This is a genomic window from Blautia wexlerae, assembly GCF_013300825.1.
Lineage (GTDB): Bacteria > Bacillota > Clostridia > Lachnospirales > Lachnospiraceae > Blautia_A > Blautia_A wexlerae_B.
This window is the reverse complement of sequence record NZ_JAAIMY010000017.1, coordinates 1-57,671: the sequence shown is the minus strand read 5'-3', so window position 1 is coordinate 57,671 and position 57,671 is coordinate 1. Positions and strand designations below refer to the sequence as shown.

The following is a 57,671-nucleotide window of genomic DNA, read 5'->3' as shown; positions in this document are numbered from 1 at the left end:
GAAAACCATGCGCGGAAATAATTCTCCAGATTTTCTTTTGTTACCGTGTCTCCTCTATAAGTTGCCTTTACCGGATCTGAAAGCTCCGGATTATATCTCTGTGCCAGTTTGTCATAATTCAGTACTGCATTTATCGCCTTTTTCTCTTCCTTTGTCACATCATCCGGATAAGTTGCCAGATAGCGTGCTGTCTGTTGGAAGGGAATCGTAAAATATACTCTTGTGGAAATCGGCTTGATTCCCAGACTCGGTGCTATAACTTTTTCAGAAACTCTGTGTCCTCCGAATATGGTCAGTGAAAGTACAAGAATCAGAATCATCTGCTTCTTTGACATCAGGAATATCAGAAGGATCATTGCGGGAAAAACAAGGTAAACTCCATTATTTCTGCAAACACATACCAACATTCCTGCTATCATCAGGAAGATCAGCTGTTTTCTTATTTCCCTCTGAGTACGCTGTTTTCTCAATGCCGGTATCGCGCAGTCAACATAAAGAACCATAAACAACACAAATACTCCACAAAATGTGCTGTCTTTTATAAGTGTCTGTGCATAAGCTCCAAACGACGGAACCAGAGCAAAATATAAAAGACATGCAATACAAAACGATTTCGGTGCTTTCCATTTCCGCACTCTGGTACATGCATATGAAAAACACAGATCCTCAATAATCGATGTCACCAGAATAACCAGGAACACACCTGCGTTATCACTGACGGTTCTTCCAAGCTGCATTAACGCACCGACAAACATTGTCAATACCCATGCATGACGTGTTGTAAATGTTTCGCCCCCGACAAACATATCCAGCTGTCTGTATCCATCCGCAGGAACAGAACCAGGGAAAAAAATAATAATAAATGGCAACCAGCAAAGATAAATGACAAGAAAACAAAACAGAAAATAATGATTTTCTATAAATTTTGAAAAAGAAGCTTCTGTTCTCCCTGTACGGCAAATATTTCTTTTGTCCAGCCAACAATACAGTACACTTAATGCCACATCAAACAGAATAAAATATCCCGCAAAAGAAAAAGCAGCTATCACTATCTGATATTTGCTTCCCATAATAAATGCCCAGCTGCCCTGAACGGAATAGGAAATTCCGATCAGCATACATGCTGAGAAAATCACTGCGATCAGATGTGTAATCCAGCTTCTTGATTTCCTGAAGGTATCCCATGATTTCTCATAGAAAATAGCCAGCCCTATGAATATTATAAATTTATCAAACGATATCCCATACATCTCCCTGCCAAGTACATCAAGCATGGATACTCCATCTGCATATGCTCCTGACAAAGATATCACCATTGCCGTCAGCCATGCAAGCAGTATGGATACCCCATATTTCTTTTTCATAAAAAACTATTTCCCTTTCCTATCGCCAATTATTTCTCTTTATCACAAAGCTCTTTAAATCTGTCTGATACAGTATTTAATTCAAACTCAAAGCTCTGTTTATGCTGATGCACCAGTGTCGATAGGATAATTCCTGAAAACCAACAGATAATGGCCGTCAGAATAACAAAACATACAACAACCAGACTTGGAATTCTCGTAACTATGCCAGCTTCAATGTATTTCGTTAAAATCGGAATGAAGAATACACTTCCAAGGATAAACAGGAACGCCGCAATAGCTGAAAAGAACTGTAACGGCTTATAGTCTTTATACATTCTGAATATCGTTTTCAATACTTTCGCTCCGTCAGAATACGTATTCAGTTTGGACTCACTTCCCTCCTGACGGTCTCTGTACTCCACGATCACATTGTCAACCTGCATCTTTTTATCAATTGCATGTATTGTCATCTCTGTCTCTATCTCAAAATTTCTTGAGAGAACCGGAAATGTTTTTACAAATCGATAACTCATCGCACGATATCCGGTCATAATATCCTTAATATCGCTGTGGAAAAGATGATTAATAAAGCCTCTTACGATTGTGTTTCCAAAGTTATGGAATGGACGTTTATTCTCAGTGAAATAGGTTGACGAAAGCCTGTCTCCTACAACCATATCTGTCCTGTCATTCAGAACTTTATCACACATTTCTCTGGCGTATTCAGCCGGATATGTATCGTCTCCATCCACCATAATGTAACACCGTGCATCAATGTCCCGGAACATGCTCCGGATTACGTTTCCTTTTCCCTGCTGATGTTCATAACGGACTACTGCACCTTCTTCTCTGGCAATTTCATCTGTTCCATCTATAGAATTATTATCATATACATAAATCGTCGCCTCCGGCAGTTCCCTTTTCATATCCTGAATTACTTTGGCAATCGATTTACTTTCATTGTAGCAGGGAATCAGAACTGCTATTTTATCTAACATTGAAAGTTCCTCCAAAATATATGTCTTTTCTCCTTCTGTTACACAAAAACAGCCCATTTCAGGGCTTTCTGCTATTTACGATTATTGCACACTGCCAGCTAATCGTCAACTATAAAAACTTTCTGCTTATCATTTACTTTTTTCTTTAATGTTGCTATATTTAAGTAAGAATGGAGGCTTTTTCCGGCAGAACAGGTCTCCATAAACATACAACAGAAAGGAAACACATATCATGCCCCAAATATTAAAACATGATCTCAGTATTTTTATATACGCAATTCTCAGTACCCTTTTCTTTACTTTTGCGTTCACAGAAGATCATGTATTTTCCCTTTTTTCAGGTTCATCTGTCATTTCATCCTGCATACTGATTGTCTTATTTCTGGCATATAAAAAAATCATCCGGAATCAGCCTGACATATCCGGTATTTTTTTTCAGATACTGGCAGGAATTATTGTAATAGTTTTTACCATATGTTCCATTATGGGAGTATTCTATTCCGCAGATACCAGTCTGAAAATTGCTATCACTTCGCAAAAACTGGTTTTACCCGAGCTGCTGCTTGTGTTTCTGGGTGGAGCAATCTTTTTCCGGATAATGCTGAAAGCAATTGGCAGTCTGCCACATCTCCATAACCTCAAAGTTTCTGAGATATTTGAGACATTATTTTCTTTTTTATTTGAAAAAAAATGTTTTCTCAAATCTTTTATAGTTATGGGAATTCTGTGGCTTCCGCACCTGATTATCCGTTATCCCTTCACAGTCCCGGTAGACAGTGAAGTCAGCCTTTTACAGTATTATGGTGTCCGCTCATATACCTCGCAACATCCAATCATTTACACGCAGCTTCTGGGACGATTTTCCGATCTGGGTGCGGCACTTGGCAGTCCGGTCATCGGTCTGACTATTCTGGCATTTATCCAGGCTTTATGCCTTTTACTGGTACTTGCCTATACAATTTCTACCATGAACAGATTTAATGTTCCCCGTCACTGGCTATTTGGAACACTTATTATTTTTTCCGTTTCACCTGTCATTGCAGGATACGTTACTTCTCTGCTCATCGACATTTTTTACAATGCTGCTATTCTGCTGTTGATGAATGAACTGACATGGTATATTTTCAGAACAGATATTTACAAAAAGGACCTGAAACATCCAGTTCTTACAGTTATCGCCGTACTCGGTATGTTTTTCCGACAAAACGGTTTTTATGTTGTTGCAGTCCTGATTCTCTTTGCTGTATGCCGGGAGATATATCTCATCCTGCACAGAAAACAAACCATACGCTGGGCAATCCTGTTTCTTGCATTGCTGACTGTACCTTTATGTATAGGAAAGGTAAATACCTCTTTCTTATATGAAAAATATAATGTAGAAAAAATTTCCACACGTGCCATGTTCGCACTTCCACTGCAGCAAACTGCACGTTATATGCTTTATCACAGTGATGATTTGTCTGATGACGAATTGCAATCTATTTCTTCAGTAATCAAATATACACCTGAGGAATACGCCAGCCATTACAATCCTGCTAATTATGACGGAATCAAGCACGGCTTTAATAATAATGTTTCATCCAGAGAACTTCTCGATTTCCTTCATACATGGGTTAAATTGTTTTTTCGTCATCCAGGAACGTGCATCAATGCAACTTTAAATCAGAATTACTGCCTGTTCAGCCCTCTGAAAGATAATTCAAAATATTATTTGGGCGTCAGGAAAAAAATTGTCCAGATTAAAAATCCTGATTATTCTGATGTTTATCAGGCAGTATATTCTAATCAGGAAGCAAAAGCGGCTCTAAACTCTTATTATCTGGAATTCAGCAACATTCCAATATTAGGTCTCTGTGTAAATCAGGGCTTTACCGATTTTCTGCTCCTGACAGTATGTCTTTACGCTTTATGTAAAAAGAACGGCAGACTTCTGCTTCTCGGACTGCCTTTACTGCTTACTCTTGCTGTTACCTTCATCGGTCCGGCAGCATTGGGACATCCAAGATATACATTTCCGATCATCTATGCTCTGCCGCTGTTTCTCGGAATTTTTATAACTTCCGAATCCCTTTCATAATGTCGGATTATCCGACAGCTTTACTTTTTAAAACCGGAGGATTTTATGAATAAAAAAAGAATTGGTGTTATCACCTTCCACAATTATGACAACTATGGTGCAATCTTACAAAGCTATGCTCTGCAGAAAAAGCTCCGCGAGCTTGGTACTTACCCTGAGATCATCGATTACAGCTGTCAGTATATCAGTAATCCTTTCCGCCTGATCAACCTAAAGGAAAAAGGATTATTCAACTATATCTACGGTGCCATCGGACATATCTGCTATATCCCGCGCCGCCGCAAATGTAATCAGTTCCGTAAACACATGAAATACAGTGAACCTGTAACAAAAGGAAATATGCGGGCTGTTTCCGGCAAATATGATATTTACATTGCAGGAAGTGACCAAGTCTGGGATTATAAACTCACAAATTTTGACCAGACATATTTTCTGGACTTTCCTGAAAAGGGTAAAAAGAAATGCAGCTATGCGGCCAGTATCGGCGAACACATCCCGCCGGAACAGTTCCGCAATGATTACAGCCGTCTGTTGAATGATTTTGACGAAATCCTTGTCCGTGAGGATTACGGCGCAGACATTGTAAATGAACTCACCGGAAAGAAACCGGAAGTTGTCTGCGATCCTACTCTTCTTCTCACCGCAGATGAATGGAATAAATTACTGAAAGAACCCAAAATCAGAGGAAAATATATTCTGGTTTATCAGCTGGGAATCAATCCTGAGATTGTAAACTTTGCAAGACGTCTCAAAAAAGAAACCGGATACCGCATCGTATACATTCCATTCCCACTTGTAGGCCTGCTGAAATGCCGCTGCGAAATCACTGTAGGTCCGGCTGAATGGATGGGATTGTTTAAAAATGCCGAATATGTAATCTCTGATTCCTTCCATGGAGTGGTATTTTCTCTATTATTCAACCGTAAATTCTTTGCCAAAGCAGACGGCCATCATAAAAACCGCCGCGTAGAACAGCTTCTGAAACTGGTAAATCTTTCTGACCGCACAATGAATGATGTGTCTGATGAACAGCTTACAGAAGAAATTGACTTTACTTATGCAAATGAACAAATTGCAAATTTCCGCAATTTCTCATTACATAAGCTCAGCGAAATGGTAAAATAAATATCTGCCTGACAACAAAAAGATATTTTTCGTGATCCTGCTGTAAACAACAGATCCGAAATTGGAAAAGAGGTAAAAATGTTCTTAGAAAATCAGTCCCGCAAAGACTGCTGCGGATGTTCTGCATGCAGTAATATCTGCAGTGCATCTGCAATTACCATGAGACAGGATAAATACGGATTTTATTATCCTCGTTTAGATAAAACCAAATGTAAGAATTGCGGCTTATGCGAAAAAGTATGTCCTATGCTGGAAAACTATGTAAACCAGGAAGCGAATCCGGCTATCTATGCAGTCCGCAATCCTGACAAGTCTGTTCTTATGGAGAGTTCTTCCGGCGGCATGTTTACACTTCTTGCCAGATGGACCTTAAATCAGAACGGTGTTATCTATGGTGTTGCATTTGACGATAGTTTTTCTGTCCGCCATATGCGTGCCGAAGATGAGGAAACTGCATGGAAATTCAGAACATCGAAATATGTAGACAGCGATATTTCTGAAATATATGCCCACATCATTGATGATCTTAAAAACAGCAGAACAGTTCTTCTCACCGGTACCCCGTGTCAAATCTCAGGAGTCTGTAAATACCTGAAAGTTAAACGGATCAATACAGAAAAACTGTACACCTGTGACAATATCTGTCACGGTGTTCCAAGCCGTAAGATCTGGGAAGATTACATAAAAATTCTGAAAACAAAATATATTGCTTCCGACGATGAGATCACCCATATCAATATGAGAAGTAAGAAGGTTTCCTGGCGTGAACAGGTTCTTGATATACGTTTAAAAAAAGGTTCTGTTGACTCTGTTATCAGTACGTTTTCCTTTAACAAATTTTTCCTGAGTTTATATGGAAATCGTCCTTCCTGCTTCCACTGCAGATACACCAGCTATAAACGCCCCGGCGATTTTTCTCTGGGCGATTTCTGGACAAGCGAGAAAGCAAATCTGCCGTTTGACATCGAATCAGGTGTAAATGTTGTTCTGGTCAACACTGCAAAAGGTCAACAGCTTTTTGATTCACTGAAAGGTCAGTTTGACTCTAAATCTGTCACCAAACAGGAATGCTGGCAGCCTCATCTGGAGTACTCTGCCAGGCCTCCAAAAAACCGTCAGAAATTCTGGCAGGAATATCTGGCAGCTTCTGCTTCTGAAAAGGAAGCTGTTTTAAGAAAGTATATGAAAGGTTCCATGATTACCCGTATTATCCGTACACTTTCACCTTTTCTGCGAAAAACAGGTCTTTACAATCTGGCAGGTAAAATGTATAAATTACTTATTGTAAGAAAGAAAAATTAAAACCAGTTAAAGAAAGGTCATCATATGGCAAAAGAAAAAAACACAAAGAAGGCATTCCTCTGGAACATGATCGGAAGTACCAGTTATTCGCTGTCTTCTTTTCTGTACCTTATGGTCGTAACCAGAATCTGCGGTGTGGGACCTGCGGGATTTTTTTCCCTGAGTTATGCCACTGCCCAGTTACTTCTCACTGTGGGAAGATATGGAATGCGAACTTATCAGGCCACTGATCTGGACCGCAAGTATCTCTTCTCAGAGTATGAAGTATCACGTATCATTACCTGCGGGCTGATGCTCCTCTTTGGAATCATCTACAGTGCGTGGAGTTTTTCTGGTGAGTACATTATTATCAGTGTATTTATCATTATGATGAAAATGGTAGATGCCGTAGAGGATGTATTTCACGGGAATTTCCAGCAGACTTACCATGTTGAGATCATGGGAAAAATGCTTGCCGTAAGGAATATTTATTCCGCAGTATATTTCACAGCAGCCCTGCTTGTGACACAAAATCTGGCATTTACCTGTACTTCCACTGCAGTGACTTCACTGATCCTGTGCCTGGTCATCAATAATGTTTTTACTAAGAAATATCCGGGAGAAGCAGTTACTGTAAACAGATCATTTCAGTTTTCCAATGTATGGAAACTTCTGAAAATCTGCACTCCTCTGTTTGTAGGAACATTTCTGTCACTGCTTTTATACAACATACCGAAATATGCGATGTCCAGCGTTATGACAGATGAATATCAGACCTATTACAGTGTTCTGTTTATGCCATCCTTTGTCATTACTCTGATGTGTGAATTTGTATTTAAACCAACTATCACTACTATCGCAGAACTCTGGTGGAAAAATGATCTCAAAAAGTTTTCCATATATGTTCTCAGGATTATCGGCATTATCCTGATCTGCGGTGCAGCAGTTGTTGTTGCCGGACATCTGCTCGGAAGAACTTTGCTGGAGATCATCTACGGAGTTGACCTCTCCCCTTATAAGCTGCACTTTATTGTCCTGCTGGTCGGAGGAACGATTGGTGCCGGGGTTTATATGATGTACAATATCCTGATCGCGATCCGTAATGGCGGATGCATTATTATTGTATATGCGATCACTGCTGTACTTACGATCTTCCCTGCCACATTCATGGTTCAGAAATGGGGAATTATGGGAGCATGTATGAATTATCTGTATTCCTGCAGCATATTGTTCATCCAGTTTGCCGCAATTTTAATTTATGTTATTCTTCGACGTAAGAAACACAAAACATCTTAAAAAAGCCCTGGGAGAGTATCCCGTCAAGGCCTGAACTATCCAAGTCTTGACAGAAGTTCCTCCAGGGCTTCATAACTTTCTATGGTATTTGACTCTCTTCTGAGCCCTGCGCTGTGACGCATGCCTGCAGTATACCAGGCAACGTGTTTACGCATCTCACGTATTCCTACGAATTCACCTTTTAATTCAATCTGTTTTCTGGCATGACGCAGGATCATTTCACGTATTTCCTCTACAGATGGGCGTTCCAACAGTTCTCCTGTCCGGAAATAATGGTTCAGTTCGCGGAACAACCAGGGATTTCCCCTTACTGCACGTCCCACCATAACAGCATCACATCCGGTCTGTTTTACCAGTGCTTCTGCTTTCAGCGGAGAATCTACATCTCCGTTTCCAATTACAGGAATGGTAATCGCTTCTTTTACCCTGCGGATCGTATCCCAGTCTGCAGTGCCGGAATAGTACTGCTGTCTAGTGCGCCCATGCACTGCAAGTGCTGCTGCTCCCGCATCCTCAATACGTTTCGCGATCTCAACAATATCTACCGGTTCATTCTCAAATCCGATTCGCACCTTGACAGTCAGCGGTTTACTGATTGCAGATGATACTTTTCGAACGATCTCTTCAATCAGATTCGGGTTCTTCAACAACGCAGATCCCTCGCCGTTATTGACAACCTTCGGCACAGGGCAGCCCATATTGATGTCCAGGATATCGAAATCTCTGTCCTCAATGGATTTCGCAACCTCTGCCATAAGATCCGGTTCACTGCCAAAAAGCTGCATGGAAACCGGGTGCTCACATGGATCAATCTCCATCAGAGCAATGGTGTTCTTATTGTGAAAAGAAATCGCTTTAGCACTGATCATTTCCATACAGATCAGTCCGGCTCCCTGCTCTTTACAGAGCGTTCGAAATGGCAGGTCTGTGACACCTGCCATTGGTGCAAGGACAAACGGATTATTAATCTGTACGTTTCCTATTTTCCACTGCATCTTCATGAATGGTTCTCTTGCCTGTACCGGCTCATTCTTTGTCTGCATGGATTCAGTCCTCACTGCCCGATGTTTTCTTCAGTTCTTCTTCCGGGATGTCTCCGAGAAAGAATACTTTATAATACATTTCCAGAGATTCCAGAAGTTCTTTCTTGTCCTGTTGAAGCTGTTTAATCTTCAATCCGCTTCCGATCTCATCGTAACGGGCATCTGCTTCCAGAGCTTCTGTTTTAAACTGAAGTCTGCCGTTTTCGTCAAATTCCAGAGTCAGGATTCCTCCTACATCCTCTGTGTAAAGAACACACATGATCTGAAGTTCTTTCTTCACATGATCCGGAAGTGCATTGAAATCCTGATTAAAATAAAATTTCTTCTCATAGGCACTTGCGCCGCAGAGAGTAATGTTGTCCTGATACATAAATTACTGTTTCCCTCTTTCGAAATTATTCAGAATCTTTATACATAACTGTAAAGCCCACGCACTGAAACCTCTCCTGCACTGACCTTCACAACTTCTTTATCCTGCCTCTCCACAAGCAGTTCACCTTTTTCATCAATTCCCCTGCAGATTCCTTCGAAACTTCTGTCACCATCAATCACTCTGACCGGCTGGTTCAGGTTTGCAAGGATTCTGTGGTAATCATCCAGCAGATGAGTAAAATCACAGGTCCGGATAAATTTCTCATAGTTGATCTCGAAATATTTCATCACCAGTGCAATCACCTGATTTCTGTCATATTCACGACTGCCCTCCAGAATCAGTGAAGTCGCTTTGTCCTGCATTTCTTCCGGAAATTCTTTCAGGTTTACATTGATTCCTACTCCGATGAGAACATAATTGATCTTCACACCATTTGTTCCCATCTCGGTCAGGATACCACAGATTTTCTTCTTAGAGATCACAATATCATTGGGCCATTTAATACTTACGTTAAACCCCAGTTCCTCCGTTGCCTGTGCCACTGCCATTCCCATGACCAGTGTCAGCATGGACGCATACTGCGGTGAAAATTCCGGACGTAAGAGCAGTGTCATCATAATAGAACTGCCCTCCGGCGCTTCCCATCTTCTGTCAAAACGTCCTCTTCCCGCAGACTGGAATTCCGCAACTGCCAGAGTTCCATGCTCTGCACCATCTTTTGCCAGACGCTTGATCCATGAATTGGTAGAATCTGTTTCTTTTGCAAAATGGACGGTTTTGCCCGCCCATTTTGTGTTTATTGCCTGTGAAATTGTTTCTTCATTATACAGATATGCCATTATTTGTTCTCCGGCTCTCCTAATGTTGCTACCATGACAGCTTTGATGGTATGCATACGGTTCTCTGCCTCATCAAATACTTTGGACTGCTCAGATTCAAATACTTCATCTGTTACTTCCATATCTGTCAGATTGAATCTCTCGCCCATTTCCTTGCCGATCTTTGTCTTAAGGTCATGGAATGCTGGCAGACAGTGAAGGAAGATTGCTTTCTCTCCTGCGTTCTTCATAACGTCCTTTGTTACTTTATAAGGTGTCAGATCATGGATTCTCTCTGTCCATACCTCATCCGGCTCACCCATGGATACCCATACGTCTGTATAGATAACGTCTGCATCCTTTGTTCCTTCCTGAACATCCTCTGTCAGAGTGATGCTTCCGCCAGATGCTTTTGCATATTCCTCGCACTGAGCAACTAACTCTGCATTCGGGAAATATTTCTTAGTTGTGCAGGCTACGAAATGCATGCCAAGTTTTGTGCAGGCAATCATCAGGGAATTACCCATGTTGTAGCGGGCATCACCCATGTATACAAGCTTACGTCCTTTTAAATCTCCGAAATGCTCACGGATTGTCAACATATCAGCGATCATCTGTGTCGGATGATATTCGTTCGTAAGACCATTCCATACCGGAACACCTGCATGTTTTGCAAGCTCTTCTACGACTTCCTGACCAAATCCACGATATTCGATACCATCATACATTCTTCCCAGAACTCTTGCTGTATCTGCAATGCTTTCTTTCTTACCGATCTGAGAACCTGTCGGATCCAGGTATGTGCTTCCCATTCCAAGATCATGGGCAGCTACCTCAAAAGAGCAGCGGGTTCTTGTACTTGTTTTTTCGAAAATAAGTGCGATATTTTTGCCTCTGTAATATTCGTGAAGCTCGCCGGCTTTCTTCTTTGCTTTAAGTTCTGCGGATAAATCAATAAGATATGTGATCTCCTCCGGTGTAAAGTCTTTCAGTGTCAGAAAGTTTCTTCCTTTTAAGTTCATAATAATTCTCTCCCCGATGTCATTTATTCTCTTTTGTTATTTATCTGTCTCCGCTTTTGGATCAGTGACGATCTCTTTCAGAGAACTTGCCAGACCTGCGATTCCCTGAATATCCGACGGAATAATGATCTTGGTTGCCTTACCGTCTGCTGCCCTGGCAAATGCTTCCAGACTCTTCAGTGTCAGAACTGCTTCATCTGCCCCTGCCTCTCTGATCATGCGGATACCCTCTGCATTGGCATTCTGAACTTTCAGAACAGCCTCAGCCTGTCCTTCTGCCTCCTTGATCATACGCTCTTTCTGAGCCTCTGCGCGGAGGATTGCTGCCTGTTTCTCAGCTTCTGCATCCAGAATTGCAGACTGTTTCTTACCTTCTGCAACAAGGATCGTAGATTTCTTCTGACCTTCTGCGATCAGGATTGCTTCACGACGTTCACGCTCAGCTTTCATCTGTTTCTCCATTGCATCTTGGATAGCTGCCGGAGGAATGATGTTCTTCAGTTCCACACGATTGACCTTGATTCCCCATGGATCAGTAGCTTCATCAAGAGAAGCTCTCATCTTGGTATTGATCGTCTCACGTGATGTAAGTGTCTCATCCAGTTCCATGTCACCGATAATATTTCTTAAGGTTGTTGCGGACAGATTCTCGATTGCCATGATCGGATTCTCCACACCGTAAGTATAAAGCTTCGGATCTGTAATCTGAAAGAATACGACAGTATCAATCTGCATGGTTACGTTATCCTTTGTGATAACCGGCTGCGGTGGAAAATCCACTACCTGTTCTTTCAGATTTACCTTTCTGGCTACTCGTTCAATAAACGGAACCTTGAAGTGAATTCCTGTACTCCAGGTTGCCTGATAAGCTCCCAGACGTTCCAGGATTACTGCATATGCCTGTGGTACAATGCGGACGCAGGATGCAAGGACCCATACCGCAATAACGATAATAACTATCAGAAAAACCACGCCCATAACTAATCCTCCTTATTCTGTTTTACGATAAGTTTCACACCTCGGATCTCTTCGATCGTTACAACGGTGCCTTCGCCGATTTTTTCGTCATCAGCAGAACGTGCAGTCCATTCAATGTCATTGATACGAACCTGGCCTGTCTGCGCCAGATTGTCAATCTCCTGAATCACAACTGCTTTCTTTCCAATCAGACTATTTGCATTGGTCTGTATGGTTTCTTTGTTGAAGTACTTCATTGCCAGTGGTCTGGTAAAGATGAGAAGTACCAATGAAACACACAGAAACAGCAATATCTGTACAGTGAGGTTCGCTCCTGCATAACATGCAATAGCAGCGACCAGTGCGCCGCCGGCAAACCAGATGGTGGTCAGTCCTGCCGTAATTGCCTCTACAACAAGCAATAACGCAAGAATCCCAAGCCAGATCAAGGGCTGCATGAAACTCCTCCTTTCGTCTGCTATCGTCTCTGACGAGCAGCTTCATACATGAGAATTCCGGATGCCATGGCAGCATTCAGAGATTCTACTTTTCCACACATAGGAATCCGTATCAGACAATCAGCACTGTCTGCCGCTTCATCTGTCAGTCCTTTTCCCTCGTTGCCGATCAGGAAAGCAGTTCCTCCTGTGTAGGATTCCTGATCATAAGAGTTCTTACCATGCAGATGCGCTGCAAATGTGCGGATATTTCTGTCTTTCAGTTCCTGTGCTAATGATACCACACTTTCCACATATAGGAAAGGCATTCTGTAGACAGAACCCATGGTTGATCGTATAACCTTCGGGTTTGTGATATCCACGCAGGTCTTTGTCAGAAGAACTCCGCTTACTCCGGCGCCTTCTCCTGTACGGAGAATAGTTCCCGCATTTCCCGGATCCTGCAGATCTTCCAGGATCATAACCAGCGGATTTTTCCCGCCGAGAATATCTTCCATTATATAGGAAGGTTTCTTAAGCACTGTCATAATTCCCTGCGGCGTCTGCGTATCGCTCATCTGTCGAAAAACAGAATCTGCTACTATTTCATATGGAAGTTTCTCCACCTGAGCCATCAGTTCTGCATCACCGCTGAGAGCTTCTGATACATACACCTTCGAAATCCAATCCCTAGGTGCTTCGCCGAACATTTTTCTTCCTTCTGCAACAAAAAGCCCTTGTTCTCTGCGGGCTTTTGTTTTCTGGTTCAGCTGTATGATATTTTTTACCTGTCCGTTATTTACACTGGTGATCATATCTTATCCTCAATTTTCCGAAACCTTATTCAGGTCACTGTTTGCTCCTGCTGCAACAACTGTGCAGTCTGCCGGAAACACTTCATCCGGCGCCACATTCATATTCATCTTGTCGCCATGCTTCAGACCGATCAGATTGATGTTATACTTTTCCCTGACCTTCAGCTCCCGAAGTGTTTTTCCTATCCATTCCCGCGGGATCTTAAATTCTGCCATACTGAAATCAGAAGAAAGCTCAAACATATCGACAAATCCACTGGAGAGAAGATTTCTTGCAACTCTGATACCCATGGAATGTTCAGGATAAATCACCTTATCTGCCCCTATTTTCTCCAGTATCCTGCCATGAAGAGAATTCATTGCCTTTGCCATGACAAAAGGAACTCCAAGTTCTTTCACCTGCATGGTTGCTGTAATACTTGCCTCCATATTCTCGGCTACTGCGATGACCGCAACATCTACGTTCTGAACTCCAAGCGATTCCAGAATTCCCGGATCACGCACATCTGCCTTGACAGCATAGGAAACTTTCTCTGCGATGTCCTGCACATTATCATCTTTATCGTCAATGGCAAGTACATCGCAGTTCGCCTCTGCCAGAGTAAGGGCTACCGTCATCCCGAACTGCCCAAGACCGATCACTGCATAAGATTTGTTCTTCATTTTCTTCCTCATTTCTCTTTCTGAACATGTATTCGTTATCCTCTGCGAATATCCGCCTGACTGCCGAACCGTTACTATCCGATCATAATATCTTCTTCTGCCAGATGTGAATCTGCCGGCATTTTCTGTGCACGTACAGTCACTGCAGTTCCCAGAGTCAGCGGACCGATTCTTCCCAGATACATAGTCAGGATCACGATCCATTTACCTGCTGTATTCAGGCAGGGGGTCAGCCCTCTGCTAAGTCCTACCGTTGCAACCGCAGATGTAATTTCATAAACAACATCTTCTATAGGTGCTTCCGGCATGGCTACACACAACAGCATACTCATGAGAATAAGTACTGTAAGTACCATACCTGTCACTACGATCGCAGATCGGATGTAGCTGTCTCTGATTCTCCTGTGGTGTACTTCCACATCCCGTTTTCCCTGAAGATTGGATTTCAGACTCAGCAGAAGGACCGCAACTGTTGTTGTCTTAATTCCACCTGCTGTTCCCATAGGGGAACCGCCGATCAACATCAATATCAGGCACAGCATATAAGTTGTATTGGAAAATCTCTCCTGGCTTACAGTGAAAAATCCGGCTGTTCTTGTGGTAACTGACTGGAACAAAGATGCCATCCACTTCGTTCCCGGCGAATATGTCCCAATACTTTCCGGATTTCCATGATCAAACAGAAAGATCAGTACTGTACCGCCCACAACAAGTATCAGCGTCATCATCAACACAATCTTACTGTGAAGACGAAGATTTTTAAACACACGTCCCACAGGAAGTTTCCCTCTGATGACTCGTTTGATCTTATCCCAGATATCCCACCAGACCACAAACCCAAGACCTGACATAATGATCAGTCCTACACTTGTAAAGTTTACGATCGGATCAGCAACATACTGAGCCAGGCTGTCCTCTCCCAGCAGATCAATACCAGCATTACAGAATGCAGATACTGCCGTAAAAACAGAGTATCCCAGACCTTTTGCCAGACCGAACTGCGGAATAAATCGAACTGCATAACACACTGCACCGATTCCTTCTGCTCCAAGCACACAGATCAGAACTTTCTTCACCAGCCTGACCATCCCACCCATTCTGTCCATATTATAGGACTCCTGGATAACACGCCGGTTCCTCAGCGATATTTTCTTTCTCAGACTTATAAAAATAATACTGCCCAGGGAAATCAGTCCCACACCTCCGATCTGGATCAGGACAAGAATAATAATCTTGCCTGCCAGAGTCCAGTGAGTTGCCGTAACAACTGTCACAAGCCCTGTTACACATATACTTGTGGTTGCAGTAAACATGGCATCTGTAAAAGATGTGTGGTATCCGGGTGCCGTACAAAACGGCAGCCACAGAAGTAATCCCCCTAAGATAATCACCCCCGCAAAACCGAGGGTAATTATCTGAGCAGTATTTAATTTATGCAGTCTGTTATATAACTGCATCTTTTTATTCATTTGTTATTTGTTGTTTTTATCATAGTTATGAGAAAGTGACTGGCATACTTCCCACTGGTAATCAGAGATACCTTTCTGCATAGCAAGTGCTTCATTGATATCGAAGTCTACGAATTCACCGTGACGATATCCGACAACGCGGCATGTCTTGCCTGCAACAAGAAGGTCTACAGCCAGGGCACCCATCATAGATGCATATACACGGTCTTTACATGTCGGGCTTCCACCACGCTGCATGTGTCCAAGGATTGTAGCACGTGTTTCGATACCTGTGGCAGCTTCGATACGTTTTGCCATTGCTTCAGAATGACCGATACCTTCTGCATTGATGATGATGTGATGCTTTTTGCCTTTCTTACGGCTCTCGATAATGTTATTGATCAGCTTCTGCTCATCATAGTCATATTTCTCAGGAACCAGAACGTCCTCAGCACCGTTGGCAATACCGCACCACAGAGCAATATATCCTGCACCACGTCCCATAACCTCGATGATACTGCATCTCTCATGAGAAGTGGAAGTATCACGTACTTTATCAATTGCTTCCATTGCTGTGTTTACAGCTGTATCAAATCCGATGGTATATTCTGTACATGCAATGTCAAGGTCGATTGTTCCGGGAAGACCGATTGTATTGATTCCGAGATTCGCAAGCTTCTGAGCACCTGCGAAAGATCCGTCACCACCGATGACAACAAGTCCGTCGATTCCATGTTTTCTGCAGATCTCTGCTCCACGTTTCTGGCCTTCTTCTGTACGGAATTCTGCACAACGTGCTGTATAAAGGATTGTACCTCCACGCTCAATTGTATCAGATACATCTTTTGCGCTCATGTCAATAATCTCTTCGTTTAACAGACCATTGTATCCTTTTAGAATACCTTTTACATTTAATCCATTGCTTAAACCTCTTCTGACAACTGCACGAATTGCAGCATTCATTCCAGGTGCGTCACCACCGCTGGTAAGGACACCAATGGTTTTTATCTTGTTTTCTGCCATCTTTTCTTCCTCCATCTTCTGAATCTATCTCATTTTTACTATACACATATTCGGGTATAGTTTAGCGCATTTCTATAAGTTTTTCAATCCTCTTTCTACAACTTTAACATTGGTTTTACCATATTTTTCGTACATATAGTTCAGCCATAAGTCCTGAATTTGTGCATGATATCCAACCGGAAGCTTCTTTATGGCCTTTACGTCTTTCAGGTAGATCACAACAGCACTGTCACCCGGTGAACGTCTGAGGTCTGCAAGCAGTTCCTGAGATTGCTGTGTGTAGCTTTCTTTATTGTCAAACTGTATCCAGATTTCCCTTGGCATATTGTCAAAGGGACGGATTTTTTCAAGGATCAGTTTACTGGCGCGATCGTCCTCTGCAGATACTCTGCCCTGAATAAATACTCTGCCTTCTTCATTCAGGAACTGCTGACTTTTCTCATAATCTCTGGGGAACACAACTACCTCCACTGTTCCTACCAGATCCTCTACTGTAAGGAATGCCATAACCTTATTATTCTTTGTATATTTGATGGTTTTATCCGTAATCATTCCACCGATAATTACTTTCTGACCATCCATGACTTTCGGAAGATTTGTTTCTTCATCCTGCTGAAAATCAGAGGTTTTCGCAGAAATGGTTTTCTCCATCATTTCCCGGTAATTTTCCAGCGGATGACCACTGAGGTAGATTCCCAGAACTTCCTTCTCATATCCCAGAAGTTCCTCTTTTCCGAATTCCTCCACATCGGGCATACGGATTTCAAATTCTTTCTTATCTTCCTCGCTTACCAGATCAAAAAGGCTCATCTGGCCTGCCAGTGAATTCTTCTTCTCCTGACTGATGTTATCGGAAATCTTCTGATAAACCAGCATTTTCTGGCGGCGGTTACCATCCAGGCAATCCAGCGCACCTGCTTTGATAAAGTTTTCTACTGCTCGCTTATTCATCTGTGGAGAGTTTCGTTCCATAAAATCCTTCAGGGAACGATATTGTCCGTTCTCTTCCCTCTCTCTTACCAGGCTTTCAATAACCGGACGTCCCACACTCTTTATAGCGGACAGACCATATCGGATCGCACCGTTATCTACAGAGAATCCGTACATTCCACAGTTCACATCCGGCGGCAGGATCTTAATCCCCATCTGTCTGCAGACCAGAATATATTCTGCAACCTTATTGGGAAAATCAATAACCGATGTCATTAATGCGGCCATAAATTCCACAGGATAGTAATATTTCAGATATGCAGTCTGATAGGAAACAACTGCATAGGCTGCTGCATGGGACTTATTAAAAGCATATTTGGCGAAATCAATCATTTCATCATAGATTTTATTTGCCGTTGCCTCATCAATTCCATTTGCAATACAGCCGGGAACTCCCTCTGCTTCATTTCCATAAACAAAGTTCTGGCGCTCTTTTTCCATGACAGAGGCCTTCTTTTTGGACATTGCTCGACGTACCAGGTCGCTTCGGCCCAGAGTATAACCTGCCAGGTTCCGAACAATCTGCATAACCTGCTCCTGATAGACAATACACCCATACGTAGGCTTCAGGATCGGCTCCAGCTGAGGACAGTCATAACGGATGGTATCCGGTCGGTTTTTTCCCCGGATATACTGGGGGATGAAATCCATGGGACCCGGACGGTAAAGAGAAATTCCCGCGATCACATCTTCCAGGCTCTGAGGTTTCAGTTCCTTCATGAAGTTTTTCATTCCCGCGCTTTCAAGCTGAAATACACCATCAGAACGACCGGTGCCGAGGGAATCCAGAACCTTTTTATCATCATAATTGATTTTCTGCATGTCCAGAGTCACTCCTGCATCCTTCTGGATCAGCTTTACTGCATTCTGGATCACAGTCAGAGTACGAAGTCCCAGGAAGTCCATTTTCAAAAGTCCCAGCTCTTCCAGTGTTGTCATGGTGAACTGTGTGACAATGGAACCATCCGACGCTCTGGAAAGCGGTACATATTCAGAAACATCTTTCTGACTGATAACCACACCTGCAGCATGCATGGAGGTATGCCTGGGAAGTCCTTCCAGACGTCTTGCCATATCGATCAGATAATGAATTTCATCCTGCTCTTCATATGCTTTTTTCAGCTCAGGATTCATAGTAAGGGCTTTATCTATAGTAATATTTAATTCCTGCGGGATCATTTTCGCAATGGAATCCACCTGTGCATAAGGCATATCCAGTACACGGCCCACATCCCGGATCACACCACGGGCTGCCAGAGTACCAAAAGTAACAATCTGAACCACACAGTCATCCCCATATTTACGGCGGACATATTCAATAACCTCCTGCCTTCTTTCGAAGCAGAAGTCAACGTCAATATCAGGCATGGATACTCGTTCCGGATTCAGGAATCGCTCAAAGAGCAGATCATAACGTATAGGATCAAGCTGTGTGATTCCTAAGGTATAAGCAACAAGACTTCCTGCTGCAGAACCACGTCCCGGACCTACCATAATGTCATGATCGCGGGCATATTTGATAAAATCCCATACTATAAGAAAGTAATCCACATAGCCCATGTTTTTTATAGTAGATAATTCATAATCCAGACGGGATTTTAATTCCTCTGTAACCGGCTGATAGCGTTCTTCCAGTCCCTCGAAGCACAGTTTATTGAGATATTCCCAGGATGTAAGACCATCCGGCACATCGAATCTTGGAAGCTTGGTTACACCAAATTCAATCTCAACATGACATCTCTGTGCAATCTTATGTGTATTCTCCAGAGCTTCCAGGGCATATGGAAAAAGTTCTGCCATTTCCTCAGGGGATTTCACATAATACTGGCCACCCTCATAACGCATTCTGTCCTCGTCTGCCAGTTTCTTGTTTGTCTGCAGGCAAAGAAGAATATCATGGGGATCAGCATCCTCCGCCCTTGTATAATGCACATCATTGGTTGCCACAAGGTCAATACCTGTTTCTTCGTGCATACGGAGAAGCTCCTGATTTACCAGTCTCTGCGCAGGGATTCCATGATCCTGTAGTTCCAGGAAGAAATTGCCTTTTCCAAAAATATCCTGATAACGAAGAGCTGCTGCCTTTGCATCCTCATACATGCCTCTCTGAAGATATCTGGCAACCTCACCTGCAAGGCAGGCACTTAAGGCAATAATCCCTTCATGGTACTCTTTTAATACCGCAAGATCTACTCGCGGTTTATAATAGAAACCTTCTGTGAAACCCTTTGATACAATCTTCATCAGATTTGCATAGCCCTGATTATTTTCTGCCAGAAGAACCAGGTGGTAATATCTGTCCTCGCCACTTCCTGCTTCACGGTCAAATCTGGATCCGGGAGCTACATAAACCTCACATCCCAGGATCGGATTGATTCCCTCGGCCCTTGCTGCGCGATAAAAATCAATCACGCCGTACATAACTCCATGATCTGTGATCGCCGCACTGTCCATGCCAAGCTCTTTGACACGGGCTACATATTCTTTTATTTTATTGGAACCATCCAGCAGACTGTATTCTGTATGGACATGAAGATGTGTAAACTCCAACTCTATTCCTCTCCTGTTCTAATATCTGCAATTTTATCACAGTATATTTTTACTGTTATTATTTCGCGTAGATTCTCTTGTCTTTAATCTCTACTTTGCCTTCTTTCATCAGATGACCGATGGCACGTTTGAACGCCCCTTTGCTTAAACCAAATTCTCTCTGAATCACTTCCGGTGATGCCTTGTCATCAAATGGAAGAACACCTGCAAATTCATTGATTACTTCAAGGACATTCTCCGCATCCTCATTAATCTGAAGATATGCTTTCTGGCGGTCTGTGACATTCATCTTTCCGTCTTCTTTTACTTCACTGACACGCAACTCAAGGATCTTACCCGGGCGGTATTTTCCCTTGGCTTCTCTTGCAGGGATCAGTGCAGAATATTTATCATCAACTGCCACAAATACACCGAATCTATCGCTGATCTCATAAACACGACCTTTCACCATATCTCCCACTACATAAGGAGTTCTGGTGGAAAGATAATGATAAACCTTCATAGTTGCGCAGAGACGACTGCTCTTGTCAATATAGAGTGCTACCAGCACATCTTCTCCCTCTCTTACTTTCAAAGTCTGTTCATGATATGGAAGCAGAAGGTCTTTCTCCAGTCCCCAGTCAAGGAATGCACCAATCCTTGTTACCTGAGAGACTTTCAGAACTGCTGTCTGACCTACCTGAAGCTTCGGTTCTTTTGTTGTTGCAATAAGACGATCCTGAGAATCCTTGTAGATAAATGCTTCAATGCTGTCGCCTTCCTTTATTCCTTCCGGAACCTGTCTGGACGGAAGAAGAACACGGTTCTTTGCATCTGCCTGCATATCCTCACCCAGATATACACCAAAATCTACGGACTTTACTACTGTTAATTTCTGTTTTTTTCCTAACTCAATCATATAATCTCCATTTCTGTTGTGATAGTATCTTTTTAAAGAAAATTAAAAATATACTATACTTTCATCATCCTCTGACATTAGCTTTATATTTCAGTATAACATAAATAATAAAGGCGGCACAATGCCGCCTTATTATTTTTTATTATCTTATTTTACGTTACTGTTCACTATAGATCAGGATGTATTTTATTCCAACTCGATTTCACATACACTCAGACAGATTCTTTATCGTGTATTATATATTCTGCATCCACTTGCATGCCAGTTCCATCCAGGACTGGCACTCTTTCTGCACGCAGCCTCCGTCTTCATAGCTTGTCTCTTCATTTGCAAGACTCAGTCCATGTCCGCCAACCGGATAAAGATGCATCTCTACAGGTATTTCCAATTTACGCAGTGCGTTAAAAAACAACAGAGAATTTTCTACAGGAACGCAGTCATCCGTCACTGTATGCCACAGGAATGTTGGCGGTGTATCTCTGGATACCTGGAATTCCAGGGACTGTTCTTTTCGTTTATCCAGATCATTATAATCCTCTCCAAGCAGACATTCAAAAGATCCTGTATGTGCAAATTCACCGGAAGTAATTACCGGATAACTTAAGATCATACCGTTTGGCTTCACCATTTCTGAATCTATTCCAAGTGTTTCTGCAATGAAATTTTTCTTCCAGAAAACACCCAGACTTGCTGCCAGGTGTCCTCCTGCTGAGAAACCCTGAATTACAATCTTATTCGTATCAATATGAAATTCTGCTGCATTCTCTCTTAAGAAAGCTACGGATTTCGCAAGCTGCAAGAGTGCCAGCGGATATCTGGCAGGTTCTACACTGTAGCGCAGAATCACCGCATGATATCCTTTTGCCAGATACTGCATTGCAATCGGTTCTGCCTCTCTGTCAGACGTCATTGTATAACCACCACCCGGACAGATTACAACTACCGGACGCTTTCTGTTAATGTTCATTTCAATTGAATTATCCAGGAAATAAGTATATAAATCTGCTGTTTCTTTATATCCGTCCACTTTAATTTCAATCTTTTTATAAATCATAAGTTCCTCCCATATATACCAAAAATCTCCCGGCTGTTCAAAAAAGCACACTCTTATCCGGGAGATTTTTTATACCTATCACAGGTTCATATCTTTTATTTTCAGATCAGCAATTATTTATTTCCCTGTCCATAATATGCATTTGCACCATGTTTTCTGAAGTAGTGCTTATCCTGCAGATCCTGTGGTGCAGGTTTTACCTGTGGATTGATCAGCTCACAGCGGGATGCCATCTTGGCAACTTCCTCAAGAACAACTGCGTTATGTACTGCTTCATGAGCATCCTTGCCCCATGCAAATGGTCCATGGTTTTTGCAAAGTACTGCAGGTACTGCCTCATAGTCTTTATCCTTAAACAGGTCAACGATCAGAAGTCCTGTGTTTTTCTCATATTCTTCAAATTCTTTGCCTTCCAGACAGCGTGCACATGGAACTTCACCATAAATATAATCTGCATGTGTGGTTCCATAACATGGGATTGCTCTTCCAGCCTGTGCCCAGCTTGTTGCCCATGAAGAATGTGTATGTACAACTCCTCCAATGTTCGGGAATGCTTTGTACAGTTCTACATGAGTTGCTGTATCAGAAGATGGATTGTATTTTCCTTCTACCTTATTTCCATTCAGGTCTACAACAACCATATCATCCGGTGTCAGCAGATCATAATCAACTCCACTTGGTTTGATGACAAAAAGTCCTGATTCTCTGTCGATTCCGCTTACATTTCCCCATGTAAATGTAACAAGTCCGTATTTTGGAAGATCCATGTTTGCTTTGTAAACTTCCTCTTTTAATTTCTCCAGCATGATTCGTACCTCTCCTTTTGCTTTTCAGATATTCTTTTACAACAGCTTTCATATGTTCCGGATTTTTCTGCATATCCCACCCGGAAAATCTCTTAATATCTGTATTATAGCACTTGTACGGTACATGTACCAACTTGTATGTTGATTATTTTACTGTTTCTCATACAGAAACTCTTCAGGCAGGCTTACTTTGAAATCTTTTGCAAGTGAACGAAAATTATCCGGTGTAATAGTCTGAAGTTTATTTGGAGTCATAGAAAGAATCTTCACCAGGATCTCTGCAGATTTTTCTACTGTATGGAGCAGACCAAATGTCAGGTCAAAATCCTCACCTGAGCAGAACATTCCATGATGTGCCCAGATAACAACATCATATTTCTTCATTAATTCTGCTGTTTTTATGGCAATTTCTCTTCCACCCGGTACCATCCAGCCGACAACACCTACGCCGTCCGGGAATACAACCGGGCACTCTGTAGCAGATTCCCATAACTCTCTTGTAAAGATCTTATCATCCAATGGCAGAACAAATGTCAGAGCAATTGTATTTGTTGTATGTGCATGATAAATAACACGATGTTTTCCGTTTGTCAGTTTCTTCTTCACTTCATGATTCATCAGATGAGTAGGCAGCTCACTGGTAGGTCTGCCGCCCTCAACCAGACCCCAGCGGATTCTGTAATTTGTTCCTGTCTCATCCAGTTCAATGATTGCAAGACATACTTCCGGATCCACGATAATGTTTCTGAAATATTTACCGCTTCCTGTTACAAGGAAAAACTCTCCTGCTAATCCCGGAACCTCTATCCCGATCGGTGTCCATTTTCCAGGTGCATTCAGACGAGGCTTAATCATCTCTACTTCTTCCGGTTTCAGACGATAGCTTAAGTTTCCACCGTTTCTCTCATGCCATCCCTGCTGATAGCCATCATTTGCCATTTTGATAAATCCCTGTACAAATTTAGATTCCAGAATTTTCATAATATATATACCCTCCGCTTTTTGTGGTTTTATGTTGTTTGTTTTTAACAATATATTGTTTCTTGTTGTTTATGAATGTATTATATATTGTTTCTTGTTGTTTGTAAATAATTTATTCAAAAAATCTCTCACAAAACCACACATCAATTCCGAAATATCTTTGTCAATTCTGTCCTGCTATTCATCCTGTTCAGAAGATTTTTACCGTTATTTTTGCTGAAATTCTATAATTGCGTATGCTTTTCCGTCTGTATCATCAAGCGATACAATCACCTTTCCTGTTTCTGCTTTTGCTTTCGGGCAGATTATATCTCCAAGTTTTGCCTGCATCTTATACTCTGCACGCATCTGGTATACTTTGAAATCTTCCGGCAGGAAATCTTCTGCCATGCAGATATACTGACAGTTGTTTACATGATGATTGGTATCAAGATGATGCTTCTGCACTGTGAATGATTCCTGTGAAGTCATGTCATCCGGAAGTTTGATTTTCCTCGGTGCATAATCCATTTCCAGCTTTTCGCCGAGTATGTAATTGTCTGTATCTGCAGGTGTCAGTCTCGCCGGAATCCCTGTACTGATGGCCAGATGTGTCCAGTTGGAGTTCGCCCAGGCAAGCTTCTTCCCATCCATTGTTTCTATGGTGAAATTACGCATACCCATGAATCCTTTGAAATCATAAGGTGCTGTCGTGATCCTGATTTCCGTTCCCATAGCAGGATATTCATCCACAATTACCTGCCAGGAAGAAAGAACCCACGCTCTGTCTCTTGCCTTCAGCACGTCTCCTCCAAGCCCGACCGACTCCGCATGAAATGTACAGCAATCCTGAAAATAATTCAAAACACCCGGTAATGTCAGTTTGCCGTTCTCACCTGTCTCACTGTATCTGACTCTGCTGTTAAAACTGTAATTCATTTTTTATGTCCTCTTTTCTTATGTCGCTATGATTTTTTAATATACTTCTTTTCTATTATTATAACAAGCCAAAAGTATAAGGCATAAAACAGTTTTTTATAAACTACCCTATGCCTTATCTTTGTTCTACGTTATATTATTTACTGTAATTCTTTGCTACAAATGTGATCATTACCTTAAACAGATCCCCATCCAGATACAGCTTAAACTCACCTCCCTGCAGCTCTGTCAGGCTCTTTGCAATAGAGAGACCCAGTCCGCTTCCTTCTGTATTTCTCGCCACATCTCCTCTGATAAATCGTTCTGTCAGTTCATCCGCAGAGATATTCAAAGGCTGTGCTGAAATATTTTTCAGGGAAAAGGTTACTTTTTTATTTCTGTTACTAATCTCTGCGTAAACTCTGGTGCCTTCCATTGCGTACTTCACAACATTGCCGAATACGTTTTCCAGAACACGCCACATTCTCTGACCATCTGCGTAAATAATGGAGGGTTCATCTGTGAAATGTACCATCATAGTCAGATTCTTTTCCTGGAATTTCTCTTCAAATTCTCCGATCACCTGCTGCACCATTTCCACAAAATCAATATCATTCATCTCCAGTTTGATGTTTCCTGTGCTTGCCTTGGATGCCTCTACCACATCCTCTGTGAGCACCTTCAGTCTCTGGGATTTCTCATCCAGGATGCGAAGATATTCCTGTATTTTCGGATCTGTCGGGTTCTCACGTTTCATCAAATCTACATAATTAATAATGGAAGTCAAAGGTGTTTTCAAATCATGGGAAACATTTGTGATCAGCTCTGTCTGCATTCTCTCTTTTTTCAGGCTGTTCTCTACAGCAGCATCCAGACCACTGCCAATATTGTTGATATATTCTGCCATCACCTTCTGTTTTCCGGTAAGTGTATCTGTTTTAATCTTATACTGCAGTTCTCCATCGCTTATTTTCTTCAGACCATCCATAATAAGATCCAGTCCGTCCGCTTTTCTGATGACAAAAATCATAGCAGCCACATCTACAGCCATCAATGCCAGCAGGAATACTTCTGCACCACCGAATATGCAACCGATGATCAGAAACTGCAAGAATAAAAATGCACCTCCCACAAGCAGAACTTTTATTTTTTCTGCTGTATTTCTGGAAAAAGCTCTGGCAAAATCGGCAAGCTTCCCACTGCATTTTCCAATCCATTTCAGAACTTTTCTAATCAGACTGTTTTTCCATAGAGTACCTGCTTTTATTCTTCTTACCAGGCTGAGATATCCGATCAAAAACCATGCCATTGTATAAGTCCCACATATGAGACAGGTAACAATCACTGTCACTACTGCATAACTGTAACCCAATGATGAGTTGGCAATCAAAGTTCCCGATATGATCGTTCCTGCCAGCCATATACCGATCACTGCTCCTGCCGCAATTTCTGTATACCATCTGTCAAATCCGTTGAGATGAATTTCTTCATCCTTTGGTTTCCTTCCTGCTGTCACAGTCAGCCACACCATACCGATCAGCCAGAGCACACTTCCAAAGATTGCTCCTGCCAGCATCGGAAACATAAGCTTTGAATATGTCTCATAATTCTCTGCCTCATCAGCCATGGAATCTGCCACAGAAAATTTCGTATCAACAGAAACTGCAAATATAAAATCCTTTGTGTCAAAGCTCTGAGCAATGGTATGATTCCACACCTGCAGGTCTACATCCGGAATATTTGTCACACACTCACTTAATTCCGGGTAAACAACTGCATATGCTTTTTCTTTAAATATTGTCTCAAGGTTCTGCTCCAGCTGTGAATAGCTGCTGTATGCTTTTCTGTTTGTATAGATTGTCTTTTTCTCTTTATCTGCGAAAAGATATGTGAGATTGGTACTCCCTTCCTCATAATCTCCGGACGTATGGTATACAGACGTAAGTGATATGGCACAGTCACTGACATTTATATCATCCTGAACAGCTCTGATACAGTCCAGAACCTTGGCCAGTTCACTATAGGCATCCTCAAGTTTTCCATTCCATTCCGTACTGGAATTGACTGCATCCGGAAGACTTTCCGCACCCTGAGGCTTGAATTTCTCTGTAAATTCCTCTATCTCACAGAAATAAAACTCTGGATATTCTGTATTATGTTCTTTATCTGTAATACTTCCCAGACTTCGGCTATCCGAATCGCTCCAGTAGCCCAGTTCAATGGCAGCATCTATTTTCTGCTTTTCTGTTTTTTCTGCAAATTTTGTCTCATAGGAATCATCATACTCTTCCATGATATCCTGATCGTAATCAACCTTTAATGTTCCATCTGTCACCAGTTTCTTAAAATCACTTAAGGAAAAATAATAACTGCTGCCATCCGAAGCCTTACACTGGATAAACTGCCCTGCATCGTCAAGGCTTCCATCATCATATCCCTCTCCAACTCCGGTCCAGTCCTGCGCCCACTCCAGCAGATCTTTTACAGAATATGCCACGCCAGATGTATTCTTAAAAGAAAGCTCACTCAACGAATCACGGTTGATTTCCTTTTCTTCAAACTCTGCCAGATCGATCACTGCCGATGAACCTGCGTTTGTAAGGTAATTTATATCCTCTTTTGCTGACAAACTTTCCAGAATATCCGTACCTCTGGAATTCAGACGCTCCCTGAATCCCTCTGACTGAATGTAACTTTTTCCTCTATCATCCAGACGGATCCCCGTCTGATAAATCATTAAAAAAAATGCTGCACATATCACAGCCGCCACAGCTGCCAGATGTACGATCACGATCCAGACCGCCTTGGCAACATTGCTCCTGTATCCTTTTCCCTTCATAAATTTGTCCCTTTCCTTTGCATTCGCTCCGTTACTTGATCTAGGTCAAGCGGATAAAATCATCCGCTTCGCTACTTGATTCGGTTAAATTTTTTCAATTTTATACCCAAGTCCCCACACAACCTTCAGGTATCTTGGCTCCCTTGGATTAATCTCAATTTTTTCTCTGATATGCCGGATATGCACTGCCACCGTATTATCTGCAGCAACCGCTTCCTCATTCCAGATGTTTTCGTAAATCTGATTAATGGAAAATACCCTTCCCTGGTTTTTCATCAACAGAAGCAGGATATTGTACTCAATGGGTGTCAGTTTCACCACATCACCGTCTACCCTGACTTCCTTCAGATCATCATTTATACTCAAACCTCCTGTCTCGTAGATATGAGCATTCTCCACAGGTATTGCCGCTCCCAGCCTTGTATATCTGCGAAGCTGTGACTTCACCCTCGCCACCAGTTCCAGCGGATTAAAAGGTTTTGTCACATAATCATCTGCTCCTACATTTAATCCAAGGATCTTATCTGCATCTTCTGATTTTGCAGAAAGAATAATGATCGGAAGAGGATTCTCTTCCCTTATCTTCAAAGTAGCCCGGATGCCATCCAGCTTCGGCATCATAATATCTATGATCAGCAGATCCACCGACTGACTGCGCAATGCGTTAATCGCCTCCACACCGTCGTATGCCTTCAGGACCGTATAGCCTTCCTGCTCCAGATAAATACTGATTGCCTCTACAATGTCTTTATCATCATCACAGACCAGAATATTCGCCACTTTACACACCTCCCTCATCATCCGAAATGCCTGTCTGAAATCTCTCATGTACAGACACCCCGGCTTCTTATTTTGTATTTCTGATATTAGAATAATCGAAGCTTCTTAATATGAAAGGGACAAATTCTTAAGATTTTCTTATGATTATTCACTTTTCGCAGTCAAAATATCAGGCTGTTAATCTGTCACTTTTATCAGGCTCCTATTTTCATCCAATTCTTCTATTCGTTCTGCTGTATACATTTTTTATCTCATCTTTTCTCTTTTTCTGACAGTCAATAATAGACTGAAAATCATTATATCATTTCACATATATTACTTCTATAGAATATTCTCTTCTGTTTCCCATTTCCACACCCATCACTGTTTATTCCATTCTCCATAACTCACAACCAATCTATAGCAACCCTCGTAAATAATACTTCCATCAACGCACCAGGGGATCATCGTTATATGTTTTTTGGTATTTTATTAACAATCTTCATACATATCGCATAATTTTTTATTGATTTTGTACAATATTATTTATTTTTCGGCAAAACAATGCTACAATGTTTTACAAGATTAGTGTACTGATTTATAACTGTTCAATGGTCTGCTAACCGCAAAGCTACTGAACAGTTACACGTTTTTTTCAACGAGGGAGGTATTCTTATGAATCTGGAAAACATGACAAAAATCTACGCCCGTGGTGACAGCCGCATTCAGCTGAAGGTAATTCCCGGACATTTCGTCACATCTCAGTCACATATCACTCACTATCTGGATCTTACAACTATGAAATCCAGAACTGCCGAAGCACAGAATATTGCTCACGAACTGGCTGCTAATTATGAAGTATCTACTCCTGTTGATACCATTATCTGTATGGACGGACTGGAAGTAATTGGCGCATATCTTTCTGAAGAACTTACCAAAGCCGGCATTTTTTCCCTGAATGCTCATCAGACGATCTACGTGATTACTCCTGAATCCAGCAATTCCGGACAGATTATCTTCCGTGATAATTTTCAGCCAATGATCAAGGGCAAAAATATACTGATCCTCAATGGTTCGATTACCACAGGCTCTACTTTGTCCAAAGCAATCGAGAGCATTCTGTATTACGGAGGCACTATCAGAGGTATCACAGCCATATTCAGCAGAGTAGACAGCGTGGCTTCTCTCCCTGTATATTCTATTTTTAACACCAAAGATATACCGGACTATCATTCCTATTCATCTACAAAATGTCCAATGTGTCAGAGGCAGCAGAAAATCGATGCCATTGTCAGCAGCTACGGATATTCAGCTCTGTAAATCTTCGAAGTATTTTATAAAGAAATTGTATTGACAATCCAGGCAAAACAAGCTTATAATACAGTAAATTAATACTTACCAGAAAAGAGCGATGTTGTTCACAACATGGCTCTTTTTGCTTTTCAGAAGAAAAATAACTAATCATACCCATATCGTGAAGTTAATGCAAAAGGCGAAATGAGCGGCGGTCCTATGTACACCATGAAAAAAGGACTGAAAAACAAAACCTTTGGTGCCATTCTTGCATGGCTATTTGCACTTTTTACTGTTATCGCCTCCTTTGGTATCGGAAACATGACACAGGGCAACTCCATTGCCAGCGCACTTCACTCCACATTTAATGTGCCGACACAGATTTCCGGAGTTGTGATCACCGTTTTATCCCTGGTCATCATTGTAGGCGGAATCAAATCCATCTCCAAAGTTTCCGCTGTTGTTGTTCCTACCATGGCAATCTTTTACGTTATCTGCGGTCTGATCGTAATCATTGGAAATATTTCCAATCTGCCTTCCGGTCTGGCCATGATCTTCAAAATGGCTTTCTCCGTAAAAGCAGTGGGCGGCGGACTTTGCGGTTCCATCGTTGCTTCCATGATGAATGCCATGAGATTCGGTGTTGCACGTGGTGTCTTCTCCAATGAAGCAGGTATGGGCTCTGCAGCCATCACAGCAGCCGCAGCAACCACAGATAATCCTGTACGCCAGGGCTATATAAACATGACCGGAACCTTCTGGGATACTATTGTTGTATGTACCATCACCGGACTGGCAATTGCCTCCTCCGGAGTACTTGGAACAACAAATGCAGCCGGAGAACTTCTCACAGGCTCTGACGTTACTATCGCAGCATTCGAAACTGTCCTAGGATCTGCAGGCGGCTGGCTGGTAACCATCGGCATCACATTATTCGCTTTTTCCACCATCCTTGGCTGGGAGTATCATGGTGAAAAAGCTTTCGAGTATCTGTTTGGAACGCATAAATATAATATGGTCTACAGAATCATATTTTCACTGGTAGTCTATATCGGATGTACCCAGACTCTCAGCCTGGTATGGAACTTCTCCGATATCGCCAACGCACTGATGGCTATCCCGAACCTGATCTGCATGCTCCTGTTAAGCGGTGAGATTGCCAAAGATGTAAAAGAATTCCAACCGGAGATTAAAAAATAATACCTACGCAAAAGAGAGACCAATCCGCACAAGATGGTCTCTCTTTTTACTGCAATTTTTTTCATTTCACCATTGCCCTTACACTTTTTTGTGGTAAACTGTAAAAAAATCATACGTAAAAGCCGAGGTGTAATATGCTCAATAAATTTAACAGCTTTATGGAAAAATGGATGCCCTTTGTAACGCCGGTCTGCCTTATGGTGGGCGTACTTTTTCCGGATATTGCAAGGCATGGTGTACCTTATGTCACCTATGTTTTTGCTTTTATGACCTTTATCGGAGCACTGAAATCCAGGTTCCGGGATATAGCAAATGTATTTAAACGTCCACTTCCTCTGATCCTGATGTTTCTGGTTTTACATATTCTGATTCCGGTGACCGCCTATGGTGTGGGGCTTCTGTTTTTTCCGGAAAATATTAATTATATTACCGGAATTGTACTGGAGTTTTCGGTTCCTGTTGCAGTGATCAGCCTGATGTGGGTATCCATTTATAATGGAAACAATCCCCTTTCCCTTTCACTGGTCATTTTGGATACCATCCTTTCTCCCTTTCTGATTCCTGCCACACTGAAAATCCTGGTTGGATCCAATATTAAAATGGATACTGCTGGAATGATGAAAGAACTGGTATTTATGATTGCTCTTCCGGCAGTGATCGCCATGTGCCTTAATGAATTCAGTCATGGAAAAGTAATGGAAACCTGGCCAAAAAAACTTGCACCTTTTTCAAAAATGTGTCTGATTTTTGTGGTGACTTCCAATTCCTCCAAGGTTTCTCCCTATATAAAGCATCTGAATGGAGAACGTCTGGCTGTAACAACTATAATTCTGGTACTGTCTGCCAGCGGATATGCCATTGGCTGGCTGATTGCCATAGTTACAAAACAGAATAAGGAATCTACCGTTTCTATGATCTATGGCTCCGGCATGCGTAACATCAGCGCCGGTGCAGTGATCGCCGGTGCATATTTTCCTGCAGAATGTCTGTTTCCGGTTATGATCGGAACCCTGTTCCAGCAGATTCTGGCTGCATTTTACGGAAGCCTTGTGCGCCGGGTACAAATGTCACAATGTAAAAAAGAGGATATTTGATCCATAATAATTGACGAAAAAATACGAATGTGCTTTAATTAATTTAACTACTTGACTATGTCAATACTATATTTTTTCATATGCATCATATTCTTAAGAAGAACAGGAGGAAAATCAAATGGGACTTATAGCAATCAGCAGTCTGATGCTCTTGGGCGGTATGTATCTGATGATCGCATTCGCATGGTGGCTTCTGCAGATCATTGCCAACTGGAGAATCTTTACCAAAGCAGGGGAAGCCGGATGGAAAAGTATTATTCCAATATATGGCGATTATATTTCTTATAAAATCGCATGGCAGCCTGCATATTTCTGGCTGACTCTCATCCTGGGAATCGTATCCTCTTACCTGCAGGGAACCCTGGAAACAAGTGAAAGCTTAACAGTCTACATGCTCGTCATACTGATCAAAATCATACTTGTCATCATCAGCATTATGTATAGCATTAAGCTTGCAAGAGCCTTCGGCAGAGGCACAGGATTCGCCATTGGCCTTATCTTCTTACCGCCAATCTTCATGCTGATCCTTGGCTTCGGCGATGACAGATATTATGGACCAGATAAATAAACAACCTCTAAATGAAAAAATCCTCATTGATTCTGGTAAAAACATTTCAGGGGGCTGACCGTACTCCCGGTCAGCCCCCTGCATATATTTTACATTTTACAGTTGCAATTCTTTTTTACAATTATTCTTCTACCTTCATCTCCCGAACGATCTTACGCAGCTTCAATACCATAGACGGTGCCACAGACAGTTCATCCAGTCCCATGCGTACAAACTCCTCAGTCAGGGTAGTATCTGCACCCAGTTCTCCACAGATGCCGGCCCATTTTCCACATTTATGTGCATTGTCCACTACCATCCGGATCATGCGAAGCAGTGCTTCATGGTGTGGATTATAGAACTCATCCAGTTTCTCATTCTGACGGTCAATAGCCAGTGTATACTGTGTCAGGTCGTTGGTACCGATACTGAAGAAATCTACCATTTCCGCAAGTCTGTCACTGATGATCGCTGCTGCCGGAGTTTCAATCATAATTCCCTGCTCAGGAATCTTGTACTGAATCTCCTGTGCTTTCAGCTCCTCTTCAACCTCTGCCACGATCTCATAGATTTTCTTTACTTCCTCAGTGGAAGTGATCATGGGATACATAATAGACAGATTTCCATATACTGCTGCTCTCAGGAGAGCACGAAGCTGTGTCTTGAAGATTTCCGGCTGCTTCAGGCAGATACGGATTGCACGATACCCCATAGCCGGATTATCTTCATTTCCCAGATTAAAGTAATCTACCTGCTTGTCTGCTCCGATATCCAGTGTACGGATGATCACCTTCTTGCCTGCCATCATCTGTACCGCCTGCTTATAGGCCTGGAACTGTTCCTCCTCTGTAGGGAAATCATTTCTGCCCAGATACAGGAATTCACTTCTGAAAAGACCGATTCCTCCTGCATCATTTTCCATAACATAGCCGATATCTCCAACACTTCCGATATTGGCATAGATATTGATCTTATGGCCATCCAGAGTTACGTTTTCCTTACCCTTAAGTTCCTGGAGCAGTCTGAGCTTCTCTGCTTCTTCAGCCATTTTCTCTGTTGTCTGTGCTTTCACAGTCTCATCCGGCTCAAAGATCACAGTACCCTGGAATCCATCTACAACTGCCTCCATTCCTGTGTGAATTTCTTCCAGATCCATATCCACACCGATCAGCGCCGGAATATTCATCATACGTGCAAGGATTGCTGTATGGGAATTGGTGGAACCGTGAACTGTCACAAATGCCAGGATCTTGTCTTTATCCATCTGTACCGTTTCACTTGGGCTCAGATCATCTGCCACGATAATTGATGGTTCAATTGAACTTAAATCTGCATCATCCTGTCCGCTGAGATTACGGACCAGACGCTCTGAAATATCCTTGATATCTGCAGAACGTGCTTTCATATAATCATCATCCATGGAGGCAAACATTTCAGCAAAATTATCGCCTGTAGCAGCTACTGCATACTCTGCATTAATCTGCTCTGTACGGATCGTATTCTGGATTGCTTCCAGATAATCATCATCCTCCAGCATCATCTGATGTACTTCAAAAATAGCAGCACTTGCTTCTCCAACCTCTTGAACAGCTTTATCATAAAGCTTCTGGAGCTGCTCCTTGGATTTTTCCAGGGCTTCATCTACTCGTTTGATTTCCGCCTCCGGATCCTCAATCCGTGTACGTTTTACCTGATAATCATTTTTCTTCAGAACCACAACCGGTCCCATTGCAATTCCCTTATACACAGATTTTCCCTGATAACTCTGCATTGTTTTTTCCTCCTTCTTATTTATGATGAATTTTAATATGTATATCCCTGGCTGAAATTATAAGTTATTCTCAAAAAATGCCTTTAACTCAGCAATTGCGGTATCCTCATCAGCACCCTCTGCACTTACGGTAACTGTATCGCCCTGCTTTACGCCCAAAGACATAAGCATCATAAGCTGTGTCAGTTTTTTTGTTTTGTCACCCTTTGTGATCGTACATTCGGACTGGAACTTCTTTGCCTCTTTTACCAGAAGTCCTGCTGGTCTTGCATGGATTCCAAGTTCGTCTTTAACAGTATATTCAAATGATTTCATCCTTTTATTCTCCTCTGATTTTTATTCTTCTTCTCTGTCCATCATTCTCTCCAGATGCATTGCCAGATAACCGATCTCTATATCCGGTATGGGAAGCTTCAGGCTTTTTTCCATTTTACGACAGATTTTCTCAGCTGTCATATAGGGACCGGGAAATTTCACAGACATGTAGTCATTCAGACTCATTTTCAGCTTTTCCCCATGAATGGCTCTGGCAACCATATATCGTACATGGTTCATCAGACGGTTATAGCTCAGAGACATTACATCAATAGATTTTCCGGTCTCTTCCTCAACCATACAGATACATTCCCTGACTGTTCTGGCGATTTCCATTGCCTGGGAAACATTCTCATCCACAATGGCAGCATGAACATGGAGGGCAATATATCCGATCTCATGTTCATCGATCCTGATTCCCAGTTTTTCTTTCAGAAGGTCACGGATACATCCCGCAACCTTATATTCTTTATAAAACATAATACGGATGTCATCTGTCAGTGGATTACTGATCTGTTCACCGTTCTGTATACGGCGGACAGCGAAATCAAGATGGTCTGCCATGGTAAAAAGAATGGAACGGTCAACCTTTCCAAATTCCTCTTCTGCCTGATCCAGCACCTCATTGGCAAGCTCCAGACACAGTGGCGAAACAGACTTGATAATTTCCTTTGCCTCTCCACGGTCTGTCAGCTCCTTCAGGGAATATACCCTAGCATCTCCGGTTACAGAAACTGTCTGTCCCACTTTTTTGCCAAAAGCAACTCCCTTTCCCATAATCAGACATTCCTGATCATTTTTACTCTCAATTCCCATAAAGGAATTATGATTTAATATTTTCGTTATCCTGTATGACATCCGTATTTTCCCCATCCGGGCAGATATTACTGAAGAACCTCTATCTCAAAAAGCGGTTCCCCTGCCTTTATCTGACCCTCCTTCAAAAGATGAATCCTCTGGTTATCCTCCAGTTCTGTACAGAGAACAGGAGATACGATAGAGGGCGCATTCTGGCTCAGATAATCCAGATCCAGTTTCAGCATAGGATCTCCCTTCTTTACCTCCTGGCCGCTTTCTACCAGCGCCTCAAATCCTTTTCCATTTAATTTTACTGTATCAATTCCCACATGGATCAGCAGACTGATTCCTGACTCTGTTATAAATCCAATGGCATGCTTTGTGTCAAAAACAAAGGCTACCTCGCCGTCTTCCGGTGCATATACATAAGGATCTTCCGGTGTGACTACCGCACCGTCTCCCATCATTTTCTGGGCAAAAGCCTCATCCGGTGCAGTGACAAGATCTGCCGCTGTACCACTGATCGGACTGGAAATCACAATTGTGTCCACAACCTTCTGTCCTGCTTCCTCTTTTGGAGTTTCTTTTTCCTGTACCTGTGATTCTGCTGCAGGTGTTTCCAGTGTATCCGGTGCTGTTTCCAGATAATCTTCCAGATTAGACTTGATCACAGTAACGTTAGGACCGTAAATAACCTGTACACCTTGTCCCTTGTGTACCACTCCGGATGCACCTGTTGCTTTCAGAACTCCGTCATTCACCAGAGCTGCATCCTTTACTGTACAACGAAGTCTTGTGGCACAGCAATCCACATCACTGATGTTTTTCTTTCCGCCCAGACCTCTGGTGATTGCTTCACTGACAGAATCTGCTCCGGCCTCTGTATTCTCACCCTTCTGTGCTTCTTTACGGGCATTTACATCAGCCTTTGTATAAAGCTTAGTTTCTGTATCATCATCCTCACGGCCAGGTGTCTTGAAATCAAACTTTTTAATCATAAATTTGAAAATAAAGTAATATAAGAAGAAATAAATAATACCTACCGGGATAACCCTCATCCAGCTTGTTTTCTCATTTCCCTGGAGAATACCAAACAGGAAGAAATCCAGGAAACCACCGGAGAAGGTAAGTCCTACTGCAATATTCAGCATATGCGCGATCATATATGCACTTCCTGCCAGCACTACCTGAACTGCAAACAGTGCCGGAGCAACAAACAGGAATGAAAATTCCAGAGGTTCTGTGATACCGGTTGCCATACATGCCAGTGCTGCAGACAGCAAAAGACCGCCTGCTGCTTTTTTCTTCTCAGGCTTTGCACACTGATACATTGCCAGTGCCGCACCCGGAAGGCCAAAGATCATAAAAATAAATTCTCCTGAGAAATATCTGGTTGCGTCTGCACTGAAATGTGCAATATTAGCAGAATCAGCAAGCTGGGCAAAGAAAATATTCTGTCCACCCTGAACCATTTTTCCGGCAACCTCCATGGTACCACCCACAGCAGTCTGCCAGAAAGGCATATAAAATACATGATGCAGACCAAAAGGAATCAGTGCACGCTTGATCAGACCAAAGATCAGTGTTCCCACATAACCGGTTCCTGTTACCAGTCCGCCCAGTGCATAAATACCATTCTGGACTACCGGCCATACAAAATACAGAAGGATTCCCACAAACATATATACAATCGTGGAAATGATCGGTACAAAACGGGTTCCTCCAAAAAAGGAAAGAGCATTTGGAAGCTGTATCCTGTAGAATCTATTATGCAGGGCAGCTACTCCCAGTCCTACAATAATGCCGCCAAACACACCCATCTGAAGTGACTGGATACCGCATACAGAGGTAATGGTTCCCTCCAGGACAGTCTCTGCCACCTGTCCGTTGTCAAGGATCTGTCCTGTAACAGTAAGCATGGCATTGATTGCTGTATTCATTACAAAAAATGCAATAACTGCTGATAAAGCTGCAACCTCTTTTTCCTTCTTTGCCATACCGATGGCTACACCTACGGCAAAAATCAATGGCAGGTTATCAAATACCGCACTTCCCACACTGTTCATGATTACCAGCAGGGAGTGAAGTAAAGTCCCTTCACCAAGAATCTTTGTCAGACCATAGGTTTCAATTGTGGTTGCATTTGTAAAAGAACTTCCGATACCGAGAAGCAGTCCCGCTACCGGCAGAATTGCGATGGGAAGCATAAAGCTTCGTCCCACTCGCTGCAAAACGCTGAAAATCTTGTCTTTCATGTGACTCTTATCTACCTTTCCTGTTTCATAGTTTCTGCATAAGCAGACATATCTATTTACGGAAATAGTTTCTGCATAAAAAACCTTTTTCAACCGATTTTTGTACAAAAAAAGGCATTAACATACATAAACTCTCTCCGTTATGTATAGTTAATGCCTCCAAAATCGAGTTACACACTACAACTATTGAAAATATAGCATGCCAAATTCTCTTTGTCAACCCATTATTCCACTTATTCTGGCAGATATTCGCAAAGAAATAGTGTTACTGTTCACTCCGTTCTCAGCAACACGCTTCGCGATGCACAGAATTTATGCTAATCGCATAAATTCGCGCGGTATGTCTCGGTTTTTCTGTGACCTTCGCTCACAAAAAACGCCTCGCGGGATATTACCAGTGAACAGTAACGAAATAGTTTCTTATCTCCGGAATTCATACCCTTTTCCATGCAAAAAACAAAAAACTATCTTTTTATTTTCCAATCCAGATACAAAAAAGCACCTCATACCGAGGTGCCTCATGTAGCAGGGCTACAAGGATTCGAACCTTGAACTGACGGAGTCAGAGTCCGTTGCCTTACCGTTTGGCGATAGCCCTTTATGTTTTGTTTTCGCTACTTCGTTCGCGACAATTGGTATTATATAATAGTCTTTCGAAAAATGCAACCCCTTTTTTGAAATTTTTTTAATTTTTTTTATTTTTCTTCAAAAACATGAAAATACCGCCTATTTCCCGGAGTTTTTTTATGTACTCCGGGAAAAATTATGCTATAATCAATAACAACTTATTGCTGCTTCTGGTACACTCTTTCTTAAATATGTCAATCCTCACAATGCCTTTAAGAGACTTGCCATAGAGATCAAAGCAGCAGGAAATCTTAATAATAATTTCTCCAGGCTATATATGATGATGTTCAGGTCAAAAGGTATTCAGCCCCTGACCTGATATCTGTAAATTGCGATAAACAGTTACACCCGAGATATTATTATGTACCCAAAAAGGAGAGCTATCTATGAGAGCTAATAATCTTACTCTGCTCACAGACCTTTATGAACTTACTATGATGCAGGGCTATTTTAAGAACCCAACGAACCAAACTGTTATCTTCGATATGTTTTACCGTACCAATCCATGCGGAGGTGCATTTGCCATCACTGCTGGTCTGGAACAGATGATTGAATATATTGAGAATCTTAAATTCACAGATGAAGATATCGAATACCTCAGAAGCCTGAATATTTTTGAAGAGGACTTCCTTGAATATTTAAGCAACTTCCGTTTCACAGGTGATATCTATGCAATTCCTGAGGGAACAGTTGTCTTCCCAAGAGAACCACTTGTCAAAGTTGTAGCACCTATCATGGAAGCTCAGCTTGTAGAGACAGCAATCCTGAATATCATCAATCACCAGAGCCTCATTGCTACCAAAGCAGCCCGCGTCTGCTATGCTGCAAAGGGTGATGCGATCATGGAATTTGGTCTGCGCCGTGCTCAGGGACCGGATGCTGGTATCTTTGGCGCACGTGCCGCAGTCATCGGTGGCTGTGCCGGTACTTCCTGTGTTCTCACAGGCAAAATGTTTGATGTACCGGTACTTGGAACTCATGCGCACAGTTGGATCATGAGTTTCCCGGATGAATATACCGCATTCAAAACCTATGCCAAACTTTATCCCAATGCCTGCACTCTGCTGGTTGACACCTACGATGTCCTGAAATCCGGTGTTCCAAATGCAATCCGTGTATTTGAGGAAATGCGCGAAGAAGGTATTCCTCTTACCAAATACGGTATCCGTATCGACAGTGGTGATCTTGCCTACCTGTCCAAAGAAGCATATAAGATGCTTGCTGCTGCCGGATTTGATGATGCAGTTATTTCCGCTTCCAGCGATCTGGATGAATATCTCATTGAGAGCCTGAAGGCTCAGGATGCCAAGATTAATTCCTGGGGTGTCGGAACACGGCTGATCACTGCCAACGATAATCCTGCATTCGGCGGTGTATACAAACTTGCTGCTGTCAAAGATGCAGACAGTACCGAATTTACACCTAAGATCAAGCTTTCCGAAAACACAGAAAAAGTAACCAACCCTGGAAATAAAACCGTATATCGTCTCTATAATAAGAAAACCGGAAAAATCAGAGCAGATCTTATCTGCCTTGCTGATGAAAAGCTTGATGCAGACCAGAACATGGTTCTCTTTGATCCAATCGATACATGGAAAAAAACAAAAGTTCTCGGCGGAACCTATGAAGTACGCGAACTTCTCGTTCCTGTTATCAAAGAAGGTAAACGAGTCTATGAATCTCCATCTGTTATGGAGCTTCGCGATTACTGCCAGAAAGAGCAGAATACTCTCTGGGATGAATCCAGACGTTTCGTAAATCCTCAGAAAGTATATGTAGACCTTTCTCAGAAACTCTGGGATCTGAAAAAAGACCTTCTGGAAGAAATGAGTGAGAAAGCTCTCGACTGAGCACAAAATCAGATCAGACATAACTAAACAGACAAGTCCCCGGCTTCAACTGCTTATTGATTTTTGCAGTTGAAGCCGGGGACTTACTTGATTCAGTTAAAACATATACTGACATCACAGATTTCACTTTTAGTCCCAACTCTCATATTTGGTCCAAAAAGCCCTACACCGGATGTAACAATATTATGCATATTTTCTTTTTTCAGATAACCACATTTATTTTCCCAGAAGAATCTGATCACAATATTTCCCGGAAATACCTGTCCGTCATGGGTATGTCCGCAGAGATCCACGTCCACCCCCGCATCCGCCAGCTCCTGCTGTTCTCTCGGCTCATGATCGATGACCAGCACAGGCAGTGACAGATTCATACCCTCTGTAATCTCCTGCGGAATCTTTCGTTTATCAATCCCCCGTCCCGGACGCTCATAATCCGGTCGTCCATACAGATAAAAGGAATCATCAATGAGCACATACTCATCTCTCAGAAGCGTAATCCCCGCTTTCTCCAGAAACTCATCCATCTCCGGGGTACTCTCTTTCTTTTCCTTACTGCCAAAGGTGAATCCTGCCAGGATCTTTTCCTGAATATCATGATTTCCGTAACATGCATACACACCATACTTCGACCGAATTCCTCTCAATATCTCTGCCAGTTTTTCCGGATCATCCAGTGCCTCATATTCATTGTCAAAAATATCTCCTGCCACTACCACCAGATCCGGTTTCTGCTCATTGATCTTCTCTGTCATCTGCTCCATCTGCTTACAGCCAATATTATATCCCAGATGAAGATCTGCAACCAGAACCACATTTAACTCCTTTATACTTCCTGCCTTTTTATCAACAGAAATATTGTATTTCGTTGTATGTATATTTCCTGCACTGATCACTCCATAAATACTGACTGCTGAAATGATCACCGCACAGACAGCTCCCACAACAGCAGTTCCCATATTGCTGAAAAGCAGTTCTCTTCCAGGAAAACCAAGATTTCTAAGAGGATGTTTCAGTAACAGTCTCAGTCCATCCGCGATTCCCAAAGTCATAAGTGTATACATTAAGACACCCAGCCAGTAATTACTCAGAAGCTTCATAAACCTCCTAAATCCAGACGCAGGTGCCATAAATGCGATCAGTATACTAAACACTACAAATAAATATACAAGTCCAATCCCTCTGCACACCCACACATTTTGAAAAACCGTATGTAATACCTGAAACCAGTGCAGGCTGCGAAGCAGGATATATACACACACCAACAGATAAAACGGTGCCAGATATATTGCAGCCATATAATATGTCTCCTTTCCAACTCTCATTGCCATAATAATTTCATTACTATAATAATTTCATTACTGTAACAATTCCAGAAAATCATAACTGCTTCTTATTATACAAAAAAGAATCCTCAGCCGCTACTATAAGCTGCTGAAGATTCTATGAATTTTACTGTTCCATCTGCCTTCCCAGAAATCCGCTTGCTGTTCTGATGAGCATCTTCTCTGATTCACCCATCACATCCCTTTCACTCTTTCCCAGTAAAAGCACCGATCCTACTGTATCTCCTGCACTGATGATAGGCTGCATGATCTGGGAATACAAAGGTTCTCTCTGTTCCTGAGTCACAGGTATCCTGCTTCTGTCATTTCCGTTAGCAAACACAGAACTTCTCTCCGCAATTGCATCTTCCAGAGCTTTGCTGATAGGTTTTCCCATATATTCCCTGCTTCCCTGTCCCGCAGCAGCCACTACCTGATCGTGATCTGTGATACACGCTACCATCCCGCTTGACTGTGCCAGAGCCTCTGCATATTCCTTTGCAAAGACATTCAGTTCTCCGATGGGGGAATACTTTTTCAGAATGATCTCCCCCTCCCGGTCAGTAAAAATCTCCAGTGGTGTCCCCTCTTTTATCCGCAGCGTTTTTCTGATCTCCTTAGGAATGACCACACGCCCCAGATCATCTATGCGCCGAACAATTCCTGTCGCTTTCATGCACTTTTCTTCCTCCTGTTTTTCCTTTTATCGAAGTTTACTGTCTTTGTACCCTTCAGTTTCCATATCATGTGTTGTATGGTTATTATGTGGAAAAACAGGGAGAATATACATTTCTGTATTTACAAAAAATGCCATTTAACCACAATCAGGCGGTTAAACCTGAATAAAAAAGAACCCCTTCACCAGGCAGTATCAATCTCTGCTTAAAGTGAAGGGATTTCCTCATCCATCGTTATTTATTTTACACGATAACCTTCGCAACTGCAAGACCATAAACTTTAAGTTTATCGCTGCCATTGCCATAAATCCAGCTGATCTCGCCTTCCGGTACGGGAATGCTTACAGCTTCTGTTCCGAAATTCTGATAAATATAATATTTCTCATTTTCATTCTCTCTCACTGTAATCTCAAGTGCATCCGGGATTTCTTCTTTGATTCCGCAGGAAACGCCGCTGTCTTTGAGCACTTTTTCAAGGAAGTCTCCATAGAATTCTTTATCAGCATCTGCTGCCACATACCATGCCTTACCTTTGCCGTATTCATTCACTGTCAGGCAGGAATAGCCTTCATAGAAATCACTTCCGTAGATCATTAAAGTACGTGCTCCGCGAAGCTCCACAAGGTCGCACAGATATTTACATGTATAAGTCTTATCCAGTCCAAGTTCATTGCCAGCCACAGGAACAAAAGAATTTTCTTCCCAGTCATAAAGGCCGTCAATTTCTGTGCTTCTGATTCCCAGTACATCCATCAGTCCATGTGGTGTTCCTTCCAGATAACACCTGTCTGTATCATCTGCAATTCCGGACCAGTAGCTTGTGATCAATGTACCTCCGTTTTCCACGAACGCACGAACCTTTTTGGCAAAACCTTCCTTGAACATATAAACCATTGGAAGAGCCAGTACTTTATATTTATCCAGTTCACAGGTCATATCGATAACATCCACATTGACGCCCTGCTTACGGAAACCTCTGTAGAATTTCAGCATTGCTTCCAGATAATGAAGCCCTTTATTTCTGGGTCCCTGGCTGTCCTCCATTGCCCACTGGCTGTCCCAGTCATAAAGCATGGCAACCGAGCTGTTCACAGTTGTTCCTGCCAGTTCTTTTAACTCTTTCAGAACTTCTCCAACCCTGGAAAATTCTTTGAACACTCTTGTATCATTTCCACCGTAATGATCGATCACTGCTCCGTGGAACTTCTCAGAAGCACCTCTGCTCTGGCGAATCTGGAAATAGAGAGCACCTTCTCCGCCATGTGCAATTGCCTGCATGGACTGTGCAAAAAGCATTCCCGGTTTCTTTAATTTGCTCACACTCTGCCAGTTTGTAGAAGTCGGACAGGATTCCATCTGAAAGAACGGCTTTCCTTTCAGAGAACGCATCAGATCATGGCACATTCCATTGTCATAAGCTGTATCAATCACTGCTTCTTTATGCCATGTCGGATAAGTATCCCAGGAAACCACATCTATCTCTTTTGCAATCTTAAAATAATCTAAGCCGCCGAAATAGTGCATCAGGTTTGCAGTAGTCGGAAGTGTACTTCCTCCCTCTCTCAGTGCTGCAATCTCATGATGAATGAAATCAGCAGTCTGATGAGTGACAAAGCGTTTCCAGTCCAGATTCAGTGCATGAAGCTGTGTCTCACCAATCTTAGACGGACTCTCGATCTGGTCAAAGCTGTTATAAGTATGACTCCAGAAAGTGGTGCACCACTTATCATTCAGATTTTCAATAGTCTGATATTTCTCTTTCAGCCAGTTACGAAATGCTTTCTGGCACAGCGGACAATGACATTCTCCGCCATACTCATTGGAAATATGCCACAGGATCACACCCGGATGTGTGGCAACCTCCTGTGCCAGCTTTTTGTTAATAATATGTACCTTCTCTCTGTAAACAGGAGAAGTATAACAATGATTATGTCTGAATCCAAACAACGCTCTATGGCGTGTCTCATCTACACGGAGCACCTCCGGATACTTATCTGCCATCCATTTGGGTCTTGCACCTGACGGTGTAGCCAGAATTGTAGAAATTCCTCTTTTATAAAGCTTATCAATGATTTCCTGCAGCCATTCAAAATGAAATACACCTTCTTCTGGCTCCAGTGTGGACCAGGAAAAAATCCCAAGGCTTACTACATTACAGCCAGACTCCTCCAGCATATCAATATCTTTTTCCAGAATATCCGGTCTCTTTAACCACTGTTCCGGGTTATAATCACCGCCATGGAGCAGCTTATCTGTTCTAAAGTCCATACTTGTTCTCCTCTTAATTCTCTATTCTCAGTCGTTTTCTTTTTCACTATCATATTTAATACTCTATCCAATTTCAAAACACACTATTCTCGCTGCTTATTACTTTTCTCAGTCAAAGCAGACGGGATTTGATTTCATTCTTCTTACAGGATATAGTTTGCAATTACTCCAAGTTTGTTTGCGCAACCGATTGTTCATATTTTTAGTATATTCCTTTATATTAATAAAGTCAATTAGCCATTATTATCTAATTTCGAATCTCTTTTTTGTCATATCACACAATTCATGACTGATTTTTCCATTTTTCAAACACACACGAATCCTGCTTGCAGGATTCCTCCGCCTGTGGCGAGTCGCTTCAGCGACATAATTCCTCTCTTCCACAATGCGATCCTGCCCGGGAACTTTTTATGTTACAGAAACATTATGAAGTAATTTCCCATGAAAAAAAATCCTCTAATTATTGATTCTCCAATAATTACAGAGGATTTTTCATTTTTCTACTGTGTTGACTCACGCAGCATCACCTGATAATTCAGAGTTAACGTATCCTCCAAAGGCTTCTCCCCTAGGATGTTCAGTAATTTCGCACATGCCATCTTTCCCAGTCTTACTGTATCAAAGCATATACTAGTGATCGGTGGATTATTATATTCCAGATTTTTACTGTCATACATACTGGCTATTTTTATTTCTTCAGGAACCGATATTTTCTTTTCCCTCAGACTGCTCAGACACATGCTGCAGATCACATCATCCATACAGACAATACCATCTGCGCCTTCTTCAAGCAGTCTCTTCACAGCATCAGATACTGCTGCCTGATTATCCGTATCCATGAAAATCAGATTTTCGTTAACAGAAACTCCCATTTCCTCATGTGCTTCCAGAAAGCCCTGATATCTGCTCCCAGTAACATTGTAGGACTGATTTCCACCCAGAAGTGCCAGATTTCGAAAACCTTTCATCAGCATAATACTTGTCAGTTCTTTTCCGGCTTCCTGGTTCTTGTTATCTACAAACGGAACTTCCGGATCTGAAGACGGGCCGATCAATATATATGGTTCTTTACAGTTCTTCAGATATTTCTGTACCTTGGAACTTACCACTGCTCTGCTTACAATGATCCCATCGACTTTTCGATTTGCCTCCAGTCTCTGTATCTGCGATACATCTGCTCCATCAATCATAGAAATAATAATATCATAATCATAGGAGGAGGCCATCTCACAGATTCCATTCATGCAGTCTTTAAAAAAAAGAAACTCTGTGGCAACATAATCCTTCGGCATCAGCAGCGCAATATTATAAGTTTTACGCTGTGCCAGTCCCTTTGCCACAACATTTGGTCTGTAATCATGTTCTTTTATAAATGCCTGCACTCTTTCTCTGGTAGCCTGACTGATTCTTCCCTTTCCTGAGATAGCCCGTGATACCGTAGTCTTACTTACCCCAAGCTCCCGGGCAATATCTTCTATTGTATATACCTTCTTTTCTTCTGTTTCCATAAAATACCCCACCGTTTTTGCGCAATCGCTTGTTTATTCTCTATAACACAATAATCAAGCACTTACAAGTAAATTTTAAAGAAGATATACCGGCAGTTCCTCATTAATATGAACAAAACCTTTTGCTGTTTTTTTCTTTTCTTCTGTAACAGACATTATTTCCAGTTTCTCTGCATCTTTTGCGGATACAACAGGCTTCTTTACGTTTTTCCCTGCACCTGCATTTGCTGCACGCCGAATACTCTCCCTGCCTACTGACATAATTCCATGACCTCCTCTGCCAATCTCATATATTCCCTGGCACTTCTGCTTGATTTTTTATATTCCACAACCGGAATACTGTTATCCTGTGACCATTCTATAGAGCTGTCCACTCTGATGATCTGCTCAAATACATGAATATCCTCAAGTTCATGCAGTGTTTCCATTGTCTGTTTATAATAATTCTTTCTTGTATCTACCTTTGTCACTGCAATTCCGGCAACTTCCAATTCCGGTGAGATCTGTTTCACCTCATTGAGAAATTCAAACATATTCGCAAGTCCGAACATTCCCCATGGACTTGCCTCAACAGGAATCACCACTTTATCTGACGCACAGAGAATATTCATTACCCATCCACCCAGTGTCGGCGGCGCGTCGATCAATATATAATCATAAATCTCTGCATCTTTGATCTTCTGCATACATTTTCGCAAAATGAATTCTCTCTGCCATTTTGTAAACAGTTCATATTCTATAGAACTCATCAACGTGGATGATGGAATGAGATCCAGATTTTCATAAGGAGTATGTACTATATAATCACTCAGATCTTCCTGCTTTTTTATCGCATAATACAGATTCAGCTCCCCTGCTGCATGTTCCAGCACCCAGTTCTCTGAAAAAAAAGCAAGTGACAGATTCAGCTGCATATCTCCATCAATCAAAAGAACTTTCTTTCCAGACTGAGCCATTGCAGCTCCCAGATTAGAACATGTAGTAGATTTTCCACTCCCGCCTTTATTATTTGTAAAACATATCGTTATTGTTTTCCCCATGAAACATCCCCCAGTCACTGACCTTTATAAGTACCTCTTTAAACCCTGTTTTTGTGTTTCAATTATTCTCATTATAGAAGTTTTACCACCCTTTTTCAACTATTTTCCAAGTATGTCTGCCTTTTGTTTCCATGATATGTTTATTACTACAGTTTCGTTTAATGTAATTATTTGATTTCCAAAATAAATACTTGATTTTTTTTATATTTGTGTTATAGTATTTGCATACCTGATATGTAGTTTTTAAAACTACATTACATTGTTTTTATTATATTTACATGCAGAGTTGATTTTTTGCATAGTCTTTATAGGATATAAGACTGTACAAAGTTGCAAATATCTGTCTTTTATCAACTCTCCTACAGGCACATGCAAAATGAATGGAGGCGTTTATTATGAAAATCAGATTAAAAGATCCCGGAAGTGCGATCACCCATGGTATTGCCCTTCTTCTCGCTGCAGTCGGAGCAGTACCTCTTATCATCAAAGCAGCACGTTCTTATGACGTGATCCATATTGTTGCTTTAAGTATTTTTATCCTTACCATGATTCTGCTCTATGCAGCCAGTACCATTTATCATTCTGTAGATTCTACAGAGAAAGTTAATCGACGGCTGCGAAAGATGGACCATATGATGATCTTTGTGATGATTGCAGGAAGCTACACTCCTGTATGCCTGATTGTTCTTCATAACCGTATCGGCTATATTTTATGTGCTCTGGTATGGAGCATCGCGATCCTTGGCATAATCTTAAAAGGTTGTTGGATCACATGCCCGAAGTGGTTATCATCTATACTGTATATCGGTATGGGTTGGCTATGTGTACTGGCATTTGTTCCGATTTTCCATGCACTTCCCCGTGCAGGTTTCGACTGGCTTCTTGCAGGAGGAATTATTTATACTATCGGCGGTGTGATCTATGCACTGAAAGTTCCGCTTTTTGATTCCAGACATAAGAATTTTGGTTCCCACGAAATTTTTCATATCTTTGTTATGCTCGGAAGTGCCTGCCACTTTGTTGTCATGTATTTCTTTGTTGCACCGCTTCCGGTCTGAAGCATGACAACCCTTTTATAGAACACGATAAATCAAAGGGTACAGCACTCACTGGCTGTACCCTTTGATTTTAATCTATTGCAATCCTCATATCGCAACTTTTCTGATTGCAGACAGACCATAGGTTCTGTATGTTGCACCAAAATATTTGGAATAGTTTTTCGCCTCCGCAAATAATGGATCATACACAAGTCCGCCAATCTCAGCCCAACAGTGTCCGCTTCCACCAACTTTATTTGTGTCTACGCATACATAAACATTTTTATATCCCAATGCCTTAGCCAGATATGCAAATGCACATGCATCTGAAAAACAATTTCCACCATGACCCACAGTATTGGAATCTACCAGATAATCATTTGCATACAGTGCCGGCCATGAAGTCTGATTCATAAAGATTCTTTTAGTCGAATAATTATGTTTGATCACCCAGTTAAAACAGGTCTGAAATTTCTTTCCCTTCGACATACCTGATGTAGTAATCTTGCTGACTACATTTTTCGCCCGCTGCAGTGTCTCATACTCATACGCTTTCTGAGAACTCATTTTCTTTCCGTCTGCATAATATAAAGTATTTCCCTTTTTCTGTGCTTCCAGAATGCCTTTCTCGGTACAGTAATATGTATATTTTCCTAATTTGACAGTTCCTTTTTTCATCACTCCTTTTTCACTGAAATAGTAATATTTTCCTTTTATTTTCTGTACACCGGTACAGCGCTTTCCATCTGTGCCAAAATAATACTTTTTATTTTTATATGTAATCCATCCTTTCTTCATATATCCATTTTTATCAAAATAGTATATACTCTGATCTTCTGAAACTTTTTTCATTCCCACATAATATTTATCATTTTTATAATAACGTTTTTTACTGCCAAATGTATACCAGCCATTTTTCACTTTCGGCACTGGGGTTGGCGTCGGGGTTTCTGTCGGTGTGATCTCTACAACCGGTATTTCTGTTGGTTTCGGATTTACTGCAATATCAGCTCCCATCACAGGTACACTGCACATTATACATACAGCACATATTGCAATCCACTTACTCATCCTTTTCATCTTTCTTTCCTCCTTGAATAACCTGACAATGTCTCTGTTCCATAAAATCAGAAGTTTATCAGTTCCAATTTTCTGTGTCTGGTAAACTGTTTTATCTGATATTCGCGTCTCATTGCTTCTTCTTTTGTAGAAAATCCTTCATAATATACAAGCGTAACCGGTCGTTTCGTCTTCGTATATTTCGCACCGTTTTTTCCTTCGTTATGTGCCTTCATCCGCTTCTGCAAACTGTTTGTCCACCCTGTATAAAGCGTTCCATCTGCACACCTGACAATGTAAGTATAGTTCATTATGCTCTCCATCTGAAATACAATTATAATGCCGGCAAATGATTTATAGCAGTCCTCTTAATCCAATATATTCATAACCCGCTCCGTTATTTATTCATAACCAAACGGACCTATTACCAAAAACAGTTTTTTGAGTTATGTAAAGGACAACCACATGTTAAAGACCTGCAGTCATCCCTATTTCTATATTAAACAGCCGGCACAAATCGTGTATTTTATTCAGACATACCTTTCTTTCCTGACCATCCATTCCGGATATATCAAAAGGCATTTATATGTCAAAAAAGCAGGCAGGGAAACCGACTGTGGATTTTCTTTCCCTCCTGCTTTATTATACGTTTATTTTTCTATTTTGTGAATATCATCTTTCGAAGATTCCAGAAATTTCCCCTGAACTTTCCTCCCATGATCTTCAACTGCAGATCATCCCTGTCCGGATAATACCTAGTTGAAAAAACTGTCTCTCCATCATTCAGATAAATTTCCACTGCAGAAGTATCTGCAAGAAGACGGATATTTTTCAATTCTCCAGTCTTTGCTCTTCTCTTTGTTCTTCCTGCACCCGAAACTTCAGAAAATCCAAGCTCTGCAATATTATTCTCATACTTAAAAATCATCTGACCGCCCATGCTGATCTGAAAGCTGCTGCCTGTCACATTAATTTCTTCAAGTACCAGATCAAACCCTTCATTTACCTCTACCCGAACCTCCATGATTGTCTTCTCATCATAAAGAATCGTTTTTTCTTTTCGCAGCCCCTCCAGTTCCTTTGCCGGATTCTGAAGTATCTTTCCATCCCGTACAGTCAGTTCTCTCGGGATTGTAAGACAATGCTGCCATCCTTCATCTATAGTCTTGTTCACATATTCATCTTCTGCATCCGGCATCCCCATCCATCCGATAAGAAGCCTTCTTCCTTTGTTGTCCACGAAGGTCTGAGGGGCATAGAAATCAAATCCTTTATCCCATTCCTGAAAATCTTCTGCAGATACAGAACCATCTTCTTTTACCGGGAAATATCCTGACTGATAAACATTCTGAAAACGGAATTCTTCCCTCTTCAATCCCTGCGGTGATATAGACAGAAATTTCTGTCCATCCAGTTCAAAGTAATCCGGACACTCCCACATATATCCGAAAGCCTCCGATGTAGTGATCGTACGCTCAAATTTCCATTCCCTGAGATTTTCTGAGCTGTAAAACAGAACTGCACCTTTATCCTCTTTCAGACGCCCTCCCAGAACCATATAGTACTTATCATTTTCTTTCCATACCTTTGGATCGCGGATATGACAGGTGAAATTTTCCGGATATTTTTCAAAAGAAATTACTTCTTCTTTGTCTCCAAAATGAATACCATCTTCACTCTCCACATGAAGAGTACTTGTTTCACGGCCTTCATTAATGTAATCATAATCTCCGTCTATCTTAACATTTCCCGTAAAAAACAAATGCATTTTCCCGTGCTCTGTAAACGCAGATCCAGAGTAGACACCATGACAGTCATACGGTGAATCCGGATAAAGAGCTGTCCCCTCATATTTCCAATCTACCAGATCTTCACTTGTGTAATGTCCCCAGAATTTCAGACCGCCCTCCACATCAAAAGGTGCGTACTGAAAGAACACATGATATCTGCCCTTATACCAGCATAATCCATTGGGATCATTTAACCATCCCATCGGTGGCATCAGATGATGCCCCAGACGGAATCTCCCTTCTGTCATGTCTGCATTCTTTTCAATCTCTGCTACATTTTTTTCAAGAACTTTCGTTAAAGTGCTCATTTCACAATCTCCAATACTTTATCTGACGGTGTTACAGAACCTTCCTGCAAAATTTTCACATCTTTATAATCATCTGAATTAGTTACTATAAGAGGGGTCGTCATATCATATCCTGCATCTTTGATTTTATCCATATCAAAAGAGATTAGAAGCTGACCTTTGTTTACATGGTCGCCTGCTTTTACATGCGCTGTATAATATTTTCCCTCCAGTTCTACTGTATTAATTCCAATATGGATGAGAAGTTCCATACCATTTTCTGTACTTAATCCAACCGCATGTTTTGTATCAAAAATAGTCTCAACTGTTGCATCACATGGAGCAACAACCTCGCCTTTAGATGGGATTACCGCAACTCCCTTTCCAAGCACTTCAGATGCAAATGTCGCATCATTTACCTGTGAAAGCAAAATCGCAGTTCCTTCTGATATACTGTAAAGCACAGCATCATCTAGATTATCTTTTTCTGTTGCCAATTTATCTCCGATGATTTCAACACTTTCAGTACTTTCAGAATACTTAGCGTCTTTATTTATCACAGTACTCTTATCTGCTGCCACATTCTTATATCCGAACAGCCATGTAAGCACAAAAGCTACGCCAAAAGCAATCACAAACATCAGAAGATAAGAAACCGGATTATTCAGACAGAGTAAAATTCCAAAGATACCGGTCACGCCAGTTCCTGTAGCACCCAGTCCTGTAACAGATGCAAACAATGCACCACCGATACATCCCATTACAAACGGTTTTCCAAAACGAAGATTTACACCAAAGATTGCGGGTTCAGTAATTCCCATACACGCACTTAATGCAGACGGGACAGCCATGGATTTAATCTTCTGATCCTTCGTTTTCAATGCAACAGCAAGAGCAGCACCACCCTGTGCAATATTCACTGCGGATGCAAGAGGCAGCCAATAAGTAACTCCAAACTTGGATATCTGTCCAAGGTCAATGATCGTGTACATGTGATGAACACCAGCAACAACCGTTGGTGCATAAAGCGCTCCCATAATGAAACTTCCAACACCAAATGGCAATGCGATCAGCCACTGAATACCATTCAGAAGTCCATTTTCAACAGCAACAAAAATTGGTCCGATAATAGATAAAGTCAGATATCCTGTTACAAATACACTCACAAGAGGGGTAACAAACAGGTCAAACATTGCCGGTACAATTTTATGAAGTCGCTTCTCAATCTGAGCAAGTACCCACACTGCAATGATAACCGGGATTACATGTCCCTGATATCCAATCATATCAACAGAATAAAGTCCAAACCATACTTTCTGCGTTGCCTTAACACCTTCTGTGGCAACTGTCCATGCATTCTGCAGGTTCGGATGAATCATGATCATACCGATAACCGCACCCAGATATGGATTTGCTCCAAATACCTTAGCACCGCTGTATGCGATCAGGATCGGCAGAAACGTATATGCCGTATTACTGAAAAGCTGTGCAAATGTATAGATTGAACCACTGGTATCAATATTCAGGAATCCATTGTTTACCATGAAGTTCAGTGCTTCCATGATTCCCATCAGGAAACCGCTTGCAACAATCGCAGGAATGATCGGTACAAAAATATCTCCAAGTGTCTTGATCATTCTCTGTACCGGATTTGCTCTGGAAGCTGCAACCTTTTTCAAATCTTCTTTACTGCTCTCAGAAACTCCTGCAATCCGAATAAACTCATCATATACTTTGTTAACCACACCAGTTCCCAAAATAATCTGCATCTGTCCCTGTGCAAAGAAAACACCTTTTACACCTTCAATGTTCTCAACATATTCTTTATCAGCCTTTGAATTATCGCCGATAACCAGGCGAAGACGTGTGGCGCAATGAGCTGCGGAAATAATATTCTCTTTTTTCCCAATGTGGTCATATATTTCCTGAGCTGTCTTTCTGTAATCCATGATATCCTCCTTCTTATTTATGTAATCGTTCCCACATTTGTGTACATTCTATATTTATAACAACCTGACAAGTATATCCTATTATATTGACAGATTGATTCTGATTTTATTATAAATATATTTGTATTTTTATGGAATCGTTCTCATATATTGATTTTATTATATCCAACACATTTTCATTTGTAAATACGGAACATATCACAAATCTTTCATCCTATTTTTGTATATTATATATAAAAAGAGTTAAGAGAACCTATTAACTATCCCTTAACTCTTTTTGTCCTATATGCTTCGATGAGATCCTCGCATCACAACCTTGCATCCCATCTTAATTTCTTTATGTATCGGCACATTTTCCGACTCCATTAATTCTATCAACATCCTGGCAGCTTCCTTTCCACTTGTCTTATAGAAAAAATGTACAGTTGTCAGATTTGGCTCCACAATTTTTCCAAGATAACTGTCTCCCATTCCTGCAACCTGAACCTGCATTGGAATCTGGTATCCATTTTTCTTTAACCAGTTCACAGCACCTACTGCCATAGTATCCGTCGCACAGATTAAAGTATCAATATCCGGATATTCATTAAATAACTCCTCTGTTTTCTCATATCCTGATTCCAGTGTAAAGCTTCCACACTTAACACAATCACTGTTAAGCTCTATTCTATTTTTTTTCAAAACCTCCTCTACTCCTGAAAGTCTCTTTCTTCCAACAGCTTCATCTTTATCCGTAACTGTAATATACCCAAACTTCTTTCCACTTTTCACCAGCTCTTCAGTAAGGCTCATCGCCGCTTTATAATCATCCTGATAAATACACGGATATCCCTCCAGATGCTGTCCAAGTAAAACAATTGGAACCCTATACTCCTTCAGCATATCCTTATGCTGCTTTGTCAGAATAGTTGCAATAAAAATAACTCCATCCACCTGATTATCCCTAAAAAGTGAAAGGTATTTCAATTCTTCTTCAGTACTGTTATTAGTATTCGCAAGTATCAGTTGATACCCCTGTTTCGTAAGAATATCACTGATTCCCGCAACTTCCCTGCTGATCGTATTAGAATCAATCTTTGGCAAAATAACACCTACAAGTTTCGTTTTCTTTGTACGTAGCATTTGTGCCTGAGAAGATGGCTGGTATCCCGTTTCTTCTATGACTTTTCTGATGATTTTCTTTTTCTCTTCACTGACGTAACCCTGATTTAAATATCTGGATACTGTAGCTCTGGAGACCCCTGCCAGTTTCGCAATCTCGTTAATATTCATGCAAAAGCTCCCTTTCTTTTTCTGCACAATTTCTTTCTGAAAGTATTTTCTATAATTATACTACGGATATCCTTTCTATGGCAAATATCAAAATTTTTTGCTATAAAAGCAGGCTTCGAAAAGCCTGCTTTGCTGTTCATTACGGAAGATATGCAATCGGATCGATCGGTTCTCCATCCTTTTTCATTTCAAAATAGAGATTTGTTCCTTCTGTGCTGTAATATTTTGTTGGCTGTGCAATATATCCGATAGTAGTTCCTTTTTTAACAGTATCACCTTCTGCTACAGTCAGATCTGCAAGCTGTCCGTAAATTGCCTGATATCCATTTCCAAGCTCCATCGTTACTGTCGTACCTGTTTGTATATCCTGTTCTATAGAATAAACTGTGCCATTAACAGCAGCCACCACAGGTGCCCCTTCTACAGCTCCTACTGCAATAGCAGGACTTAATTTGTACTGATCTAGTGTTGAAAAATAAACTGTCTGATCCATACTATAGTCCTGCAGAATATTTCCATTTACCGGCCACTCCATTAATGTATCTTCTGAAAAATTTATAGCTGGCAAATTGATGGCAGATGCAGAAACATCTGTTGTTTCACCGTTTTCATGATTTTTTTCATTCTGAAGATCATCATTTGTAATCTGTGATAATATTTCCGTATTCTGCTGATTATTCATATCCGAAATGTTATCACTTTTATCCACATCTGCAGCAGTTTTTATTTCTGAATTTTCCACACTATCATCATCAATATCCCCATTTGAATTTTCATTTTCTGGTGATAATTTTACATCATCCAGATCCTCTTCATCAGATATAAGCGGTCTGTTTTCGGATTTAACCTGATCTGCTCCTGCATCAACCATAGACTGCTCATCTGTCTCTTCATTCCGATTACTTTGAACACTCTTTTCTGTCTGTTCTTCAGATGTGTTTTCTTTGGCTGGCGATGTACCTAACTGATATACAGTAATTCCCATTGCTGCCACAGCCGCTAATCCAACGGTATTAGCTATAATACGAGTAATTCTGTTATTCATCATATTCCTTTCACCTCTATTTTCATCTTCATATCTATAGGGTGTCCAGAATAATTACATCTATTCAATAAATTTCAGGTTATATCTTTTCTTTATGAACAGGACAAAGATTCCGAACGAAAGTCATTACTAATCTTCTCTATCTCTGATCCGGGAAAATAATAATCTAAAATTTCTTCCGCTGTTTTTGACTTTTTAGCCATTTCATTTCCTCCGTACTGTGAAAAACCCATTCCATGTCCTCTTCCCCTACACAAAAAACGCACTCTATTTCCCTTGTTCTGAACGGTAAAATTTGCAGAAGTAAGTCCCATTCCCTTCCTAAAAGATTCTCCTTCCAGTATCTTACCATCAGCCAGAATCTCCATAACATATCCGGCACTGTCCCTTGATTTTATTTGGAATATTTCAGGCAGCACATTTTTATTTATATATACACAGTTCAGAAACTCTTTTGAATCTTTATCCACACTGCTTTGGACAGATTTCAGATATAAACTGTCATCACTGTGGAAAACCTCTTCTCCTGCTCTTGTCCGTCCTGCGCTAAGCTCATGATATGGAACTGTCTTTAGTTCACCAGCCCATGTTATAACCCTGCTTTCTGTTGCAATTACCGCCGTTTCATAATTCTTCTGCATAACAGCACTGTGTACTGAATCAATATGTACCTGATCTCTAATCTGCATTAAAATATCACTGAGACTCTTTTCTTCACTTATCTTTCTGTAAATATTTGACCGCGCTATAATTGCCTGTGCCTTTATTGTCTCCAGTTCATAACTATCTCCAATTTGTCCGGCTATAAGAACCGGAAGTACCTCTTCCACATTAAACTTTCTGTTTATTAATGTAGTATCCATACCATTAAAAACAGCAGTAACTATATAAGGAACAAAAAACAGAAAAAAGATACTCATTGTACTGGGAAAAGAAGACTTTTTCATATGAAACCATCCGAATTGTCCGGCTACACTACATAGCCTCTTTCCTTTCAGTATATACACATATATTTATCCATATGTCTACTTTGTTTTATTTATACGGAGACTTTCACCCCGTATTGAAATATGCAGCTTTACTCAATCTATTTTGAATTCTTGGTTCATTCCAGTATATGATTTTTTTCTTTCTGGCATCTTTATTCTCAAAAGGCTGTAAAACAGGTTTATTCTTTTTAGAATCTGTATCCTTAACAAAATACTCCAGGCTTTGTTTTTCATTCCAGGATTCATAATCCCATTTCCGTCTAAAACTCTTTACCATTTTTCCCTGAGCACTATTTTCTCCAACCTTGTTAGTATCTTTTCCATCTTCATAATTTTTTCTTCTGTCTTTCGCCAGTCGCATCACCAAGCAGGTAACAGCTAGCATAATCAATTGAAAACAATCCTTCAGACTTTTTATAAAATTTCTCATAAAATGCCCTCCTGTTCTGCATTCTATACAGTAATAGTAACTTCTGCAGCTTGTCCGCCGTTCAGACTGCGCACTTCCTACGGCTATCAGCTTACTGATATTTTATGCTTCAAAGAGATTATTTTAGAACCTGAAATTTATGCATAATAAAGAATCCTGTCCGGAGGGCTTCTTTATGTTATAGGAACATTACAGAATAATTTCTTATAACATAAAAAACTTCTGTGAATTTCACAGAAGTCTTAAGTGAAGCATCGGGGATTCGAACCCCGGACAACTTGATTAAAAGTCAAGTGCTCTACCGACTGAGCTAATGCTCCATATTTATTTAATTATCACTTTCAAAGTGAATGCCCAGAGCCGGAATCGAACCAGCGACACGAGGATTTTCAGTCCTCTGCTCTACCAACTGAGCTATCTGGGCAAAATAGCGGGGACAGGATTTGAACCTATGACCTTCGGGTTATGAGCCCGACGAGCTTCCAGACTGCTCCACCCCGCGATATTAATTTTTAAATCAAAAGCCGATGATCGGACTCGAACCGATAACCTGCTGATTACAAATCAGCTGCTCTGCCAATTGAGCCACATCGGCTTAGCTTTTACGCTAAGTGGATGGAGAAGGATTCGAACCTTCGAAAGCGTTGCTAACAGATTTACAGTCTGCCCCCTTTGGCCACTCGGGAATCCATCCAAGTATGGAACCTATAGGGCTCGAACCTATGACCCTCTGCTTGTAAGGCAGATGCTCT

47 protein-coding genes, 6 tRNA genes and 1 pseudogene (1 of these 54 running past the window's edge) are annotated in these 57,671 nt (G+C 41.4%); 10 read left to right on the top strand and 44 right to left on the bottom strand.

What is annotated here, in order from left to right:
- A protein-coding gene (locus G4417_RS10095) for a DUF6020 family protein (RefSeq protein ID WP_173683347.1) crosses the window boundary here: on the bottom strand, positions 1-1,364 show its 5' portion. The gene continues 463 nt to the left of window position 1, outside the view; only the first 1,364 of its 1,827 coding nucleotides appear in the window; its start codon is at positions 1,362-1,364; the stop codon falls past the left edge of the window.
- 29 nt (positions 1,365-1,393) lie between these two features.
- Positions 1,394-2,344: a glycosyltransferase family 2 protein gene (locus tag G4417_RS10090; RefSeq protein WP_173683346.1), complete on the bottom strand. Its 951-nt coding sequence runs from the start codon at positions 2,342-2,344 to the stop codon at positions 1,394-1,396.
- A gap of 715 nt (positions 2,345-3,059) precedes the next feature.
- Here G4417_RS10090 and G4417_RS10085 point away from each other — a divergent pair.
- From G4417_RS10085 to G4417_RS10070, 4 genes are all read left to right on the top strand, one after another.
- The gene (locus tag G4417_RS10085; protein WP_173717685.1) at positions 3,060-4,421 is read left to right on the top strand and encodes a DUF6020 family protein; all 1,362 of its coding nucleotides are present in this window, start codon (positions 3,060-3,062) and stop codon (positions 4,419-4,421) included.
- Between the two features lie 45 nt (positions 4,422-4,466).
- The gene (locus tag G4417_RS10080) at positions 4,467-5,546 is read left to right on the top strand and encodes a polysaccharide pyruvyl transferase family protein (RefSeq protein ID WP_173683344.1); all 1,080 of its coding nucleotides are present in this window, start codon (positions 4,467-4,469) and stop codon (positions 5,544-5,546) included.
- A 78-nt stretch (positions 5,547-5,624) separates the two neighbouring features.
- Positions 5,625-6,848, top strand: coding sequence for a Coenzyme F420 hydrogenase/dehydrogenase, beta subunit C-terminal domain (locus G4417_RS10075; RefSeq protein WP_173683343.1), 1,224 nt, complete (start codon positions 5,625-5,627; stop codon positions 6,846-6,848).
- A 24-nt stretch (positions 6,849-6,872) separates the two neighbouring features.
- Entirely contained in the window at positions 6,873-8,123 is a 1,251-nt protein-coding gene (locus G4417_RS10070) for a lipopolysaccharide biosynthesis protein (RefSeq protein WP_173683342.1), read from the top strand.
- A 35-nt stretch (positions 8,124-8,158) separates the two neighbouring features.
- Here the strand turns inward: G4417_RS10070 and dusB are convergent, their stop codons facing one another.
- From dusB to G4417_RS09980, 18 genes are all read right to left on the bottom strand, one after another.
- Positions 8,159-9,118 (bottom strand): tRNA dihydrouridine synthase DusB, encoded by a 960-nt coding sequence (dusB, locus tag G4417_RS10065; protein WP_334296877.1) that lies wholly within the window; start codon positions 9,116-9,118, stop codon positions 8,159-8,161.
- Positions 9,119-9,170: 52 nt separating this feature from the next.
- Complete coding sequence (locus G4417_RS10060; RefSeq protein ID WP_008707791.1) at positions 9,171-9,536, bottom strand: DUF6145 family protein; 366 nt, start codon at positions 9,534-9,536, stop codon at positions 9,171-9,173.
- A gap of 38 nt (positions 9,537-9,574) precedes the next feature.
- Positions 9,575-10,378, bottom strand: a complete 804-nt coding sequence (locus G4417_RS10055; RefSeq protein ID WP_173683341.1) for a biotin--[acetyl-CoA-carboxylase] ligase — start codon at positions 10,376-10,378, stop codon at positions 9,575-9,577.
- Positions 10,378-11,379: an ornithine carbamoyltransferase gene (gene argF / locus G4417_RS10050; protein WP_008707793.1), complete on the bottom strand. Its 1,002-nt coding sequence runs from the start codon at positions 11,377-11,379 to the stop codon at positions 10,378-10,380. Before argF ends, G4417_RS10055 begins: the two co-directional genes overlap by 1 nt.
- A 36-nt stretch (positions 11,380-11,415) precedes the next feature.
- Positions 11,416-12,357: an SPFH domain-containing protein gene (locus G4417_RS10045; protein WP_008707794.1), complete on the bottom strand. Its 942-nt coding sequence runs from the start codon at positions 12,355-12,357 to the stop codon at positions 11,416-11,418.
- Between the two features lie 2 nt (positions 12,358-12,359).
- Positions 12,360-12,794, bottom strand: coding sequence for an NfeD family protein (locus G4417_RS10040; RefSeq protein ID WP_008707795.1), 435 nt, complete (start codon positions 12,792-12,794; stop codon positions 12,360-12,362).
- A gap of 20 nt (positions 12,795-12,814) precedes the next feature.
- A complete protein-coding gene (locus G4417_RS10035) occupies positions 12,815-13,588 on the bottom strand; it encodes a TrmH family RNA methyltransferase (RefSeq protein ID WP_022380135.1) in 774 nt (257 codons plus the stop codon).
- 9 nt (positions 13,589-13,597) lie between these two features.
- Positions 13,598-14,251 (bottom strand): potassium channel family protein, encoded by a 654-nt coding sequence (locus tag G4417_RS10030; RefSeq protein ID WP_022380134.1) that lies wholly within the window; start codon positions 14,249-14,251, stop codon positions 13,598-13,600.
- A 74-nt stretch (positions 14,252-14,325) separates the two neighbouring features.
- A complete protein-coding gene (locus G4417_RS10025) occupies positions 14,326-15,720 on the bottom strand; it encodes a TrkH family potassium uptake protein (RefSeq protein ID WP_243872117.1) in 1,395 nt (464 codons plus the stop codon).
- A gap of 3 nt (positions 15,721-15,723) precedes the next feature.
- On the bottom strand, positions 15,724-16,722 hold the full coding sequence (gene pfkA, locus G4417_RS10020; protein ID WP_025579016.1) for a 6-phosphofructokinase: 999 nt from the start codon (positions 16,720-16,722) through the stop codon (positions 15,724-15,726).
- Positions 16,723-16,794: 72 nt separating this feature from the next.
- Positions 16,795-20,262: a DNA polymerase III subunit alpha gene (locus tag G4417_RS10015; RefSeq protein ID WP_173683340.1), complete on the bottom strand. Its 3,468-nt coding sequence runs from the start codon at positions 20,260-20,262 to the stop codon at positions 16,795-16,797.
- Between the two features lie 58 nt (positions 20,263-20,320).
- A complete protein-coding gene (locus tag G4417_RS10010; RefSeq protein WP_173683339.1) occupies positions 20,321-21,160 on the bottom strand; it encodes a S1 RNA-binding domain-containing protein in 840 nt (279 codons plus the stop codon).
- 235 nt (positions 21,161-21,395) lie between these two features.
- The gene (locus G4417_RS10005) at positions 21,396-22,214 is read right to left on the bottom strand and encodes an alpha/beta hydrolase (protein WP_173683338.1); all 819 of its coding nucleotides are present in this window, start codon (positions 22,212-22,214) and stop codon (positions 21,396-21,398) included.
- Positions 22,215-22,327: 113 nt separating this feature from the next.
- Positions 22,328-23,020: an L-ribulose-5-phosphate 4-epimerase gene (locus G4417_RS10000; protein ID WP_008707810.1), complete on the bottom strand. Its 693-nt coding sequence runs from the start codon at positions 23,018-23,020 to the stop codon at positions 22,328-22,330.
- A gap of 150 nt (positions 23,021-23,170) precedes the next feature.
- Positions 23,171-24,001 carry a rhamnulose-1-phosphate aldolase gene (gene rhaD, locus G4417_RS09995; protein WP_173683337.1) on the bottom strand — a complete coding sequence of 277 codons (831 nt, stop codon included), beginning with the start codon at positions 23,999-24,001 and terminating at the stop codon, positions 23,171-23,173.
- A 207-nt stretch (positions 24,002-24,208) separates the two neighbouring features.
- Positions 24,209-24,919, bottom strand: a complete 711-nt coding sequence (locus G4417_RS09990; protein WP_055058291.1) for an acyl-[acyl-carrier-protein] thioesterase — start codon at positions 24,917-24,919, stop codon at positions 24,209-24,211.
- Positions 24,920-25,055: 136 nt separating this feature from the next.
- Positions 25,056-27,737 carry a sensor histidine kinase gene (locus tag G4417_RS09985; protein WP_173683336.1) on the bottom strand — a complete coding sequence of 894 codons (2,682 nt, stop codon included), beginning with the start codon at positions 27,735-27,737 and terminating at the stop codon, positions 25,056-25,058.
- Positions 27,738-27,821: 84 nt separating this feature from the next.
- Positions 27,822-28,517 (bottom strand): response regulator transcription factor, encoded by a 696-nt coding sequence (locus G4417_RS09980; protein ID WP_026649482.1) that lies wholly within the window; start codon positions 28,515-28,517, stop codon positions 27,822-27,824.
- A gap of 654 nt (positions 28,518-29,171) precedes the next feature.
- Between G4417_RS09980 and G4417_RS09975 the strand changes: the two genes are divergently transcribed.
- The 4 genes and pseudogenes from G4417_RS09975 to G4417_RS09960 all read left to right on the top strand — a co-directional run bounded on the left by G4417_RS09975 (position 29,172) and on the right by G4417_RS09960 (position 32,651).
- A complete protein-coding gene (locus tag G4417_RS09975) occupies positions 29,172-29,816 on the top strand; it encodes a phosphoribosyltransferase (RefSeq protein ID WP_173683335.1) in 645 nt (214 codons plus the stop codon).
- Positions 29,817-29,966: 150 nt separating this feature from the next.
- Positions 29,967-30,989 (top strand): annotated as a pseudogene (locus G4417_RS09970) (alanine/glycine:cation symporter family protein); the annotation flags it as partial.
- 158 nt (positions 30,990-31,147) lie between these two features.
- Positions 31,148-32,083, top strand: coding sequence for a bile acid:sodium symporter family protein (locus G4417_RS09965; RefSeq protein ID WP_243872116.1), 936 nt, complete (start codon positions 31,148-31,150; stop codon positions 32,081-32,083).
- A 118-nt stretch (positions 32,084-32,201) separates the two neighbouring features.
- Complete coding sequence (locus G4417_RS09960; RefSeq protein ID WP_173683333.1) at positions 32,202-32,651, top strand: DUF5684 domain-containing protein; 450 nt, start codon at positions 32,202-32,204, stop codon at positions 32,649-32,651.
- 121 nt (positions 32,652-32,772) lie between these two features.
- On the opposite strand, the gene ptsP is transcribed toward G4417_RS09960, so the two are convergent.
- From ptsP to G4417_RS09935, 5 genes are all read right to left on the bottom strand, one after another.
- A complete protein-coding gene (ptsP, locus tag G4417_RS09955; protein ID WP_173683332.1) occupies positions 32,773-34,401 on the bottom strand; it encodes a phosphoenolpyruvate--protein phosphotransferase in 1,629 nt (542 codons plus the stop codon).
- A 57-nt stretch (positions 34,402-34,458) separates the two neighbouring features.
- Complete coding sequence (locus G4417_RS09950) at positions 34,459-34,716, bottom strand: HPr family phosphocarrier protein (protein WP_019160322.1); 258 nt, start codon at positions 34,714-34,716, stop codon at positions 34,459-34,461.
- A gap of 21 nt (positions 34,717-34,737) precedes the next feature.
- On the bottom strand, positions 34,738-35,574 hold the full coding sequence (locus tag G4417_RS09945; protein ID WP_173683331.1) for a PRD domain-containing protein: 837 nt from the start codon (positions 35,572-35,574) through the stop codon (positions 34,738-34,740).
- 26 nt (positions 35,575-35,600) lie between these two features.
- Entirely contained in the window at positions 35,601-37,769 is a 2,169-nt protein-coding gene (locus tag G4417_RS09940) for a PTS transporter subunit IIABC (RefSeq protein ID WP_173683330.1), read from the bottom strand.
- 526 nt (positions 37,770-38,295) lie between these two features.
- Positions 38,296-38,367 (bottom strand) — tRNA-Gln (locus G4417_RS09935).
- A 415-nt stretch (positions 38,368-38,782) separates the two neighbouring features.
- Here G4417_RS09935 and G4417_RS09930 point away from each other — a divergent pair.
- Positions 38,783-40,246: a nicotinate phosphoribosyltransferase gene (locus G4417_RS09930; RefSeq protein ID WP_173683329.1), complete on the top strand. Its 1,464-nt coding sequence runs from the start codon at positions 38,783-38,785 to the stop codon at positions 40,244-40,246.
- A 92-nt stretch (positions 40,247-40,338) separates the two neighbouring features.
- Here the strand turns inward: G4417_RS09930 and G4417_RS09925 are convergent, their stop codons facing one another.
- The 6 genes from G4417_RS09925 to G4417_RS09900 form a co-directional block, all read right to left on the bottom strand.
- The gene (locus tag G4417_RS09925; RefSeq protein WP_173683328.1) at positions 40,339-41,541 is read right to left on the bottom strand and encodes a metallophosphoesterase; all 1,203 of its coding nucleotides are present in this window, start codon (positions 41,539-41,541) and stop codon (positions 40,339-40,341) included.
- Positions 41,542-41,695: 154 nt separating this feature from the next.
- The gene (gene spoVT, locus G4417_RS09920; RefSeq protein ID WP_173683327.1) at positions 41,696-42,244 is read right to left on the bottom strand and encodes a stage V sporulation protein T; all 549 of its coding nucleotides are present in this window, start codon (positions 42,242-42,244) and stop codon (positions 41,696-41,698) included.
- Between the two features lie 244 nt (positions 42,245-42,488).
- A complete protein-coding gene (locus G4417_RS09915; RefSeq protein ID WP_173683326.1) occupies positions 42,489-44,513 on the bottom strand; it encodes a beta-galactosidase in 2,025 nt (674 codons plus the stop codon).
- Between the two features lie 500 nt (positions 44,514-45,013).
- Complete coding sequence (locus G4417_RS09910) at positions 45,014-46,021, bottom strand: LacI family DNA-binding transcriptional regulator (RefSeq protein WP_173683325.1); 1,008 nt, start codon at positions 46,019-46,021, stop codon at positions 45,014-45,016.
- Between the two features lie 75 nt (positions 46,022-46,096).
- Positions 46,097-46,282, bottom strand: a complete 186-nt coding sequence (locus G4417_RS09905) for a hypothetical protein (RefSeq protein ID WP_118569751.1) — start codon at positions 46,280-46,282, stop codon at positions 46,097-46,099.
- Complete coding sequence (locus tag G4417_RS09900; RefSeq protein WP_173683324.1) at positions 46,273-47,061, bottom strand: ParA family protein; 789 nt, start codon at positions 47,059-47,061, stop codon at positions 46,273-46,275. The genes G4417_RS09905 and G4417_RS09900 overlap by 10 nt, the downstream gene beginning before the upstream one ends.
- A gap of 395 nt (positions 47,062-47,456) precedes the next feature.
- Here G4417_RS09900 and trhA point away from each other — a divergent pair, with 395 nt between their 5' ends.
- The gene (trhA, locus tag G4417_RS09895; RefSeq protein ID WP_173683323.1) at positions 47,457-48,119 is read left to right on the top strand and encodes a PAQR family membrane homeostasis protein TrhA; all 663 of its coding nucleotides are present in this window, start codon (positions 47,457-47,459) and stop codon (positions 48,117-48,119) included.
- An 87-nt stretch (positions 48,120-48,206) separates the two neighbouring features.
- Here the strand turns inward: trhA and G4417_RS09890 are convergent, their stop codons facing one another.
- From G4417_RS09890 to G4417_RS09830, 13 genes are all read right to left on the bottom strand, one after another.
- A complete protein-coding gene (locus tag G4417_RS09890; protein WP_243268851.1) occupies positions 48,207-49,178 on the bottom strand; it encodes an N-acetylmuramoyl-L-alanine amidase family protein in 972 nt (323 codons plus the stop codon).
- A gap of 47 nt (positions 49,179-49,225) precedes the next feature.
- Positions 49,226-49,468 (bottom strand): GIY-YIG nuclease family protein, encoded by a 243-nt coding sequence (locus tag G4417_RS09885; protein ID WP_173683322.1) that lies wholly within the window; start codon positions 49,466-49,468, stop codon positions 49,226-49,228.
- Positions 49,469-49,815: 347 nt separating this feature from the next.
- Entirely contained in the window at positions 49,816-51,255 is a 1,440-nt protein-coding gene (locus tag G4417_RS09880; protein ID WP_173683321.1) for a glycoside hydrolase family 32 protein, read from the bottom strand.
- Complete coding sequence (locus G4417_RS09875; RefSeq protein WP_173717684.1) at positions 51,252-53,183, bottom strand: PTS beta-glucoside transporter subunit IIBCA; 1,932 nt, start codon at positions 53,181-53,183, stop codon at positions 51,252-51,254. Before G4417_RS09875 ends, G4417_RS09880 begins: the two co-directional genes overlap by 4 nt.
- Positions 53,184-53,465: 282 nt before the next feature.
- Positions 53,466-54,455: a LacI family DNA-binding transcriptional regulator gene (locus G4417_RS09870; protein WP_173683319.1), complete on the bottom strand. Its 990-nt coding sequence runs from the start codon at positions 54,453-54,455 to the stop codon at positions 53,466-53,468.
- Between the two features lie 139 nt (positions 54,456-54,594).
- Positions 54,595-55,503, bottom strand: a complete 909-nt coding sequence (locus G4417_RS09865) for a M23 family metallopeptidase (RefSeq protein WP_173683318.1) — start codon at positions 55,501-55,503, stop codon at positions 54,595-54,597.
- Between the two features lie 89 nt (positions 55,504-55,592).
- Complete coding sequence (locus tag G4417_RS09860; RefSeq protein WP_243872114.1) at positions 55,593-56,420, bottom strand: SpoIID/LytB domain-containing protein; 828 nt, start codon at positions 56,418-56,420, stop codon at positions 55,593-55,595.
- A 133-nt stretch (positions 56,421-56,553) separates the two neighbouring features.
- Positions 56,554-56,919, bottom strand: coding sequence for a hypothetical protein (locus G4417_RS09855; protein ID WP_173683316.1), 366 nt, complete (start codon positions 56,917-56,919; stop codon positions 56,554-56,556).
- Between the two features lie 247 nt (positions 56,920-57,166).
- Positions 57,167-57,239, bottom strand: a tRNA-Lys gene (locus G4417_RS09850).
- A 31-nt stretch (positions 57,240-57,270) separates the two neighbouring features.
- Positions 57,271-57,343, bottom strand: a tRNA-Phe gene (locus G4417_RS09845).
- A 4-nt stretch (positions 57,344-57,347) separates the two neighbouring features.
- Positions 57,348-57,421, bottom strand: a tRNA-Met gene (locus tag G4417_RS09840).
- A 20-nt stretch (positions 57,422-57,441) separates the two neighbouring features.
- Positions 57,442-57,514 (bottom strand) — tRNA-Thr (locus tag G4417_RS09835).
- A 17-nt stretch (positions 57,515-57,531) separates the two neighbouring features.
- A tRNA-Tyr gene (locus tag G4417_RS09830) sits at positions 57,532-57,613 on the bottom strand.
- Positions 57,614-57,671 lie beyond the last annotated feature (58 nt).

What these genes read in the sequence shown, in the direction of transcription:
- G4417_RS10035 (WP_022380135.1), bottom strand. Translation starts at nt 13,588, where the DNA reads ATGATCACCAGTGTAAATAACGGACAGGTAAAAAATATCATACAGCTG.
- G4417_RS10070 (WP_173683342.1), top strand. Translation starts at nt 6,873, where the DNA reads ATGGCAAAAGAAAAAAACACAAAGAAGGCATTCCTCTGGAACATGATC.
- G4417_RS10045 (WP_008707794.1), bottom strand. Translation starts at nt 12,357, where the DNA reads ATGGGCGTGGTTTTTCTGATAGTTATTATCGTTATTGCGGTATGGGTC.
- G4417_RS10010 (WP_173683339.1), bottom strand. Translation starts at nt 21,160, where the DNA reads ATGATTGAGTTAGGAAAAAAACAGAAATTAACAGTAGTAAAGTCCGTA.
- G4417_RS09930 (WP_173683329.1), top strand. Translation starts at nt 38,783, where the DNA reads ATGAGAGCTAATAATCTTACTCTGCTCACAGACCTTTATGAACTTACT.
- pfkA (WP_025579016.1), bottom strand. Translation starts at nt 16,722, where the DNA reads ATGGCAGAAAACAAGATAAAAACCATTGGTGTCCTTACCAGCGGTGGT.
- G4417_RS09860 (WP_243872114.1), bottom strand. Translation starts at nt 56,420, where the DNA reads ATGAGTATCTTTTTTCTGTTTTTTGTTCCTTATATAGTTACTGCTGTT.
- G4417_RS09875 (WP_173717684.1), bottom strand. Translation starts at nt 53,183, where the DNA reads ATGGATTACAGAAAGACAGCTCAGGAAATATATGACCACATTGGGAAA.
- G4417_RS09985 (WP_173683336.1), bottom strand. Translation starts at nt 27,737, where the DNA reads ATGAAGGGAAAAGGATACAGGAGCAATGTTGCCAAGGCGGTCTGGATC.
- G4417_RS09990 (WP_055058291.1), bottom strand. Translation starts at nt 24,919, where the DNA reads ATGAATTACAGTTTTAACAGCAGAGTCAGATACAGTGAGACAGGTGAG.
- G4417_RS09870 (WP_173683319.1), bottom strand. Translation starts at nt 54,455, where the DNA reads ATGAATATTAACGAGATTGCGAAACTGGCAGGGGTCTCCAGAGCTACA.
- G4417_RS09890 (WP_243268851.1), bottom strand. Translation starts at nt 49,178, where the DNA reads ATGAAAAGGATGAGTAAGTGGATTGCAATATGTGCTGTATGTATAATG.
- G4417_RS09945 (WP_173683331.1), bottom strand. Translation starts at nt 35,574, where the DNA reads ATGTCATACAGGATAACGAAAATATTAAATCATAATTCCTTTATGGGA.
- G4417_RS09885 (WP_173683322.1), bottom strand. Translation starts at nt 49,468, where the DNA reads ATGAACTATACTTACATTGTCAGGTGTGCAGATGGAACGCTTTATACA.
- G4417_RS09940 (WP_173683330.1), bottom strand. Translation starts at nt 37,769, where the DNA reads ATGAAAGACAAGATTTTCAGCGTTTTGCAGCGAGTGGGACGAAGCTTT.
- G4417_RS09910 (WP_173683325.1), bottom strand. Translation starts at nt 46,021, where the DNA reads ATGGAAACAGAAGAAAAGAAGGTATATACAATAGAAGATATTGCCCGG.
- G4417_RS10055 (WP_173683341.1), bottom strand. Translation starts at nt 10,378, where the DNA reads ATGGCATATCTGTATAATGAAGAAACAATTTCACAGGCAATAAACACA.
- G4417_RS09965 (WP_243872116.1), top strand. Translation starts at nt 31,148, where the DNA reads ATGGAAAAATGGATGCCCTTTGTAACGCCGGTCTGCCTTATGGTGGGC.
- G4417_RS10005 (WP_173683338.1), bottom strand. Translation starts at nt 22,214, where the DNA reads ATGATTTATAAAAAGATTGAAATTAAAGTGGACGGATATAAAGAAACA.
- G4417_RS09925 (WP_173683328.1), bottom strand. Translation starts at nt 41,541, where the DNA reads ATGGCTGCAATATATCTGGCACCGTTTTATCTGTTGGTGTGTGTATAT.
- argF (WP_008707793.1), bottom strand. Translation starts at nt 11,379, where the DNA reads ATGAACTTAAAAGGAAGAAACTTTCTGACACTGAAAGACTTTACACCG.
- G4417_RS10000 (WP_008707810.1), bottom strand. Translation starts at nt 23,020, where the DNA reads ATGCTGGAGAAATTAAAAGAGGAAGTTTACAAAGCAAACATGGATCTT.
- G4417_RS10085 (WP_173717685.1), top strand. Translation starts at nt 3,060, where the DNA reads ATGGGAATTCTGTGGCTTCCGCACCTGATTATCCGTTATCCCTTCACA.
- G4417_RS09880 (WP_173683321.1), bottom strand. Translation starts at nt 51,255, where the DNA reads ATGAGCACTTTAACGAAAGTTCTTGAAAAAAATGTAGCAGAGATTGAA.
- G4417_RS09865 (WP_173683318.1), bottom strand. Translation starts at nt 55,503, where the DNA reads ATGATGAATAACAGAATTACTCGTATTATAGCTAATACCGTTGGATTA.
- G4417_RS10025 (WP_243872117.1), bottom strand. Translation starts at nt 15,720, where the DNA reads ATGAATAAAAAGATGCAGTTATATAACAGACTGCATAAATTAAATACT.
- G4417_RS10075 (WP_173683343.1), top strand. Translation starts at nt 5,625, where the DNA reads ATGTTCTTAGAAAATCAGTCCCGCAAAGACTGCTGCGGATGTTCTGCA.
- G4417_RS09960 (WP_173683333.1), top strand. Translation starts at nt 32,202, where the DNA reads ATGGGACTTATAGCAATCAGCAGTCTGATGCTCTTGGGCGGTATGTAT.
- G4417_RS10080 (WP_173683344.1), top strand. Translation starts at nt 4,467, where the DNA reads ATGAATAAAAAAAGAATTGGTGTTATCACCTTCCACAATTATGACAAC.
- G4417_RS10090 (WP_173683346.1), bottom strand. Translation starts at nt 2,344, where the DNA reads ATGTTAGATAAAATAGCAGTTCTGATTCCCTGCTACAATGAAAGTAAA.
- spoVT (WP_173683327.1), bottom strand. Translation starts at nt 42,244, where the DNA reads ATGAAAGCGACAGGAATTGTTCGGCGCATAGATGATCTGGGGCGTGTG.
- ptsP (WP_173683332.1), bottom strand. Translation starts at nt 34,401, where the DNA reads ATGCAGAGTTATCAGGGAAAATCTGTGTATAAGGGAATTGCAATGGGA.
- G4417_RS09975 (WP_173683335.1), top strand. Translation starts at nt 29,172, where the DNA reads ATGAATCTGGAAAACATGACAAAAATCTACGCCCGTGGTGACAGCCGC.
- G4417_RS09900 (WP_173683324.1), bottom strand. Translation starts at nt 47,061, where the DNA reads ATGGGGAAAACAATAACGATATGTTTTACAAATAATAAAGGCGGGAGT.
- trhA (WP_173683323.1), top strand. Translation starts at nt 47,457, where the DNA reads ATGAAAATCAGATTAAAAGATCCCGGAAGTGCGATCACCCATGGTATT.
- G4417_RS10030 (WP_022380134.1), bottom strand. Translation starts at nt 14,251, where the DNA reads ATGAAGAACAAATCTTATGCAGTGATCGGTCTTGGGCAGTTCGGGATG.
- G4417_RS09905 (WP_118569751.1), bottom strand. Translation starts at nt 46,282, where the DNA reads ATGTCAGTAGGCAGGGAGAGTATTCGGCGTGCAGCAAATGCAGGTGCA.
- G4417_RS09855 (WP_173683316.1), bottom strand. Translation starts at nt 56,919, where the DNA reads ATGAGAAATTTTATAAAAAGTCTGAAGGATTGTTTTCAATTGATTATG.
- G4417_RS10060 (WP_008707791.1), bottom strand. Translation starts at nt 9,536, where the DNA reads ATGTATCAGGACAACATTACTCTCTGCGGCGCAAGTGCCTATGAGAAG.
- G4417_RS10040 (WP_008707795.1), bottom strand. Translation starts at nt 12,794, where the DNA reads ATGCAGCCCTTGATCTGGCTTGGGATTCTTGCGTTATTGCTTGTTGTA.
- rhaD (WP_173683337.1), bottom strand. Translation starts at nt 24,001, where the DNA reads ATGAAAATTCTGGAATCTAAATTTGTACAGGGATTTATCAAAATGGCA.
- dusB (WP_334296877.1), bottom strand. Translation starts at nt 9,118, where the DNA reads ATGCAGTGGAAAATAGGAAACGTACAGATTAATAATCCGTTTGTCCTT.
- G4417_RS09950 (WP_019160322.1), bottom strand. Translation starts at nt 34,716, where the DNA reads ATGAAATCATTTGAATATACTGTTAAAGACGAACTTGGAATCCATGCA.
- G4417_RS09915 (WP_173683326.1), bottom strand. Translation starts at nt 44,513, where the DNA reads ATGGACTTTAGAACAGATAAGCTGCTCCATGGCGGTGATTATAACCCG.